The following is a 57,671-nucleotide window of genomic DNA, read 5'->3' on the forward strand; positions in this document are numbered from 1 at the left end:
CTGAAAATTTTAAAGTGCCTTTATAAAAGCTGTAAGGAACTACAAGACCTTGTGAGTCTTCTATCATTCCGTACTCTCCGAAAAGGATAATTTTAGCGTAAAATAAAGGGTTCGTCATTTTGTGTTAAAAATCTTTATGCAAAGTTACTATTATTCTGCTGAATATTAACAAATTTTAAGCCATTCTACAACTTATATCTTTGTTTTTAAGAATCTGATAAGAATTGCACCCGTCGCAAAAAATGCTGACATTGAGATAAATGCATATTGCATATTATGAAACCTTTGAATAAACACACTGAAAATAAGCATTCCGCAAATGATTGCAATTTTTTCAAGTACATCATAAAAACTGAAATACGTTGTGTTTTCCATAGAATTTTCAGGTAAAAGTTTTGAATAAGTTGATCTCGACATTGCCTGAAGACCACCCATTACCAAACCAATTAGACCCGCCAATCCGTAAAACTGAAGCTGTACATTTGGATTTTCTTTATTTAAAGAATAAGCAGATAAACAACAGGCAATCCAGATAAACAACAGGCAATCCAGATAATCACAGCAATGGTAATCACGTTTTTGTTTCCAATTTTTTTAGATAATCTTGAAAATAAGAATGCTCCGAAAATCGCAATGATCTGAATAACTAAGATTGTAATGATCAATTTGTATTTATCAACTTCTTTAGGAAATATCACTGTACTTCCGAAAGGAACTGCCATTAAAAATATGGTCTGCATTCCGACACTGTAAAAGAAGAAACTCGACAAGAAAAATTTCAAAGCTTTATCTGAAAAAAGCTTGTTTCCCACTCTGAATAATTCTCTGAAACTCTCTTTCGCAATATCTTTATAGAAACTGATATTATCTTTTAAAACTTCAAAAAAGCCTCCTTGCTCTTCATGCTTTTTAAAAATATTCTTATAATTTAAAAGCACTAAATCTTTAGGAAGTTTCTCCTTCACATCTCCAAACTGCGGTAAATGTTTGAATGTATATTGTGAGAAACCAAACCACCAAGCTCCTGTTAATAAAAAGCTAATTCTGATATAAATTTTAGCCTGATCCGGTCCTTTTGCAACCACCTGAATTAAAACCAAACAGATAATCAATAAAACTACAGAACCAATATAACCGTAAATATATCCTTTTGCAGATAATGCGTCCTGTTTATCGGGAGTAGCGATATCTGGTAAAAATGAGTTGTAAAACACCAAACTTCCCCAAAAACCTACACTCGCCGTAATACTGAAAAGGAGTCCTAAAAAGACGTTTTCCATACCTGTAAACATGGCCAATCCCATACAAGAAGTTGCCCCCAAATAACAGAAAAACTGAAGAAATGACTTTTTATTTCCAATTGTATCTGCCAAAGAAGATAAGAATGGAGACAATAGTACCACTAAAAAGAATGAAATAGCGTAAGAAAAACTTAAAACCGCTTCCGGTTCATAAGCTTCTCCAAAAACCTTGATCATATTTCTCACAGGAATTTCCTGAATTTCTCCTGCTTCCGGAACAAATTCCTTTTTATTGTAAGCAGTCGTGAGAATTGTATAGTAAATTGGGAATATCGCAGACGTAATTACCAAAGAATACACAGAGTTTGCCCAGTCATAGACTGCCCAAGCTTTCATGATCTTTGGATTATTCTTTATATTTTGAGTTGGTTGAATTTCAGTTTCAGACATTTTCAAACGAATTAGTTGCACAAAAATAGAAAAACCGTTGAACATTCGGCTGTTTTTATTTTTTTTAGTCTAAATTTTATTGATTTGTTAAAATTAGAAGTGATTAAAAAATGTATAAGCATTAACAAAGGTGTCGCTCCTACGGAGCTTAATATCTTTTAGCACCTTTATCTACAAAGGTTTTTGCTCCTACGACGCAAGTTTTAGTTCAAATATTTTAAAAGAGAAAATTTAAAATTCAGACATAAAAAAAACCAAAAACACGAATGCTTTTGGTTTTCAATATAACAATAAACTAAATTTACATATTTTCAATAACGATTGCAGATGCACCACCGCCTCCATTACAGATAGCTGCAGCACCGTATTTAGCGTTATTTTGTTTTAAAACGTTGATTAACGTTACGATGATTCTTGAACCAGAACTTCCAAGTGGATGTCCTAAAGCTACCGCTCCACCGTTTACGTTTACTTTAGCAGCGTCTAATCCTAAGATTTTATTGTTTGCCAAGCCAACTACAGAAAAAGCCTCGTTGAATTCGAAGAAATCGATATCTGAAATTTCAAGACCTGCTTTTTTAAGAGCGATTGGTAAAGCTTTTGCAGGAGCTGTGGTAAAATTTTCTGGCTCGTGAGCTGCATCAGCATAAGAAACAATTTTTGCCAAAGGCTTCAATCCTAATTCTTCCATTTTCTCTTTAGAAACAAGGATTAGAGCAGAAGCACCATCATTTAAAGTAGATGCATTCGCTGCAGTAACCGTTCCTTCTTCTTTTTTGAAAACTGTAGGAAGCGTAGGAAGTCTGTCGAAATTTACTGCTTTATACTCTTCATCTTCAGCGAAAATGATAGGATCCCCTTTTCTCTGTGGAATTGAAACAGGAACAACTTCTTCAGCGAATTTCCCTTCGCTCCAAGCTTTTGCAGATCTTGTGTAAGATTGTATTGCAAAATTATCCTGATCTTCTCTTGTAATGCTATAATCTGTTGCACATTTTTCTGCGCAAACTCCCATGTGAACTTTGTTGTAAACGTCTGTAAGACCATCCAGAATCATTCCGTCCTGCATTTTTACATCGCCTAATTTTGTAGCATTTCTTGCATTGTAGTAATGAGGAACCATTGACATGTTTTCCATGCCTCCTGCAACAATTACGTCTGCATCACCTGCTTTAATTGCCTGTGCCGCCATTGAAACAGCTTTCATTCCTGAAGCACACACTTTATTGATTGTAGTAGACGGAGTTTCGTTTGATAATCCTGCACCTAAAGCAACCTGTCTTGCCGGAGCCTGACCTTCACCTGCCTGAAGCACATTTCCCATATAGATTTCCTGAACGTTTTTGGGGTCAAGGTTTATTTTATCTAATGCTCCTTTTACCGCTGCAGCTCCTAATTTTGTAGCAGGAACTGTAGCTAAACTTCCCATAAAACTTCCAATTGGAGTTCTTACTGCAGAAACGATGAATACTTCTTTCATATCTTTTTTAATTTTATTAATTAATTTTTAGTTGAATTGAATGATAAAAAATTTATTGCGCTTTCGGCTTATTTTTAACAAAAAGCATAATAAGAGCTCCCAAAAACTCTACCAACCAGCCCCATTTTAGTTTTACTGTTCCTGCCAAAGCATTAGTCCAAGATTTAAATGGTAAAAAACTGAAATAGCTTGCTGCTTGATATTTTACTGCAAATAAAGTAAATACAAAAAGTATCAATAGAAATACCGCAAAAGTATTGACTAAAACCGAACGGTTATTTACAATCCCGAAAACGGCGCAGGCACAGAATATCCAGCAAAATATTGCCAGATAGTGATCGAGTTGCCAATAGTTCCAATTTCCGATGATAGGAACATGAACAAGCGGAAGAAAACTTCCTACAATCACTAAGATTAATCCTAAAAGCTGTAAATTTTTCATTGTTCTTAAAATGCCAAAATACGAAAAAAAACATACTTTTTATAAGTATGTTTTAAAATCAAATAATTAAAACTTAAACCTCAGTTTAGGTAAAATTATCTACTAAAAATTATTGATTATTTAATATTGATTTAATTATATTAATAATTTAAAAATCAATACAATGTAATTCTAAACCAATTTACAGTCCATATTAACTATTTAACAAGCTATTATCATTAAAAGTATTGTAAAATATTTCTGAAAACTAAAACGTCAATGCCCAAAGATCTATACCAATTTGTACTCCTTTTTTATTGCGAATTAATGCATCATTATTGAAAATAGGTGTAAAATCTTTCATCACATAAATATTAAACCCGAAGTATTCTATCGAAATTTTACCTCCAAATATAAATGGATTTAATCCTTTTGATACGGCTTCACGGTTATAAACACGATTTCCAAAATCATTTTTATATTGAAGATGAATTTTGTCATTTATTTTAGTTCCACCATAAAGCCCTACTCCTACACGCAATTGTTTTTTGGTATTATCGATATAGCTTACGCCTTTATAATCTTTATATTTTGGATTTAATACGAAAATCGTTTCTACCGGAATATAAATATAGTCGGTTCTCAACCAAGCGCTTTTAAGGTTATTCCCTGTAAACTCTGTCAAATAAAGGTTTTTATCATCTTGAGCAAAAATTCTGTCATTGGAAGGAACGATAGTTTCAAGTCTCCACCCTAATCCTACACGATAAAAAACAGGACTTGTCGTTTTACCTAGTTGATTTTCATAACGCAGAGAGAAGTTTCCGGACATAGAGTTTTTCAGTTCATTTCCTTTAGAAAAATTGAAAAACTTTTTATCGGTAAAATTGATCATAGAGATCCCTGCAACGTATCCAAAACTTTCCAGATAATTTTTAGGATCTTCAGGCTCGTCAAACTCAGGTTGTTCAAATGTAAGATCCAGTAAAGCGCCTCTTGCTGTTCTGAATAAATTATTATTTTTAGTAAGATTGCTTTTGAAAAGTGCTCTTCTTACCGTTTTCCCTGTTATTTCTTCGTATTCATCTTTTTGTCGATCGATCTCGTCATTAATAATCGCTTCGTATCGAATGGCTGCTATATTTTTCTGTTCATTCATCTCACTTTCAGAGATCTCACCAGCTTTCATTTTCTTTTCAAGCAAATCAAACTCAGCATTCATTTTGTTTCGTTCTTCAACAACCACACTGTCGATTTTGTTTGTATAATTTTCCATCTGTTTTCTCAAAGTTGTTTTACTTTGGGAAAAACCGATTAAGAATAGAAACACAAAAGCTCCTGTTAATAGTATTTTTTGTTTCATATTTGATGAATTATTTTTGTTCGCTTGTATTGTTATTACTACCGTTAAAAATGGTAATAAACTCTGGACTTACATTGATTCTGTTAATCATAATAATACCAAGTCTTTTCACATTTTCCTGAGCATTCTCTTTCTTTTCAATGCTGTATTTTCGCTGAAAAATCAGATCATTTGCTGTGATATATTTTACTTTAGCTTCTTTTACAGCAGGTTGGGCTGTTGCTAACTGAGGAGATTCGGGAATTAGCTGTTCAGGTTTATTATTAATCTCAATCTCAGATTTTATACTAATTTGAGTTTCTGCATTGGTCATTTTCGGAGTTTCTTTTAAGACTTCAGATTGGCTTTGAACCAATATCTCCGATTGTTTTTTCTGAGTCTTTTCTGATTTAATAATTATTTCAGAAATATTATTGAGTTCTTCATTTTTATTATCTGCGACAACCTCAATATTCTCTGTTGGTTTACTATTACTTTCCACAGCTTTTTTAACCGCAATTATTTCTTCAGGTTTTAGAAGCCGATCAGAATTATAATAAAACAAAGCTCCAAATGAGAGTAAAAGAACAATTACTGCAGCATATTTCCACCACTGAAACAGTGGTTTTTGTACCGTTTCAGAATCATTATCTAATCCAAGTTCGATTTGATTCCAAAGACTTGCAGAGGGCTTTATTTCGAGGTTTTCGTAATCAGTTTTTAACGGTTTCCGTATGTTTTTGTCCATTTTCTTTTGCTTTTAAATAATCTGCAATCCACTTTTTGGCTTTGCTGAGTTGGCTTTTGCTGGTTCCTTCAGAAATATTCAGAATTTCAGCAATTTCCTGATGTTTTTTATCTTCAAAAACATAGAGATTAAAAATCAATCGGTAACCAGTCGGCATTTGAGAAAAAATTTCTTCGATATTAATTTTGTTTAGACTTTCATCTAATTCCTCTTCCGGATAATCATCGGCAATTTCGATATCTGAATAAAGAATATTCTTATTTTTCCTGACGAAGCTTATCGAATCGTTGACGACAATTTTCCTCAGCCAAAACGGAAAACTTTTCCAGTCTTTACAATCGTTGATTTTATTGAAACATTTCAGAAAAGCATTTAGTAAAATATCTTCAGCATCATGAATATTATTCGTATAAGAATTTGAAACTGCCAACATTTTAGCTGAAAACAAATCGTAAAGTGCTTTTTGGGCTCTCCGATCCTGTTTTTTGGCAAGTTTAAAATTCTCTTCTAAATGCTTCATTGATTAGTTTCTATCTATAAGACGGTACAATTTGAAAATGGTTGCCTAAAAGTAAAAAAAATTGCACTTTTTTTCAAAAGTGCAATGTAATATTTAAGTATCAATTCAATTAATGATTAATATTTTCGACAGCTTTAGGATCATGTTTATGTTTAAAAATAATAGCAAAAGCAATAGTTACTATTAACGCATAACCTGCAAAAATATACCATGAAGTTTGCCATCCTGCAAGTTGTAAAGAAGGGTCTGTTTGTGAGAAAACATAATGATTTACCACTTCCTGGGCTCCCAACATCCCAATTGTTGCCCCAAAACCATTAGTCATCATCATGAAAACTCCCTGTGCACTTGAACGAATGCTTTTATCTGTCTCTTTATCAACAAATAGTGATCCTGAAACATTGAAGAAATCGAATGCGATACCGTAAACGATCATTGATAAAACAAACATCCAAACTCCTCCTCCAGGATTTCCTGTTGCAAATAATCCGAATCTTAAAACCCAGGCAAACATTGCCATTAACATTACTTTTTTAATTCCATATCGTTTTAAAAAGAAAGGAATTAATAAGATACAAAGTGTTTCTGAAACCTGCGAAAGAGAAATTAAAGCATTAGCATTATTTGAGCCCCATGTATTTGCAAATTCAGGAATTTCTTTGAAACTCGTTATGAACGGATTTGCATAACCATTGGTAATCTGTAAAGAAACACCCAAGAACATTGAGAATATAAAGAAAATTGCCATTTTTTTCTCTTTAAACAAAGCAAAAGCCTTCAAGCCTAAAGCATCAGATAAAGTTCTTTTTTCATCACTTTTATTAACAGGACAATTCGGTAAAGTAAATGAATAAATAAAAAGAATAATTCCTAAAACACCCGAAACAAAAAATTGGCTGTAACTATTCTGAAAACTTGGGAAACCCGCTTCATTTGAAAAATTAAAACTAAAATTTCCATCTTGAATACCTGCAAAATTCACAAATAACATCGCACAGATAAAACCTACTGTTCCCAAAGTACGAATTGGTGGGAAAGACTTAATGGTATCATAATTATTATTTACCAAAACTGTGTACGCAACAGAATTGGAAAGTGCAATGGATGGCATATAGAAAGTGACACTTAAGCCGTAAAGAAGAAAAAGTTTTGAAAATTCAACATTTTCTCCTGCTGACATTCCATAATAACCTGCCCATATCAAAAAAACGGCTGCAAGAAAATGCGAAATGCCTAGAAGCTTTTGAGCTTGAATCCATCGGTCTGCAATAATACCCATAATAGCAGGCATAAAAATCGATACAATTCCTTGCATTGCATAGAATAGTCCAATTTTAGATCCCAATCCTACCGATCCCAAATAATTCCCCATGGAAGTAAGATAGGCTCCCCAAACCCCAAACTGTAGAAAGCTCAGGATGGTCAATCGTAATTTTAAATTCATTTTTTAATTGTAAATATCTCTTTAATCTATTTTCTTTTTTCGCCTTTTGATTTCCTCCTGAATTTCAAGAGCAGTATCAAAATCTTCTTCTTTTACAGCTTCATCCAACAATTTCTGCAATTCGTCCATTGAAGCAGAGGTTAAACTGTCTTCGGCATCAATGGTTTCAGAGAAAGTTTCATCTTCTTTAGCCACTTCTTCCAATTCCAGTAAAATTCCGGCTTCGTTTAAAACTTGCTGTGTGGTATAAATTGGTGCATCGAATCTTACTGCCATTGCGACAGCATCTGAAGTTCTAGCATCAAGAATAAGCTCTTCCTCGGTTTCGGAATTTTTAAAATTGATATTCGAAAAGAAAACACCGTCTACAATCTGATAAATGATTACAGAAATCAATTTATAATGGGTAGAAATAATAAATTTTGTAAATAAATCGTGCGTAAGGGGACGTGGCGGATGAATATCTTTTTCTAAGCCTAAAGAAATGGATTGCGCTTCAAAATTACCGATAACCACGGGTAATTTAATGTTTGTTTCCTCATGTTCCAATAGCAATGCGTAAGCCCCAGACTGGGTCTGGCTGTACGATATTCCGCGTATGATTAGCTGTTTATAATCCATGACTACAAATATAAATTAATTTTTTATTGTAGGTTTTACTTTTTAGACAAAAATAAAAGCCCGGAAGCCGAGCTTTTATTGTATTTATTGAAATTATGAATAGTCAAATGTCAATTCACTTCATTGTCAATTTTAAAAATTCACTATTGACCTGCGAAGTAGAATTCACTATTAACCTTTCTATCCTTTAAGAGCTTTAATTTTCTCAGTTAATGCAGGGATAATCTGGAAAGCATCTCCTACAACACCGTAATCAGCTGATTTGAAGAACGGAGCTTCAGCATCACTGTTGATTACAACGATTGTTTTAGAAGAGTTTACTCCAGCTAAATGCTGAATCGCTCCAGAAATACCGATTGCAATATAAAGATTAGGTGCAATTGCTTTACCAGTTTGTCCAACGTGCTCTGTGTGAGGTCTCCATCCGATATCTGAAACCGGTTTTGAACATGCCGTTGCAGCACCTAAAACATTTGCTAAATCTTCTACCATTCCCCAGTTTTCAGGACCTTTCATTCCTCTACCTGCAGACACTACTACTTCAGCTTCTTTTAAGTCTAATTTACCTGAACTTTGCTCGTGAGAGATTACTTTAGTATCTTCATTAGCAACAGAAAGATTTTTCACTTCTTCTGAACCAGAAACTGCATTTTCTTTAACACCGAAAGCGTTTTGAGAAACAGTAAGGATCACTCCTGTTCCTTCAGCTTTTGCATGCATGAAACCTTTCCCAGAGAATGCCTTTCTTTTCACCTGAAAAGGAGCTTGACTTTCAGGAGCTTCCAAAACATTGGTAATAAGAGAATAATTTTTCATTACAGCCAACATTGGCGCTACAGAAGAAGCATCTGTTGTGTGAGGAAAAACAAGGATATTTCCGTCTGCAACTTCACTTAGCGCTTGTGCATAAGCTTTTGCCGAGAAATTTTTAAGACCCTCGTCTTTGATGTTGATTACGTTTGTTGCTCCATATTTATACAATAAATCTGAAGAATCTGTTGGGTTTACAGAGATCGCTGTAACGGTATCACCCGCCTGATCTGCCACTGCTTTAGCATAAGAAACTGCCTCAAAAGCTGCTTTCTTGTAAACTCCATTTATATTTTCTGCGTATACGAATACTGCCATTTTTTTAATTTTTAGGTTTTAGGAATTAGATGTTAAAAATTAGGTTAGAAATAGTTTTAAACTATGACCTTATACCTAAAATCTGTTATCTTTTTTTAAATTACTTTAGCTTCCTCGTGAAGAAGTCTTACTAACTCATCTAAATTATCAGGAGAAACGATTTTCACAGCTGCTCTTGGCGGAACAGAGTCATAAGATACACCCTGAACTTTCACTTCAGAAGAAGTAGGCTCTACCACCTGCAAAGGTTTTGTTCTTGCAGACATAATCCCTCTCATGTTTGGAATAATCAAATCTTTTTCGTCAACTAATCCTTTCTGACCAGCGATTACAGCAGGCAATTTAACAGAAATAGTTTCTTTACCACCTTCAATTTCTCTCACTGCAGTCGCTTCAGCTCCGTTCACATCTAAACCAACAGAAGCGTTTACGAAAGGTTGATTCAACAACTGAGCAACCATTCCAGGAACAGAACCACCGTTATAATCAATTGATTCTTTACCACAAAGAATTAAGTCGTATCCTCCATTCTGTGCTACAGAAGCAATTTCTTTCGCTGTAGAATAGCTATCTTTCGGGTCAAGATTTACTCTTACTCCGTCATTTGCACCAATTGCCAAAGCTTTTCTGATTACCGGCTCAGTTCCAGCATCTCCTACGTTTAAAACCGTAACTGTAGCTCCCTGAGATTCTTGTAACTTGATCGCTTTTGTTAATGCGAACTCATCTAACGGATTGATTACCCACTGAATTCCGTTTTTGTCGAATGCAGATTTATCTGCTGTAAAATTGATTTTTGAAGTAGTATCTGGAACACTACTGATGCAAACTAATATTTTCATATGTTGTTTTAATTATTTTCATTTACCATATGTCACCTTACGGCTCCATGTGTGTTATAAATTTTTATTTTCAGCCTATTAAAATCCTGAGATTTTTGGAAGCTGTTTTTGTTTGTTAAGTTTTGTAAATATAAATAAAAAATATATTATGCATGCATAATACTTATTTAATTATTATTCAGCGCATTATAAGTTTCTAAGACTTTGGTTTTGTTGCTCTAAACTCAATCTTGCTTGGTAAAACTCTTTGGTTCATCTTCAAAATATCCAGTACCAAGCTCCCCATATCTTCGGGCTGAATTTTCCAGGCATCTTTTTCTGACGGAACATTCCCATTAAAATGGGTTGCTACAGAACCCGGCATAATAACAGTAGATTTAATATTATACTTTCTCAAATCAATCATTGCAGCTTGGGTGAAGCCTACCACGCCAAATTTAGAAGCATTGTAGCCGGCTCCGTTTTCGAAGAAATTAGCTCCTGCTAAACTTGAAATCGTGATATAATACCCTTCAGTTTTCTTTAATTCTTCAACTGAAGCTTTTAAAGTATGAAATACTCCGGTTAAGTTGGTATCAATCATCTCATTCCATTCTTCAGAACTTAGCTCATCAACCGGTTTAAAGATCCCCAATCCTGCATTTGCAATTACAAAATCTAATCTTCCGAATTTTTCTATGATGTTTTTAACTGCATTAAATTCACTATCTAAATTTTTAACATCCGAAACCAATCCCAAAACATTAGTTGAATATTGTTTTAATTCATTTTCTACTTTTTCGACATCCTCTTTCTTTCTCCCCGAAAATGCAACAGAAACATCATTTTGAAGCAATATTTTTGCAATTCCGTATCCTACTCCTTTTGTTCCTCCTGTAATATAAGCTACTTTATTTTCTATCATCAATTAATTTTTTAAAACCCTAAAATAACAAAAACGCCCCAATTGGAGCGTTTTTAATATACTGAGATTGGTCAGTAATTTATTTTTTGATAATTCTGTCAGATATTCTTCCTTTTGGGGTAGTGACGTTAATTAAATATACTCCTGCTGCCAAATTACGTAAATCAACTTTATTGTCATTCACTCCGACATTTAATTTTTTACCAGAAAAATCAAAAACTTCGATAGAATTTATTTTATCTGTTGATTCAACGATAGCAAAATCTGACGTCGGGTTTGGATAAAGCTTGTAAGAAATTTTTTTTACATCTGCTTCCGATGTACCTAAAACTCCACTTACAACTTGAATACCATCGAAGTAAGCAGAACTATTATAATTGTCATTTGTTATAGCCAAATTACCAACCATTGTACCTCCAACAACAAAACCTGTGTAAATCAATGTTCCGTTCTGATAATATTTTGCTTCGTTATTAACAAAATCCAACTCTATTTTGTAAGTATTCCAACTTCCTCTAGTAAAATCAGCATTAGTATCTACAAAAGCCAAAGATAGAGGGTCTGGCCCATCAATAACCTTGATATTTCCTTGGAAATCAAAATTCATTCTCGCATTAATTGTCTGCTGTGAGGGAGATTGGGGTGAGAAAAAGAAATCACACTCATCTCCAAGAGTAGCTGCTACAGTAAAATATGCATTAAACAAAACTGTAACAACCGAACCAGTAGTCGATACGGTAGGGCTAATGGCCCCTGCTGAAGAATGTACAGTTCCGTTATTACCTGTAATTTTCAATGACTGAGTTCCCGGATTTGCCTGTTCAGCCGTTACTGCACCTATATATGCGGCTGAAGTACCACCCCAACCAGCCTGCCCGGCGATTGGTCCTACTGTAAAACCCTGAGCGGTTTCAAAACTGTAATTCATTTGTGCACTATGTAGTGCAAAAGTGGATAAAAATCCAGCTAGTAGAATTTTTTTCATAAACTTAATATTTAATTATTTTTTTCGTAAATATATAAAAAAAATCACACATTCATGACAATATATTCCTAAAAAAAAATATTCTTTAAGAAAAACTTCTAAAGAAGAATTATTTAATAAATTAATTTGCTTTTTACAATTACGAATAATTCTCAAAAAACATTGGGACACTCTCAATTCCTTTATAGCAATTAAACGATATGCAATGTTTAGAATCAAAAAACGTTCTACCGCAAAGTCAGAAATTTATTTTTTTATGAATTTCTCTGTAGAGATACCATCTTTTGTTTCAACATTGATTAAGTAAATTCCTGCAGGAAGACTTCTAACGTCAATTTTATCATCTTTTAATTTTACATTTACTTTTTTACCTGTTATATCTACAACAGAAACGGTATTGATTTTAGAATCTGTTTTGATGTTTAGGATGTCGGAAGTAGGATTTGGATAGATTGATAGCATGTTTTTTATAATTTTCACATCATCTTTTGTAGATAATACACCCCCTTCATTATTAATGGCAATTCTATCAATATAAGCGCTTCCAGAATAGTTATCATGCACAAAAGCCATTTCATCAAAATTATAATTCAGGAAGAAATTACCTGTATAAATTTGAGTATCATTTAAATAATATGTAAGTCCTGTAGCTGTACCAACAATTTTTACACGATACCAGATATCAGCACTCCATGTTCCAGTGGTAGTCGCAAATGTGGATGATGTACCAGTAGTTTGTGCAGCAACAATCCCTCCTGTTTTATTAAATCTCAATCTTATTACATAAACTCTTCCTGCTGCACCATTTCCTATTGTCTGAAATTCATAAAGTGATGCAGTAGACGCTTTCTCTGTAATTCGAATATCAAATGAAATAGTAAAATTATTGTATGCTAGGGATGAGCCAATCGGTTTAAAAGCTCCTATTACTGCATTGTTTTGCTCTACAAAAGCAGCCTCTTTTGTAATTTTTAAAGATCTTGCTCCTCCTACAAATTGTTCTGTAGAAACTGTTTGACCAGATACATTAGGTGAACCTACTCCAATCGCAGTACTTCTCCATCCTTGCTGTGTATCAATATTTGCAGTTGTATATCCTTCACTCTCTTCAAAAGAAATTAACTGCTGAGAAAACGCTAATTGAGAAACTCCTATCAGCATAGAAAATAAAACTCTCTTCATAAACTTAATTTTTGGTTATTTTTTCGCAAATATATAGAAAACTCACACACCCATGATAACATATTTAATAAAATACTCCTCAAGAAAAGCTTCTTAAGGAGTATTTTTAATAAATTAATTCACTTTTTAAGACTTCGAATAATTCTCAAAAAACATTGGAATACTCTCAATTCCTTTATAGAAATTAAATAAACCGTAATGCTCATTTGGTGAGTGAATCGCATCAGAATCTAAACCAAATCCCATCAATACAGATTTAGCTCCCAAAACCTGCTCAAACATTGAGGTAATTGGGATACTTCCGCCGCCTCTGTAAGGAAGAACTTCTTTACCGAAAGCAGATTGCATTGCATTTTTAGCTGCTAAATATTCTTTTGTATCCGTAGGTAATACATAAGGCATACCTCCATGATGCGGAGTTACTTTTACTCTCACATTTGCTGGAGCAATTTTTTCAAAATATTTTGTAAACTTTTCTGTAATTTCTTCAGGAGTCTGATACGGAACCAAACGCATCGAAATTTTAGCTGAAGCTTTAGACGGAATTACCGTTTTTGCTCCTTCACCTGTATAACCGCCCCAAATTCCGTTGCAGTCTAGTGTTGGACGAATTGAAGTTCTCTCTAAAGTTGTATATCCTTTTTCACCTTCCACATCATTTAAACCAATAGATTTTTTAAATTCAGCAGGATTGTCTTTCAGCTTATTCATTTCAGCTCTTTCTTCATCAGAAACAGTTTCTACGTTGTCATAAAAACCATCAATTGTGATTTGTCCGTCATCGTCAATCAGCTTAGCAATCATTCTTGAAAGCACATGAATAGGGTTAGGAACTGCACCACCGTAAAGCCCGGAATGCAAATCTCTGTTGGGTCCTTCAACTTCAACTTCCACATAACTCAACCCTCTTAACCCTGTTGTAACAGTCGGTTGCTCATTGCTATAAATATGGGTATCAGAAATCAATATGCAGTCACAAGAAAGCTTTTCTTTGTTTTCATTTACCCAGTCACCTAAACTTACAGAACCTACTTCTTCCTCGCCTTCTAAAATAAATTTCACATTACAAGGCAGAGAGTTGGTCTTCATCATCGCTTCAAATGCTTTTACCTGCATAAAAAACTGCCCTTTATCATCTGCTGAACCTCTTGCAAAAATAGCTCCTTCAGGATGAAGATCAGTTTTCTCGATATAAGGCTCAAAAGGTGGTTTTTTCCACAGTTCTAAAGGATCTGCAGGTTGTACATCATAATGACCATACACCAATACTGTAGGAAGATTTTCGTCAATCAGTTTTTCACCAAAAACAATAGGATATCCTTTTGTTTGGCATATTTCAACGTTGTCTGCTCCTGCATTTTTAAGGAATTCTGCACAAACCTCTGCACACTTTATAACGTCGTTGCTGTAGGCCGGATCGGCAGAAATAGAAGGAATTCTAAGTAACTCAAACAATTCATCTACGAAACGCTGCTTGTTTTCGTTGATGTAATTTAATGTTTCTTGCATTGTAAATTAAATTTTGTTAAAATTAAAAAAATTGTATCGCCACAGCAAACAAATTAGCTTTAATTTCTTTTGAAAAAAATTAATCTTGTTTCAACAAAAAAATCCTGCAAAAAAGCAGGATTCATATATTGTATTTTCAGAAAATTAGTGCGCTGCTTTTGCAGGCTCTTCTTTCTTTGCAGTAGTAGAATCAGTTTTTGGAGCTTCAGTTCCGTGCGCGTCTTTAGCTGGTTCTGCATGAGCAGGAGTCGTCGCTTCGTGAGCAGTTCCATGAGCTTCTGAACCACCTTGATGAGCATCAGAATATCTTTCTGTACCTTCTTCCAATTTGATGATATTTTTATTCCCTCCAGCCTGGATTTTTTTACAGCTTACCGCTACCGTTGCAAGAGCTAAACATATAACTAATTTTTTCATATGCAGATATTTATTTTTAAATCTAATGAAATCACTTTATCGATCAATGTTTGTTGCTCAAACAATCTTTGCGATTTCTTCTATAATTTTTTATTGCCCAAAAGTAAGAAATATTGCATTTTTCGGCAACATTTTTAGACTGATTTTAATATTATTTTACCTTTTTTGGATTGTGTAAAAATAAGATACCGATTTCCGCCATCTTTTAACTGATATTTCTTCTTGATTTCCTCAGGTTTTAAAGGATAGTTTTTAGAAATCAAATTAAACTGTTCTTTCTTTTTAATCTGTTTTGAATCAACTACTTCCATCTCTAAAACTCTTCCCGGAAAGTCTTTAATTTTAACTTCACAAGTGTACAAATGAGTATTTGGATGCAGTTTTTTAAGTTTAAACTGGCTTGAAATTAAATTAAAAATTCCAGCTTTCAGAATCGTATTATTTGGAATATAAATAAATCTCTGCGGCTCAGAATATTCGGCAAAAGCATTCTTTTCAGAATTAATATTAAAACTAAAACTTCTCTCCTCGCTTTCAAGATTCACACAGTTACAAATTATATCTCCTGAAAAATTTTTAGAAAGGAAAACAACAATCTCTTTTACATCGTTTCTAACGGCAATAATTTCAATTTTAGAAATATTTTTTAAAACCGAAATCAGATATTTTAAATCAATTAAAGGAGACAGTTTTATAATAACTTCTTTCGAAATTGAGAGCAACTCATCCTGAATTTCCAGAATATTTGGTGAAAGGTCTTCAAGCAGAAAAACTTTATTTTTATTCTGATCTCTTCGAGCCGGATCGAGATAAATAACATCAAAATTTTCTTTGGTTTCATTAAGAAAATCTTCCAGCTTTATGTTGATGAAGGCCGCTTTCTTGCCCAAAACAGTCCAATTATGCTTTACAATTTCTAAAAGCTCTTTGTTTTGTTCGACTAAAGTAATCTCAACAAAATTTTTAGATAAATAATAAGCATCAATCCCGAAACCGCTTGTTAAATCGATGAATTTATTTCCTTTTAAAATTTCTGATTTGTAAAGCGCTGTTTTTTCGGAAGAAGACTGTTCAAGATTGAGTTGTGGCGGGAAAATAATTCCGTCTTTTAAAAGAAAAGGAAATTTTTTCTGAGCCACCAGCTTTCCTTTGATTTGTTGAACGATTTCCTGCATCGAAACATCAGGAAACGGGGATTTTTTTAATAACAAAGAATGCAAATCTGCATTAAGATTTGCATTGATATATTCTTGAATTTCAGAATTTAAAGTTTCTCTTTTCAAATCTATCTTTTATAAAAAATGTAGTCTGTAAGTAAAGGTTCAATTCCGTTTTGTTTGAGTAAAGAATTAATTTGTCCTCGGTGATACGTCGAGTGATTAATTGTATGAAAAAGCATCTCAAAAATACTGTTTTCAAACTTATTTCCTTTTGAGTTTTGGTATTCTATTTTTTGCTCAAAATCTGAATTCTCAATGATCTGAATACTCCTTAAAAAATTTTCATGATTAATTTCTTCCAAATTTTCAAAACTATTAATTTGCCAAACTTCAAAAGTTTTTTCTCCTACAATCCTTGAATTCCAGATTTGTTGAGCATTCAACGTATGATTGATTAAACCGATTGTTTTATCGTCTATTTTCGAAATATTTTCAGAGATAATTTTAATCATTTCCTTATTGGAATGATAAGTGTATTCAAATAAATCAATCAGTTTTTCTTTCATTATTCAAACATTTGAGCCCAACGAACTGCTTTTATTTCATTTTGGTTATACAATTCTTCAATTGATTTTTTCTGTTCTAATTTAGGGTATAAATTAACGCCAATCAGTTTTATTTTACCTTCTTCTACCCACTTTTGCTCTTCAACAGCATGATCGTAAATATTCTTCTGAATAATTCCTTGTTTTAAAGATTCCAGATAGCCTCCGTTTTCTTCGATTTCAACAAAGAAAGCCCAAGATTTCTCCGCAATCTGTTGGGTAATATCTTCAACATAATAGCTATTATTTGAGGCATCTTCAAAAACATTGATAATACTTTCGTACGCCAAAACAATCTGTTGTTTAAAAGAAATTTCTTCTGAATTTTCTGTGCTTTTTTCAACCAAATAATTGGTACTGTAAACTGCATCTGCTCCTCCAATCATCGCTGAAGCCAATTCTAAAGTAGAACGAATCAGATTATTTTCATTATCTGAAATGGCTTTATTTCTCAATGAAGTTTCAGCAAAAATATATGGAATTTCACCTAAACCATATTCTTTCGACAATTGATTGATTACCAGTTTAATAGCACGCACTTTGGCCATTTCAAAGAAATAATTTCCTCCTATGGCAATTCTGAAAATTAATTTATTGATAAGTTCAGCTCCATAAACTTCAATCAGTTCTTTTGTTTTTGCCAAAGCGATTCCCAATTGCTGATAAATTGCTGCTCCTGCATTTTGATGAAGCGAAATATCTACACAAATGTTTCGTTTAAAATCTTTTGCCAAAAGTTCTTTTACCAACTGATCATTAATTTCAGCATTTTTCTCATCAAAAACATCAATTAAAGAAAAATATTGATCTTCATCTTGCGGGCTGATGTGTTCTGCTAAATCTTTATTGTTTATAAAAACGGTTTTCCCTACAAGGTTTTCTACATTTTCATTTAATAGAAATGCGAAAACATCATCTTCCAAACTTTCGTGGTAACTGGCTACCAAATGGGTACTTTCCTCTATTTTCGGAAGGCTTACCATTGGTTTTTCAACAGAATTATAAAAAGGTTTTATATCAATTCCTTCTAAATTTTCTTTTTTCAGAATGGTGTATATATCTTCCGTTTTAAGTTGTTTTTTAACAAGATTTTCCCAGTTTGAGAAGGTTTCAGTATTTGACATAAATGATGGGTAATAGGTAATGAGTAATATAGATTCGCTTACTTATTTTAAATTGACAGTGAAGCTAATTGTCTATTTACAATTCACTTTAAAATTATTTTTTAGCAATATTTGCGCTATCTACAACAAGGATAAAAATTTCCTCGTTAGGCTTTTTCATAAAGTAATTTTCTCTGGCGTATTTTTCTTTTTCAGATTTATTATTCATCAGTTTTTTGTAGAATTTATCATTCTTTTCGTATTCTGATTTGTAATAATCGAGCTGTTCTTCGTATTTATTAATTTCGCCATTAAGCTCATGGATAACCAGAAAAGAAGTTTGATCAAAGAAAATCATCCACACCAAAAACAAGAAAATTGTCAGAATATATTTATTTAAAACATAACTCTGAAAAAATTTAAAAGTTTCCGATCTTGGTTTGATGTCTTTAATAAGCTCTTTCTCTGCCATTTTTAGTGTTTTCTTAATGAATTTTTAATAACCGTTGTTAAAAAATCTATCGCGACAGAATTCTGTCTCATATTGGGAATAATCAAATCAGCTTCATTTTTTGAAGGTTCGATAAATTCCTGATGCATAGGCTTCAAGGTAGTCTGATAACGGTGTAAAACCTCGTTCAGATCTCTTCCTCTTTCTTGTGTATCTCTCTTGATTCGCCTGATCAGTCTCTCGTCTGAATCGGCGTGAACGAATACTTTTAAATCAAATTCTTTGAGTAATTCCTTATTGGTTAAAACCAAAATTCCTTCAACGACCAAAACATTTTTTGGCTCAACGGTTACATGATCTCCTGTTCTTCCATGTGTTACGAAACTGTACATCGGTTGCTCGATTGTTTCGTTATTTTTCAACGCTTTTACGTGCTGAATCAATAAATCAAAATCAATAGATTTTGGGTGATCGTAGTTTAAAGCTTCTCTTTCTGTAAGCGTAAGATTATGATTATCATTATAATAATTATCCTGAGAAAGAATATTCATTCCCTCAATATCAAGCTGTTGAATAATTTTATCAACAACGGTAGTTTTGCCCGATCCTGTACCTCCGGCAATTCCTATTACAAGCATTCTATTTATTTCTTTAGAGTTTTTACAAAGATAGTATTTTAGATGAAATGAGATGTTAGAAATTAGAGGTTAGTTTAGATTCAAAAAAAACTCCGACAAAATTGTCAGAGCCTGTTTTTATACGATTTCGCTTGTTAAGCTTCTTGCTATTAATTTTTCGTGCATCGGTTTCAAAAAATCCATTGCGCCTGTTTTCACGGTGCATTTGCCTTTAAAATGAACCAACATTGTACATTGTTCTGCCTGTATTGGGTCGTGTTTGCAAATTTGAATTAATGCTTCAATCACATCGTCAAAAGTATGAATATCGTCATTATGCAGAATCAGCTTGTACACTTCGTCTGTATCATCCAAAACCAATACGTCTTCTTCGTACTTTCGTTTTGGATCTTCATAATCTTTTATGCTGTTATAAAAAATCATTATTTTATATTTAAACGTCTAATTTATCTAAAATATCGTCGACTATGTTTGGCTCAATATACTGTAGTTCAACCATTTCGACACTCTTATTATTCATTTTCAAGATCTTGAAATGGTAATTTTCCAAATCAAATTCTTGATTTTCTTCCGGAATATCTTCTAAAGCATGTAAAATAAATCCTGCTAAAGTATTGTACTCACTTTCTTCAGGAAGAGTCAGTTTTTTAGGCAAAGATTCGTTAATTTCATCCAAAGGTTGAGTTGCTTTTACCCAATAGGTGTTTTCAGCAATTTTATCAACCAGTTTTTCTTCATCATCCTCTTCATCCTGAATTTCACCTACCAATTCTTCCAAAATATCTTCAAGAGTGATAATTCCTTCAGTTCCACCAAATTCGTCAATTACAATTGCCAAATGCTGCTTTTTCTGCTGGAAGATCTTTAATAAATCTGAGATCTTTTTACTTCCTACCACAAAGAAAGATTCACGCATCAATTCTCTTAAATCATCATGACTGAGTTGCCCTTTTCTTTTAACAAATTCTCTGATAATTTCTTTGGTGTAAAAAACACCGATTATATTATCTATCGAATTTTCATAGACCGGAATTCTGGAATATCCGCTTTCCATGATTTTGTCTATAATTTCGTTTAAGTCATCTGAAAAATCAATAGAAGTAATATTTTGTCTCGGAACCATGATTTGTTTTGCAGAATGGTCTGTAAAATCAAATGCATTTTTGATGATTTCGTAATTTTCTTCTTCAATTTCTCCACTATCGGCTGATTGTTTTACCAAAAGCTGAAGTTCTTCTGTAGAGTGAATTTCCTGTTCAGAAGCCGGATGAATTTTCATTAATCTTAAAACTCCATTAGACATCAAATTCATCAACCAAATGAATGGTTTAAAAACGGTATAAAAAACTCTCAACGGAACTGCAGTTGCCATTGTTGTAGCTTCAGATTTTCTAATCGCAATTGATTTCGGTATTAACTCACCAAAAACAATATGCATTACTGTGATAATCAAAAAACTAAGAACCAATGAAATCGTTGTAACCGTAGACTCTGCAAGATTTATATTTAAAGAATGTAATGCATTATCAATAACATGATGCATTGCACTTTCACCTACCCAACCTAAAGCAAGTGATGCTAAAGTAATACCAAGCTGTGTTGCAGAAAGATATTCATCAAGATGTTTGATAATATGCTCTGCCTGTTTTGCCATAGAATCGCCATCGGCAGCTTTAAGCTGAATCTGAGAGTAACGAACTTTAACAATTGAAAATTCTGCGGCTACGAAAAAGCCATTAAGTAATACAAGAAACAAGGCTAGCAAAAGCCTGACTATGTCAGAATCCATTTAAAAATTATAATTATTTATGCAAAGATATATAAAATAAAACTAACAAAAAAAGCACCGAAGATATCGATGCTTTCATATTTTTTGAATATTTTATTACGAGTTTTTCAAAGCTTCTGCTCCTGAAACAATTTCTAGGATCTCGTTGGTAATTGCAGCTTGTCTTGCTTTGTTATAGAAAATCTTAAGATCATTTCTAAGGGCTTCTGCATTATCTGTTGCTTTGTGCATTGCCGTCATTCTCGCACCGTGTTCTGAAGCTACAGAATCTAAAACTGCTTTGAAAACCTGAGTTTTAATAGATTTAGGAATCAAATTATCCAAAATCTCATTTCTATTAGGTTCAAAGATATAATCAGTTTCTGTTTGTCCTTCTTCTTTCTCAGTTTCAACCATTGAGATCGGAAGAACTTGCTCTGTGATCACTTCTTGAGTTGCAGCGTTGATAAATTTATTGTAAACAACATAAACTTCATCAAATTTACCTTCAATAAAACTTGTCATTACACTTTCTGTAATGTTTGCTACTTTATCGAAAGTAAGATTATCAAAAATTGCACTTTCATTTGAAAACACCGCACGGTTTTTTCTTACAGCATCATAAACTTTTTTACCAATAGTAAGAATTTCAATTTCGTACTGAGCATTGTTCTGAAACTGGTGGTTTAATTCTTTTACAACAGAAGAGTTGAAAGCACCTGCCAAACCTCTGTTTGAAGTTACAGCAATAAATAGTACTTTTTTTACTTCTCTTTTCTGAGCGTAAATAGAAACCTGATCAGGATCTGAGCTAGAATTTACATTCTGAATAATCTCCTGAAGTTTTTCAGAATAAGGTCTCAACATTACGATGGCATCTTGTGCTTTCTTTAGTTTCGCTGCCGAAACCATTTTCATAGCACGTGTAATTTGCATCGTAGATGAAATTGAAGTGATTCTTCCTCGTATTTCTTTTAAGTTTGCCATATGGGGTTAGTTGTTGGTTGTCGGTTGTTGGTTGCTAGTTTTAGAAAATTCTGTCAACTATCAACCAAAAACCATCAACTAATTTTTAGTTATATTTTGAAGCTAAATCTGTAGCAACTTGCTTAAGAACACCTGTAATATCGTTATCGATTTTTCCAGATTTAAGAGCAGCCATAGTTTCTGGGTGCTTAGATCTTAGGAATTCGATATATTCGATTTGGAATTCTTTTACTTTCTTGATAGGAACGTTTCTCATTAGGTTCTCTGTACCTGCATAGATCATAGCAACTTGGCTATCAACAGGAAGTGGAGAGTTAACCGGCTGCTTCAACAACTCTACGTTTCTTTCTCCTTTAGAGATCACTGCTAAAGTAGAAGCATCAAGATCAGAACCGAATTTAGCAAACGCTTCCAATTCTTTATATTGAGCCTGGTCTAATTTAAGAGTACCAGAAACTTTTTTCATTGATTTAATCTGAGCATTACCTCCAACACGAGATACAGAAATACCAACGTTAATTGCTGGACGAACCCCTGAGTTGAACAAGTCAGATTCCAAGAAAATCTGTCCGTCTGTAATAGAGATTACGTTTGTTGGAATATACGCAGAAACGTCACCCGCCTGAGTTTCGATAATCGGAAGTGCCGTTAATGAACCACCACCCTTTACAAGAGGTCTTAGAGATTCTGGTAAGTCATTCATCTGACTTGCAATGTTATCATCAGCAATGATTTTTGCAGCTCTTTCTAATAATCTTGAGTGAAGATAGAAAACGTCTCCTGGATAAGCCTCACGTCCCGGTGGTCTTCTCAATAGTAGAGAAAGCTCACGGTAAGCAACCGCTTGTTTAGATAAATCATCATAAACGATCAAAGCTGGTCTACCTGAGTCTCTGAAGAACTCACCGATAGAAGCTCCTGCCATTGCAGAATACACCTGCATAGGAACCGGATCTGAAGCATTAGCGGCAACAATTACTGTATATGCTAAAGCTCCTTTATCTGATAATGTTTTTACAATCTGAGCTACTGTAGAAGCTTTTTGTCCGATTGCAACATATATACAATATACTGGCTGACCAGCATCAAAAAATTCTTTTTGGTTGATGATTGTATCAATAGCAACAGTAGTTTTACCTGTCTGTCTGTCACCAATAATAAGCTCTCTCTGACCTCTTCCTACAGGGATCATAGAGTCAATTGCAACGATACCTGTTTGTAAAGGCTCAGTTACTGGCTGTCTGTAGATAACACCCGGAGCTTTTCTTTCCAACGGCATTTCGTATAGATCTCCTGTGATAGGACCTTTACCATCGATCGGGTTACCTAAAGTATCAACTACTCTACCTAACATACCTTCTCCTACTTTGATAGAAGAGATTCTGTTTGTTCTTTTTACTGTGTCTCCTTCTCTTACCAATTTACTTTCACCCAAAAGAGCAACCCCTACGTTGTCTTCTTCAAGGTTTAGTACGATACCTTCTACATCGCTAGCAAATTTCACCAACTCACCGTATTGTACATTTTCTAACCCGTAAACACGAGCAATACCATCACCGATGGTAAGAACTGTACCTACTTCCTCAACATTAGATTGAGTATCGAAGTTGGCCAATTGCTGTTTTAAGATCGCAGATACTTCTGCTGGATTTATTTCTGCCATTGTATGGTTGTTTTTTTCTTAATTTAACTGAAAGTCTTTTTTAATCTTATTCAATTTTGATTTCACAGAAGCATCAACTTGCTGATCACCTACTCTCAAGATATAACCTCCTAAGATCTCAGGTTTTACATTCACTTCAACATCTGCATTATTTTGCGCAGTAACTAAAGAAGTAGATTTCAAAATCTGATCGATATTTTCCTGAGAAAGTGGTGTTGCGGTAGTAATCGTAACTCTTTGAACTCCTTTGATATCTTCAACTTTATTGATATACTGCTGTGCAATATTTTTAATTTGGTTTTCTCTTCCGTTTTTGATGATAAGTTTAATTAAATTCTGAGCAACAGTCGAAAAACTTTTAAAAATTTCGTTGGCAATCTCAGTTTTCTTATTAGCATCAATATAAGGTGTAAGGAAAAATTTGTTCAAATCTTTAGATTCAGACATCAGCTTCACTACATCTTTCATTTCAGAAAAAACCGCTTCAGTTTGCCCAGATTCGTTTGTGAATTCTAGTAAACCTTGTGCGTATCTTTTAGCTACTTTAGATGTAAGCATTCTTAGTTAAGATTTGATTTGTTTAAATAATTCTGAACCAACTCATTTTGAGCTTCGCTGTTTTCAAGCTTTTGCTTCAAGATAGATTCTGCGATATTTACAGACAAAATACCGATTTGAGATTTGATGTCTGCCATTGCAGCATTTTTCTCTTCATTGATTGTTTGTCTTGCAGCTTCGATTAATTTATCTCCTTCAGACTTAGCAGCGTCTTTAGCTTCAGCTACAATTCTGTCTTTAATTTCTCTAGCTTCTTTTAACATAGCATCTCTTTCGATCTTAGCCTCACGCATAATTCTTTCGTTATCCGCTTTAAGAGTTTCCATCTCTTTTTTAGCCAATTTAGCCTGGTTAAGAGCATCCTGAATATTGTCTTCTCTTTCTTTCACAGCACTAAGGATAGGCTTCCAAGCGAATGCTTTAAGAAGAACTACCAATAATAAAAATACTACTGCTGTCCAGAATATGTTACCAATTGAAGGAGTTAATAAATCCATTTTATATCAATTATTATTTTTAATTTGTTTTTTAACTTTTTTAAAAGGATTCCACAAACCAACCGTTTGTAGAATCCTATTTGTTTACTATTCTTATTTACCTAGTAATGCTACTACGATACCGAATAGACCAGCACCTTCGATAAGAGCTGCTGCGATAATCATTGCAGTTTGGATTTTTCCTGATTGCTCTGGTTGTCTTGCAATACCTTCCATTGCGCTACCACCAATTTTACCAATTCCTAATCCAACTCCGATTACTGCTAAACCAGCTCCGATTGCTGCGATACTACCTGTCATAATATTATATTTAAAAAGTTATTTTTTTAATTCTAATTAATGATCGTGGTGAGGCTCTTCTACAGCCGACCCGATGAATAATGCTGTCAACATTGTAAAGATATAAGCCTGTAAAGCCGCTACCAATACTTCCAATACATAGATAAATAATGCTAAACCTAATGATACCGGAGTGATGAAATAAGTTTTCATGATGAAAATCAAAGAAATCAAACTCATAATAATGATGTGTCCTGCAGTCATGTTAGCAAAAAGACGAATCATCAATGCAAAAGGCTTAGTAATAATTCCTAATAATTCTACAGGAATAAGGATAATGTAGATTAAAATTTTCCCACCGAATGGCATGTTTTTCCCTAAAGGATCCAACATGTGCATCCAATATGTTTTTCTACCGCTTAAGTTTACAATCAATAATGTAAATACTGAAAGAACCATTGTAAATGCAATGTTACCTGTTGTATTTGCAGCTCCCGGAAGTAAACCTAAAATATTAAGAAGCCAGATGAACAAAAATAAAGTAACCAAATAAGGCACATATTTTCTATATCTTACAGAACCGATGTTTTGTAAAGCAATATCATCTCTTACAAAAACTACAAGAGGCTCGATAAATTTTGCAATTCCTGAAGGAACCTGAGATTTTTTATAACTTGCTGCTGATGCAAAACCAATGATTAATAAAATAATAGCAGCCAAAATCATTTGAGCAACTACTTTAGTGATAGAAAAATCTAAAGGCTCATTGTTTGTTGGATGCCCATCGTGCATATCCAAAGTTCCGTTAGCATCTGTCGAATAAATTTTGTTGTGGTGTACTTTGTAGAAATTTCCATCTACTTCAGCAACTTTTTCTTCTTCGTGTCCGAATTTTTCAGAGCTGAAAACTTTCAAACCATTATCCCAAAGAATTACAGGTAAAGAAATTCCTACAGAATTGTGACCTTCACCCCAAAGATGCCAATTGTGTGCATCCGCAATATGGTGCATAATAAATGGAACCGGATTGTATACTTCATCCTTTGCAGCTTCCGCAGTACCTTCATGTGTTTCTGCAAAAGAGAAGCAGAAGACAAAAAGATAAAGGGCGATTAACAGTTTTTTAAAACTCATGACTAGACTTTTATTTCCTAAATTTTTTGCAAAAATATAAATTTTTATTCGATTTTTAGTGATTCTTCAATTTTATATTACATGATATTAGTCTTGTTTTTTAACTAATTTCAAAACAAAAACCACTTCTATCGTCAGGTAAATCCAATACAAAATAAAGTATGGGATAATATTTAGTTTAAATTCTTCCTGAAACACAGCAATATACCCCATCGCAAAGAATTTAAAAACCACAAACCCTAGAAAAATAAATCCTATGATATTCTTTTTTTCTAAAGCAAAAACAACAAACATCGTTAACAAACTAATTAGTGTAATAAAAAATATCAGGATGTGAATTTTATAATTGAGCACAATTACATTATTTTCTGCCAACTGCCACTGCAAAACAAAAAGTAATGCAGACATTACCAAAAACAATCCTAATCCTTTTAAAACTACTAAAAAATTTTTCATTGGTTGCAAAACTACCAAAATTTATGATACCTCCCAATCTAAATCTCCGGTGAAAAAATGACATTTACCCTATTTAAAAAATAAACTTCTATTAAACTACAAGTTCATTATTTTAATTGAGAATTTAGAACAAAAAATCAACTCATCTATTCTAAAATCTGTTTTTGCAATTAATGCACGAATATTTTTTTTATTTTCACATCATAACACTTTTGGATTCGTAGCTTATCAATCTTTAGAGGTTAGAAGCGAAATCTCAAAAAAATATCGTTTTATACTATTTTTTAGGTCACTAAAATCACCTATGCTACTTAAAAAAAAATTCAAATTCTTTTAAATATTAATCACACTGAGGTTTTTAGATATAAAATTGTTATTTTTGCAATCCATTAATATAGAAACAGTATGTTTAATAGTTTACAGGATAAATTAGACAAAGCCCTTCATAATATTTCCGGACGTGGAAAGATTACAGAAATCAACGTTGCGGAAACCGTAAAAGAAATTCGTAGAGCACTGGTAGATGCCGATGTTAACTATAAAGTTGCTAAAGATCTTACTAAAAGAGTTCAGGATAAAGCTTTAGGTGAAAATGTTTTGACATCGCTTACTCCGGGACAGTTGATGACGAAAATTGTTCACGACGAGTTGGTAGATTTAATGGGAGGTTCTCAGGAGGGTATTAACCTTTCAGGAAAGCCGTCTGTAATTCTTATTGCTGGTCTTCAGGGTTCTGGGAAAACTACTTTTTCTGGAAAACTTGCTAACTATTTAAAAACTAAAAGAACTAAAAAGCCGTTATTGGTTGCGTGTGACGTTTACCGTCCTGCTGCAGTTGATCAGTTGAAAGTTCTTGGCGGGCAGATAGGAGTTCCTGTTTACAGCGAAGAAGGTTCTGTAGATCCTGCAAGCATCGCTCAAAATGCTATTAATTTTGCTAAATCTAACGGGCATGATGTTGTCATCGTGGATACCGCGGGTCGTTTGGCGGTTGATGAACAGATGATGAACGAAATTAAAACGGTTCATTCTGTTATTAAACCTAATGAAACTTTATTCGTTGTAGACTCAATGACGGGTCAGGATGCTGTAAATACAGCAAAAGCCTTCAACGATACTTTAAATTTTGATGGAGTTGTTTTAACGAAACTAGATGGTGATACTCGTGGTGGAGCCGCTCTTACCATTCGTTCTGTTGTTGAAAAGCCAATTAAATTTATCTCTACAGGTGAGAAGATGGAAGCTTTAGATCTTTTCTACCCAGAAAGGATGGCAGACAGAATCTTAGGAATGGGAGATGTTGTTTCGTTAGTTGAAAGAGCTCAGGAACAGTTTGACGAAGAAGAAGCAAAAAAACTTCACAAAAAAATCGCTAAAAACGAATTTGGTTTTGATGATTTCCTAAAGCAAATCAATCAGATCAAAAAAATGGGTAATATGAAAGACTTGATGGGAATGATTCCAGGAGTTGGAAAAGCCATTAAAGACGTTGAAATCAGCGATGATGCATTTAAACATATCGAGGCGATTATTCATTCTATGACTCCGGACGAAAGAAGAAGACCTTCTATCATCAATACTCAGAGAAAAAACAGGATTGCTAAAGGTGCAGGAAGAAAAATTGAAGACGTAAACGCATTAATGAAACAGTTTGACCAAATGGGAAAAATGATGAAAATGATGCAAGGTCCTCAAGGAAAACAAATGATGCAGATGATGAGCAAAATGCCAAATATGCCGGGAATGGGCGGAATGTTTGGAAAATAAGATAGCTATTTGCTTTTAGCGATTGGCCAATCGCTTTAAAATATATAAACTCTCAGAATTTTTTCTGGGAGTTTTTTTGTGCTTTTCATATAAAAAAATCCGACTCAAATTTTTGAATCGGATTATATTAAATCAAAATAATCAATGATTATTTATCAGATTTCTGAGGTTTAGATTTAATGAAATAAGAGAAACCTACGTTTACACCGAAAGTACTTACTTTTGTTTTAAGATCTATGCCTTCATACGATTCTTTGTTTGAAAACTGATCAAAACCTACTCCAAGATTAATACCTAAAGATTGAGTTGCCATATAAGTAACTCCACCTTTTACTTTCCATGCTAAACCATCAGTTGTTACTTCTTCAGATTCAGAAACTCCCATAAAATCTACAGAAGCTTTGTTTTTTACTGACGCATACCCTACTCCTGCACCCAAGAAAGGAACAAATTTAGAATCGTTCGCAAAATAGTATGTTGCAGTAGGCATTACAGCAAAACTCGTTGTTGTAGTTTTTTCACCGTCGTATTTTGTAGTTGCCGTGGTAAAACCAAGATCAATCCCTACAGCTAATTTATCGATAACGAAATAACCTACTGATGGCGTTACAGAAAATGTGCTTACTTTAGGTCCGTCTTCAGACTGTCCTTCAGCTTTGAATGTGGTATTCACATTATTAAAACCCATCCCGGTGTTTCCACTGATTACCCAGTCACCTTTAGACATTTGTGCGTTTGATAATCCGCAAAGTGCAATTGCACCAGCTAATAATAATTTTTTCATAGTTTATTGATATTTGAATCGGCGAAAATACAAAAAAAGTTTTGAGAAAATCCAAGGGTTTTTACTATTTTTTTGTCAATAAAAATACTTTGTAAAAACATATTAATCCCCATCCCTACTGGGAGCACATTCACTTTGAAGTTATAAATATCTAATAAAAAACTAATGTCGTTTAACTTAAAAAAAATTCTAATTCTTCAAAAATGGTCTAAATTAAAATAAATTTAATTCCTGTTAATTTGAAATAATTTGTTTTAAAATATAAAAAAACCTGAGAAATAATCTCAGGTTTTATATTAATTTATGTTTACTAATTACTTAGCAAATACATATTTAACACCGATTGTAACTGAAGACAAGTTTAAACCGAAGTTATAGTTGTTTGTAGCATCACCCTCTTTTGGTTTATAGTTGTTATAACCAAACTCACCGATTGTAGCTTCAATAGTCCAGTTTTTGTTTAAGAAATAATCTAAACCTGGTTTAACAGTTACACCAATAGAAGTGTATTTGGCTTCAGTAGAAGTAGTTGTAGTAGTTACAGTAGAACCCGTAGTAGTTACAATAGATCCTTCTGTTTCAGTTTTTCCAAACTGCATAGGTACCGCCAATTGACCGAAGAAATATAATTTTTCTCCTAAAGTCCAATATTTTCTTACGAACGGCTCAACAACAAATGCTGGTTTTTTCACTTTATCAGTATCTACGATTGTAGCTGCGCCAAATGTGTTTGTATCGATATCAGTAGTTGTTTTAGTTTGGTAACCTACACCTACCCCAACTGCTAAGTTTGGAGCAACGAAATATCCTACTGTAGGAAGTACGTTGAAGTTTTCTACTTTAGAGTTTCCGTTGTTAGATTCTTCTTGAGAATAACCAACAGATCCAGATAAATATACAGTTCCTTTAGCAATCTGAGCGTTTGATAAACCGAAAAGTGCAACAGCACTTGCAATTAATAATTTTTTCATTTTGAATAATTTTATACTTTCTTGACTGCAAATTTATACTGACATCAGGAAATATTAAAATTTGTTAATGTGATTAATATCACGCATGAATATTAGGTTTTATCAGGTAGAAATCACATCTAAGAGATAGAAATGTTTTTATTTTCAAAAATTAACATAAAAAAACTCTGATTTTTCAATCAGAGTTCAATATCATTGTTTAAGAATTTATTTCAAAAAGAAATTTACACCCAAATTGATGGCACCAAAGTTTGAATCAATTCTTCTGTCTCTATCTCTGTCCCAATCACCTCTTTCGCTTCCAATATTTTGATATCCTAAATATATTTCTGCTTTAGGTAACTGAAAACCTACTTTAGGATATACATATAAACCACTATCAATACCATCTTTAGTAGAGATTGCACCTCCCAAATCAAGACCTACAAATAGAGGAAGACCATTAAATCTGTATTTTCCTGATGCAGCCAAAGGAATAAATCCGAAATCTTCCCAACGGTCTTTTCCGAAAAAATGAGAATATCCTGTAGTAACACCTACATCTAAACCTTTGGTAATATTCCACATATATGCAGCATCAACGCCTAATGTAACCGAAGCAAAATCTGCCGCATCACCTACAGGTGCACCAACATGAGCTCCCAGTTTAAAACCCTCCTGAGCCTGTAAAGCCCCACCAAATAATGCAAATGCACCTAGTAATAGTAATTTTTTCATTTTAAAAATTTAAATGTTTATTAACTCAATGATCTTTTATAGCAAACACAGTGCCGTAGGATTTATTTAAATAAAAAAAGCAAGACAAATAATTGCCTTGCTTTATAATAATTTAAAAAGTTTTCTTTAGTTTCCTCCAAATTTGAAACCTATACCAATTTGGAAAAAGCTGTTTTTTAACGTTTCATTTCCCTCTGGGTTTTTAATAAGATTTGATACACCTAGGTTATATCTTGCATCAAAAAACAACCCGTTTTCTAATGTATATTCAGCTCCAACAAAAGGCGCCAAGTTTAAGGTATTAACATCATTTTTCACATCTTCAGTTGTACTTGTTGATTCTGAAAATGATTCACCCAAGGCAGATCCAGATAATGTTGCACTAGCTTCAACTTTTGCTGAAGTAACAATACCTACATTAAGACCTAATCCAAAAGCTAAACTTTCAGTAGCATAATATTTAGCGCTTACAGGAATTTGTACTGTACCAAATTTCCAATCTGATTTTTGAGTTCCTGTTACAGTTACTCCCATTTCAGTGTAAGATACTGATTCTTCTTGCTTACCTCCGATTGGTGAATATAAAACTTCACCTTGTACAGCAAACTTATCATTGAATTTATATTCTACAAAACCTCCTACATAAAATGTTGATTTAGAATCAAATTTATAAGACTCTCCATCTCCTTCAGCCTTTAGCATTGACAATGAATACCCTGCCTTTGGACCAAATTTAAGTTCTTGAGCCTTCACTACTGAAGTTCCAATTAGAGCGACAGCCGCAATAAGTAATAATTTTTTCATAGTTTAAAGTTTTTTTTAACAAATTTTAAGATCCCAAATATATCACTTTTACTGGAATCGCAAAATATTTTTAAACATTTCTGAAAAAAAATAAAAAACTACGTTATTCCCTTGTTCTCTTATCTTCTTCGTTGTAAGCTAAGATGATTTTTTTCACTACAGGATGGCGCACTACATCTTCTTCCGTTAAATACACAAAACCAATTTCTTTCACATCCTTCAAAATTCTCATCGCTTCTTTTAAACCCGAATGTTGTCTTGGAGGTAAATCAATTTGTGTAGGATCTCCGGTGATAATAAATTTAGCATTCATCCCCATTCTCGTTAAAAACATTTTCATTTGGGCATGCGTTGTATTTTGAGCTTCATCCAAAATTACGAAAGCATCATCCAGAGTTCGACCTCTCATAAAGGCCAAAGGCGCCACTTCAATTACTTTTTTCTCCATAAACCCTTCCAGTTTTTCATGAGGAATCATATCACGGAGTGCGTCATATAATGGCTGTAAGTAAGGATCCAGCTTTTCCTTCAAATCTCCGGGTAAGAAACCAAGACTTTCTCCGGCTTCTACCGCAGGTCTTGTTAAAACAATTCTTTTAACTTCTTTATCTCTTAAAGCTCTTACCGCCAAGGCAACACTAGTGTATGTTTTACCGGTTCCTGCAGGTCCGATTGCAAAAATCATGTCTTTTTTATCAGTTTCTTTAACGAGTTTTTTAAGGTTGGTGGTTTTAGCCTTAATAACTTTGCCGTTAACCCCTTTTACAATAATATCCTGATCAAAAACAAGTTGCTTCTCATGCTCATCTTTTATATTGAGGATGTTTTCTACATCTTTCAGCCCTATAGCATTGTTTTTAGAAATAAAAGAGACAATATCGTCAAGCTTTTTCTTAAATATATCTAAAGCTTCCTTATTCCCTATCGCAAAGATAAAATGGTCTCTGCCGGTAATTTTGATGGTCGGAAAGCTTGATTTTATTAAATTGAAATATTGGTTGTTAACTCCATAGAAGTTTTTTGAATCAATATCTTCTAAATCATACGTTAATTCAAACATGCAAATATTTTTATATTAGAATTTAAATTTAGAAGTTTTTTTTTAATTTTAAATTAAATTCTTATCCACAATAGCAGTTTCTTTCTTTTTATTTTAGATAAATTTGCAGTACTATCCCTTTTATTCATGTCAATTATTACCCTCACTTCAGATTTCGGACGTTTAGATTACAGAGTTTCAGCAATGAAAGGAAAAATCTTGTCTCTTAACCCCGAAGTAAACAGCGTTGACATCACTCATGATATTCAGGCGTATAATTTGATTCAAGCGTCTTATATTGTAAGAAATGCCTACAAATATTTCCCAACCGGTACAATTCACATTGTTTCTGTTGACAGTTTTTTTCATAAATCAAGAAAAAATATTTTATATAAAGCAGACGGACATTATTTTTTGGCCGCAGATAACGGGCTTTTAAGTCTCATTTTTTTTGATATTAAACCTGAAGCAGTTTATGAAATTACGCTCAACAATCGATTTGATGATGTTGTAAACTTTACTTCCACCGATGTTTTTGTTCCTGTTGCCGTACATTTAGCCAATGGCGGACTACCCGAAGTAATCGGTAGAAAAATAGAATCTACCAAACAGCTTTTGTTCCCGAAACCGGTTTATAATGAGTCTGAAAAAATGATTATTGGCGATGTAATGTACATTGACAATTTCGGAAATATAATCTCAAATATTAACAAAGATTTTTTTGAAACCTTAGCCAAAGGTTTTGAAAGTTTCACCATCAAATTCAGGAACTTAAGTCTTTCAAAAATATATTCAAGCCATACAGAATTGGTGGTAGACTGGGAAAGAGAAACCGAATATCACGGGCAATCTGCAGCTATTTTTAACGACAGCGATCAACTTGAATTAACCATCTACAAAGGCAGCAAAAAAAATGGAGCAAAAACGCTTTTTGGACTCAATGTGGGAGAAAATATTTACATAGAATTTTTCTAAAATTATCTATTTCATAAAAAAACCGATTTTTTTTATATATTTGTCAAAATCTAAAATTTAAAAATGGCAGAATACAAATTATTGCTTCCTTCTATGGGTGAAGGCGTGATGGAAGCTACAGTTATCACTTGGTTATTCAATGAAGGCGACCAGGTAAAGGAAGATGATTCGGTAGTGGAAATTGCAACAGATAAGGTAGATTCAGACGTTCCGACACCAGTTTCGGGGAAAATTGTAAAAATCCTTAAACAGAAAGACGAAGTTGCAAAAGTAGGTGAAGCCATCGCTATTTTAGAAATCGAAGGAGAAGGCGGAAACACAGCTTCTGAAGAAGTAAAAACTGAAACTTCAGCTCCTGATGCAGCAACAATTCAAGCAATTGAAGAGCCTTTAAACGCAACGGCTACTTCTCACGTAGAATTTTCGGGAGATCTTTATTTGTCTCCTCTTGTAAAATCTATCGCACAACAAGAAAACATTTCTGAATCTGAGCTACAAACCATCAAAGGAAGTGGTTTAGAAGGAAGAATTACCAAAGAAGATATTTTAGCACATGTTGCTAATAGAGGAAACCAGCCAGCTCCACAAGCTGCGGCAGTGCAGGCAGCTTCTACTCCAGCGGTAAAAGCTGTATCAACTCCGGCTGCTACCATCAGTACAGCTGCAGGTGACGAGATCATTCCTATGGACAGAATGAGAAAAATTATCGCTGAAAACATGGTGAAAGCAAAACATATTGCTCCACACGTTACTTCTTTCATCGAAACCGACGTAACCAACGTTGTAAAATGGAGAGCTAAAAACAAAGATATGTTCGAAAAACGTGAAGGTGAAAAATTAACTTTCATGCCTATTTTCGTAAAAGCGATTGTAAAAGCGATTCAGGATTTCCCTATGATTAATGTTTCTATCAATGGTGATAACATCATTAAGAAGAAAAATATCAACATCGGTATGGCAACTGCTTTACCAGACGGAAACCTTATTGTTCCTGTAATTAAAAATGCTGATCAGTTATCACTTTCAGGTTTAGCAAAAGCAATTAATGATTTAGCTTACAGAGCAAGAAACAAAAAATTAAGACCAGAAGATACTCAAGGTGCAACATATACCATTTCTAACGTAGGAAGCTTTGGAAACTTGATGGGAACTCCTATTATTCCTCAGCCTCAAGTTGCTATTATGGCAATCGGAGCTATCGTTAAAAAGCCTGCAGTTCTTGAAACTAAAGATGGTGATGTAATCGCAATCCGTCAGTTGATGTTCATGTCTCACTCTTATGATCACAGAGTAGTAGACGGTTCTTTAGGTGGAATGATGCTAAAACATGTTCATGATTACCTTCAAAACTGGGATTTGAACACAGAAATTTAACTGTAAATGATGAATGATAAGCTATGAATGATTAAAACTGTCATGTTGAGCTTGTCGAAACATCTTTAAAATATAAACCTTCGAATTTTTTCGGAGGTTTTTTTTGTGTCTTTTTATTAATTATTGTATCCTTTTTTTAAACTTTTAAATTAAATTCAGAAAGCTTTAAAAATCTACTTATTATGAATTTCAAAATTTAGCAATCAGAATTAGGTTTAAAATTTTTATATCCGTAAAAATTAGTTTAGATTTGAAATATGCGTAGAATATTAGTCTACATCCGAAAAGGTCTGAAAAAATCTTTCGACAACATTCGAAACGAACAGCTGAAACATAATTTGCTTCAGGCAATTCCTTTTTGGATAGGCTCGGTGATTACAGGGTTTTTTGCGGTTATGTATGCTAAAATATTTGCTTGGGGAGAAAATCTGCTTCATTTCATTTTAGACTGGCACGACTGGATGATTTTTATTATTGCTCCCATCGGATTTGTATTATCATGGTGGTTGGTAAAAGAATTTGCGCCCAACGCTAAAGGAAGCGGAATTCCACAGGTGATGGCCGCTGTAGAATTGGCAAATCCTAAAGAACACACAAAAATCAGAAGTCTTTTAAGTATAAAAATTATTGTATTCAAAATTATCTCTTCCGTTATTTTGGTTATTGGAGGCGGAGCTGTTGGTCGAGAAGGACCAACCATTCAGATTGCAGGTTCTATTTTCAGAAAAGTAAATGAATATCTTCCAGATTGGTGGCCAAAAATTTCCAAGAAAAACATGATTATGACCGGTGCTGCTGCCGGATTAGCAGCCGCATTCAACACACCTCTTGGTGGAATTGTATTCGCTGTTGAAGAACTTTCAAAAACCCACATCAATTACTTTAAAACAGCTCTTTTCACCGCTGTTATTATTGCTGGTCTAACTGCACAGACTTTAGCCGGTTCTTATTTGTATTTAGGATATCCAAAAACTAATGATGTTTCATTAATGGTGATGTTTCCAATCATTTTGGTAGGTGGCATTGCAGGAATTTTAGCAAGTCAGCTTTCCGTAACCATGCTTAAAATAAGTGACTGGAAAAAAAGAAAATTGAAAAACGACAGAGCTAATGTATTATTTCTCGTAGGATGTGCATTAATTATTGCTTGCATTTCATTTTTTGTAAGCCGTGAAGTTTTAGGATCTGGAAAAGAAATTATGGAGCGTGTCCTTTTCACTCAGGATAAACACGAAGACTGGTATGTTCCGATATTAAGAATGCTTGGTCCCGCTCTTTCTTTTACTTCCGGTGGCGCAGGCGGAATTTTTGCGCCGGCTTTAACGGCAGGTGCAAGTATTGGTTCTGTAATCTCGGGCATTATTCATTTAACTCCCAACGAGACCAACGTTGTCATTCTCGCAGGAATGGTTGCTTTTCTGACTGGAATCACAAGAGCTCCATTTACTTCTGCCATTATTGTTTTGGAAATGACCGACAGACATTCTTTGATATTTCACTTGATGTTAGCAGGTATGGTTTCTTCATTATTTTCAATTTTAGTGAGTAGACACTCTCTTTATGACGTACTGAAAATGAATTTCTTAACAGAAATTAGGAAATAATTCATTTTTTTTCGTAAATATTTATTAATTTTATAAAAAAAATAAATATGAAAAAAATTCTCTTCTTTAGCTTTTTAGCATTTTCTTTATGCTTATTTGGTCAAACTTATTGTGGTCCCCTACACTTTGGATACATAGATCCTGATGATCCTTTTTGGAATGAAGATGGCGACGAACCTATTACTTTAGTTAATTTTGCAGGAATTAACAATACTTCTAGTGACGATGAATATATTGGAATATCTCATGAAATGTTTTTAACACAAACGGCAAATGTTATTCAAGGAAATACCTATACTATAACAATTAAAGGAAACACAGCAGGTAATTATACTAATGTTTTTGTCGTTTTTATAGATTGGAATCAAAATGGTGTTTTAAATGATGCTGGCGAAGTCTATGAATTAACCCAAACGATTACTAACTCAACGGGAATGGACTCTCAACAAGTTACACATTCAATAGTAGTCCCAGCAACAGCAGCTATTGGAAACACTAGAATGAGAGTGAAAAAACTATTTGATGATGATGATTATATTAATGATCTCACAAATCCATGCATTGGAGGCGATTTTGGTCAAGCGGAAGATTATACCGTAAACGTAACTGCATTATTATCTGTAAATGACGTTGCTAAAAGAAATTCAAATCTCAAAATATATCCAAATCCTGTTTCTGATGTTTTGAATATTGATTCAGCATCAAAAATAAAATCAGTAAAAATATATGACTTAAGTGGTAAAAATGTACTAACTGAAATAGTAGAAACAAACAAACCTGCAATTAATGTTTCAAGTTTAACCTCTGGAACTTATGTAGTCACCGCAGAATCAGAAACTGGTTTACAGTCTGCAAAAATAATTAAGAAATAGTCAATTTATTCTAAAATGAATCAAAGACCTGTTTTTTTACAGGTCTTTTTTTGTTCTATAAATAATCTACTACATATTGCATATTTCAAATAGATTTCATAATTTTGCACCTCGAAATAATTAACAAATTCATTTAACATTATGAACAATTACGAAACTGTTTTCATTTTAACTCCCGTTCTATCTGAAGCTCAGGTGGAGGAAGCAGTGAACAAGTATGTAGATCTTTTGAAAGAAAAGAACTGTGAGATTGTCACTAGAGAAAATTGGGGATTAAAAAAATTAGCTTATCCAATTCAATTAAAAAAGAATGGATTCTACACTTTAATCGAGTTTAAAGGTGAAGGAACTGTAGTTGCTGACTTAGAATTGGCATTCAAACGTGACGAAAGAGTAATTCGTTACCTTACTACAAAACTAGACAAGCACGCTATCGAGTACGCTGTAACTAGAAGAACTAAACTTAAAGCTTCAAGAGCTTAATTATTTATTAACCCAAAATTTAAAAAAGACAAGACATGGCAATAGATGATATGGCTAAACAAGCCTCAGCTGGAGGAGAATCTGAAGTAAAATTCCTTACACCACTTGATATCAATACTAAAACTGATAAAAAGTACTGTAGATTCAAAAAATTCGGAATTAAGCACGTTGATTACAAAGATGCTGATTTCTTATTACAATTCGTAAACGAGCAAGGTAAAATTTTACCTAGAAGATACACTGGAACTTCTTTGAAATACCAAAGAAAAGTTTCTTCGGCTATCAAAAGAGCAAGACACCTTGCAATGATGCCTTACGTAGCTGACTTGTTGAAATAAGCCACAACAAAAAAATTAATAAAAGAAGGAAGCTTGCTTTCTTCTTTTGTTGCTGAATAAATATTAATTCTAACTTGATTTTAGATTTCAGACTACAGATTTCAGATAACAGACAATGTCTAAACATCTAACTTCTAACATCTAATTTCTAATATCTAAAAAAGGACAACAACAATGAACATTATTCTTAAAAAAGACGTAGAAAACTTAGGTCTTGAATTCGACACAGTAAATGTAAAGCCAGGTTATGCAAGAAACTTCTTATTACCTCAAGGTTTTGCTCTTTTAGCTACTCCTAAAAACATTGCAGCTCTTGAAGCTACTTTGGAAGCTAGAAAAGAAGAAGAAGCTAAATTAATCGCTACAGCAAACGGTGTAGTAGATCAATTGAAGAAAACTTCTATTACTATCCCTGCAAAAGTAGGTTCTGGTGATAAATTATTCGGATCTATCAACAATGCAGATCTTTCTGCTGCTCTTGCTAAAGCTGGAGTTTCTGTTGATAAGAAGTATATCAAAATCCCTGGAAACACAATCAAGAGAACTGGTAAAGTAACTGCAAACATCAGATTACACAGAAATGTAGAATACAACTTTGAATTCGACATCGTATCTGACGCACCGGTAGAAGCTCCTAAACCAGCTGCTCCAAAACCAGTAGCTAAAGTAGAAGAAACTCCTTCTGAAGAAGCTTAAGAATTCAAGAGATTTTTCTCTAAAATATAAACCACTTCGTTTGAAGTGGTTTTTTTGTTTTTATTATTTTTTTAGAAGCTATTTCCCGCTATCCACTCATACTCCTCACTCCACCCACTCTCCCACACCAAAACCCTCAAACTTCTCCACTCCTTGTTGCGGGGTAACCGTTTCTATCGGGGCTAGGAAATCTGTCATTCATTCAATATTTGTTATTGCGAGGAGCGTAGCGACGAAGCAATCTCAAAAAAAACGATAAACAAATTAAAAACTACATTCACTTTGTCATTCCGTAGGAATCTAAACTCTTTTTGTAGAGGCTGAATTATAAAACTATTGCCTAGATTCTTTCAGGAGGACAAACTTCGTAGAAATTTTTATTAATTATTTTAAAGATTGCTTCGTCACGTCATTTCTCGCAATGATACAAAACTTCCTAAAACTCTCCAATTCCAATACACTAAAACACTCTCACCCTCAAACTCTCCCACCTAATCACGCCCTTTCAATTTATGCAGATATTCCGTCGGCGGAATTCCAATTACTTTTTTGAAAATATTACTGAAAGAAGAAAGACTGTTGTATCCCACCATCATGGCAATTTCATACATGTTATATTTTTCTTCAATCATTAATTCCAGAGAGCGGGTAATCCGCAAAGCACGAAGAAAACGAACGTAATTCATCCCCAAAATCTCCTTAAACTTTCTGGAAAGCGTTCTTGTACTCATTCCGAATTCTTTTGCTGTAGATTCAATCGTTAAAGGTTTTTCAAGGTTGGCGTGAATGTATTGCGCAACCTTTAATAAAGTTTCATCATTGGGAAAAGGATGTTGAACCGGAAATGCCAACTTTTTATCTCGCTTGTCAGGTAAAATACCTTTTAAAGCTTTGAGGAAATAATAATTACTACCATCATTCTTTGTGATTTTCCCATCCCATTCTTTTGTATATAAAATCATCTCTCTCAATAAATGACTGACGGAATAAATATTAATTTCATCAAAAAAGCCATTTTCCTTTTCTTCTTTTTTAAAATAAAAATTATATAAATCTACTTTTGGGCTTGTAGAAAAAATATAATGCGGTGTTCCAGCCGGAATCCACATGAAGCATCTTGCCGGTAAATACCAGTGTTTCAAATCGGTAAAAACATGTACAATACCGCCTTCTGCATACACTAATTGCGCAGAACTATGATGATGAATCTCTGTCTTCACATTGCCTGCAAGAACGTGATATATATAAAACTCAGCATCTAATTCTTCAACGGCTCCAAAATGACTGTCATTCATAAAATAAAGATAAGAAAAAAATCAATTTGGCGCAAATGGACAAATATTTTTCTGTTTTCACAAATCACGTCTTCGCTATCACTGCGTAAATTTGCAGGATCAAAATCAATTTAGCAAAAAACATTTAATAAATTTATGAAAATGATATTTAACGCACACAGATATCACTGTATGGCGTTGTGCTTATTACTGATAAGCAATCTTTTACACTCACAGATGATCGATTATCAACATCTCAGCTTACAGCAAGCGGTTGAGATTGGATTAAAGAACAATAAAAAGATTCAGATCAGTCATTTGAAAAACGAAATGTCGGAAACCAAAGAAAAAGATCTCAAAATGGAAAAACTTCCAGATGTTGAATTTCATACAAGTTATAATCAGGTTTCAAATCTTTTTCAACACGAAAATGGCGTATTCGGAAAAGCAACAAAGTACGACATCATCAATGGAATGTATGATTTTACGCTTTCGGCTTCCATTCCGGTTTATATGGGTGGAAAAATTAAAAATACAGAGAAAAAAGCAGCCATTGACACTGAAATTTCTTCATTAAAAACACATTTAGATAAAAGACAATTAACGATGGAAATCATCACCGCTTTTCTTCAGATTCATCATTTAAAAGAGCAACAAGGTTTGATTAATGATAAAATGCACGAAGATTCTGTCAATATCAAACAAGTCAAAGCCTTAAAAGCAAATGGCGTCGTGACAGTAAATGAAGTCCTGAGAACTTCTTTACAGCTTTCTAACCATAAAATGAGCTGGACAGAACTGGATAATGATGTACAGATTGCCGAACATAAATTAAAAACCATTCTGTCACTTCCCGAAAATCAGGAAATGCATGTTGACACGGAAGATTTGATTTCGGAAAATGAAGAAATTCCTTACGTGGATGAATTAACAGAAACAGCTTTACATAAAAACGAATCTGTCGAAATGGCATCCAAAAATCTTTCGTTGAAAGAATTAGACAAAAAAATTACAAAAGCTAATTATTTACCAAAAATTACAGCAGGAGGAGAATATTTTTTAAAATATCCGAACATGATGTTTTTTCCGCCCGAACCTTATGCCTATCGTTTAGGAATGATCGGGGTTAATCTTACTTATCCTATCGAAAGTCTGTATAAAAACAAATACAAAATGCAGGAAGCAAAGGAAAATATTAACCTTGCAAAATTGCAGATTGAAGAAAATGAAGAAAATATCAGACACAGTGTTTACGAAACTTACAAGAAATTTGAAGAAACCGATCAGAAGGTAAAAATAGCAGAAGAAGCGATCAAACAGGCTAAAGAAAACTACAGAATTGTAAGAACAAAGTACACCAACAAATTAAGCTTAATCACCGAATTAATTGATGCTGACAATGCTTATTTAGAAGCTCAATCTAATCTAATTTCAGTAAAAATAAATCGTCAGCTGAAATATTATCAACTCCAATACGCGATTGGAAACCTATAAAAACTATGGCACAAAAGCAATTAACAAGAAAGGAAAAAAGAATCAACAAGACGATTACTTTATTAGCCTGGATTCTCATCATTACCGGAATTACCGGAATGCTAAGCTTCTATCTTTTTTCAAGAAAAAACGTGACGACCAACGATGCGCAAATCGAACAATATATTACGCCAGTTTCAAGCAAAGTTTCGGGGTTTATTCAAACGATTAAGTTTAATGAAAATCAGTTCGTTCACAAAGGAGATACTTTAATTATTATCGATAATCGCGAATTTGTCAATCAGGTAAAAATGGCTGAAGCCAATCTCAATGCAAATTCTGAGAATATTAACACCATTGAAAGCGGAGTAAACACCAAAGCAAGCGACACTAAAATTATTGATGCAAAAATCGCTTCCGCTAAAATAGACATCTGGAGAACCGAACAGGATTTTAAAAGATATAAAAACTTGGTTTCGGAAGATGCCGCCACCGAACAACAATTTGAAAATGCCAAAGCTTCTTATGAGCAGGCAAAAGCCAATCTTTTAGCTTTAGAGCAGCAGAAAAATGCAGTGAGAGCCAGTGTAAATGAACAAGAAACTAAAGTCGCTCCGGTAAAAAGCCAAATTCAGCAAAGTTCTGCAAATCTTAATAATGCCAAACTTTTCCTTTCTTACACCGTAGTTACGGCGCCTTACGACGGTTGGGTTGGAAAGAAAACCATTCAGGAAGGTCAGTTGATTAAAGAAGGTCAGGCTTTGGTTCAAATTGTAAGCCAAGAAAAATGGATTATTGCAAATTACAAAGAAACACAGTTAGGAGAAATCGACCAAAATAAAGAAGTTATTATCACAGCAGATGCTTATCCGAATGCAGAATTCAAAGGAAAAATAGTTTCTGTTTCCCCAGCTTCAGGTTCACAGTTTTCTTTGGTAAAACCGGATAACGCGACAGGAAATTTCGTGAAAATTGAACAAAGATTTCCGGTAAAAATCATTCTCGAGAACAATCAGAATAACGAAAAACTACTCTCCGGAATGAATGTTCTAGTGAGTGCTAAAAAGATTTAGAGTTTGAGTGTAGGAGTGTTTTAGAGTTTTAGAGTTTTAGAGTTTTAGAAGAAAATATTCTGCTCACAATTTTCAAATGATCTTATTTTCAAATTAACAAATTAAGTTATTTTTTTTTAGCGAAAAGACAGAATCGCAAGTTTGCCATCTTACCTTTACTTTTACGCCCTTGCTTTTTGTCTTTTCGCATTTTTCACTAATAATAATTTTATTTAAACTCTTTAAGCAAGTTTGCCATTCCGTAGGGATCTAAACATAGTATTGCCGAGATTCCTACGGGACAAGCTCTGTATCATGATAAACATTGAAGGAATGACTGAACTCTAGCCCCGATTGCAACGGCATCCTTTTGTGTAGCGAAGCAAAACAAAAGATATAGTGGAAAGCGGGATCAAGCTCCTAAAAAAAATTAAACAAAATAATATAAAATACAATTGGCAATTTGCTAATAAGTTGATTCGCTTTTTAAAGAAAAATCATGCATCACAATACAGTTTATCATAAATGGGTGCCTCAGTGGCTGAAATTACCGCTTTTGATTTTAGCCCTTTTTCCTCACCTGATGTTGTTGTCGCTTTTGCACTCCAACAGTGCTTTTACCTCTTCATTTATGGATGCAGATTCGGATGATATTCAATATTTGATGATTTTAATGTACGGAACATTTGTGGTTACTCTTTTGGTCATCCAGCGGTTTATGGCATATTTCAGCGTGAAATATTACACGTTGTTGATGTCTTCCGTTTCCATTCTTATTCTTTACGCTCTTTCCATTACCAACGACTATCATATTATTCTGGTTATACGTGTCTTGGAAGGGATTTTCGGAGTTTTGGAAGGTGCTATATTCTTACCGTTAATCATTGCTGAACTGAAAACAAAACACGCCAAAGAAATTGCCTATCTTTTCATGTATACCATTATTCTTACCGGCGGAACGATTACCACTTCCCTTTTGAAGTCAAGTATTGAAGATTACGATTTTCAGCACATGATTTTAATGATGGTTTATTTTCATGTTTTTGTTTTAATTATTGCGGTAGCCATTTTTAATAAAAATAGATTTTTTGCGAAGAAACCATTGTACCAATTGGATATTGCGAGCTGGTTTTTGCTTTGGTTATGTTTGCAGTCTGGAGCATATGCAATTATTTACGGGAAGAGATTAATGTGGTTTGAATCAAATATTATTGTAATCTGTCTTTTTATCTGCATTATTTCCGGAGGTTTATTTATGCTCAAACAAAGAAATTCTGCAAGACCTTTTTTTCATTTTGAAGTATTCAGTTCTAAAAATGTGATTGTTGGTGTCATACTTTTCTTCATCTTTTATATTTTGAGAGCAAGCATCAATAACGTTTACAATATTATGGCAACCGTTTGGAAGTGGCCGTGGGATTATATTGTAGAAATTCAGTACTGGAATGTTGCAGGAACACTTTTAGGTGTTTTTCTATCTGCACTTTGTATTACAAAAGGAGCTTCATCAAGATTGGTTTTCTTCACTGGTTTTCTCATTTTAGCAATAGATTGTGCCTGGTTTACGTATACTTTTTATCCAGATACAACGCTTCAAACCATTTGTCCGCCATTATTTCTTCAGGGAGTCGGGCAAGGATTGCTTTTCACGCCTTTGGTGTTTTTTCTCATTGCAGGAATGCCCGAACAATATGTTTCTAATGCAACGGCAGTCGGAACTTCCACCAGATTCTGGACAACTGCAATCGGATATGCATTAATGCAAAATTTGATGTTATTTTTAACTTTAAAACATTCAGACACTTTGAGTTCCGAATTTACCGATACCAATCCTGTTTTTTATTCACAGTGGAGTCAGATTTTCGGAGCTAATATTTCTAAACTTCCCGTTAATGAATCGTTATCACTAACTGCCGGAGCTTTTAAAGCTAAAATTAATGCACAAGCCATTCTTCTTTCTAATATGGAAATTTTCACAGGATTATTTTGGTTAGCATTAATTACAGCATTTGTGGTTTTACTGTATCACCCAGTAAGAATTGCAGTAAGAAATATTCTGTGATTTTTAGGCAGAAGTTTTGCTATAATTCCTGAAATTTGATTTATGGAAATTCAGGAAGTCGTATCACAGCAGAAAGCATTTTTTAAAACACAGCAAACGAAAAATATCAGGTTCAGAAAAATGTATCTTGAAAAACTTCGGGATTTGATTTTGCAAAATGAAAATCTTTTATATGAAGCTATTTACAAAGATTTCGGAAAGTCAAAATTTGATACGTTTACCACAGAAATTTCCTTTATTTTAAATGATATTAAGTATTATCTAAAGAATTTAAAATCGCTTTCAAAACCTAAAAAAGTAAGAACAAATCTTGCTAATCAATTCGGAAAAAGTAGAATTCATTCCGAACCTTTAGGAAATATTTTAGTAATCGGCGCATGGAATTATCCTTATCAACTTTCGTTATCTCCAATCGTTGCAGCTTTAGCAGCTGGAAACTGCTGTATTTTAAAGCCAAGTGAAATTGCCGAAAATACAATGAAAGTGATGGCAAAAATCATCAATGAAAATTTTCCACCAGAATATTTATACGCTTACGAAGGCGGAATTGATGAAACGACAGAGCTTCTAAAGCTCAAATTCGATAAAATATTTTTCACAGGAAGTACAAAAGTCGGAAAAATCGTTTACAAAGCTGCAGCAGAAAATTTAACTCCCGTAACTCTGGAATTAGGTGGAAAATCGCCTGCCATCATAACCAAAGATGCCAATCTTGAAGTCGCTGCTAAAAGAATTGTTTGGGGTAAATTTTTAAATGCCGGACAAACCTGCGTGGCTCCTGATTATTTACTGGTGGAAAAATCTGTGCAGGAACAGTTTTTAGAAATGCTTAGAAAATATATTAGGGAATTTAAATATGAAATTAATTCTGAGCAATACACGAAAATTATTAATCAAAAGAATTTCCAACGATTAATAAAGCTCATTGATAAGGATAAAATTTATTTTGGAGGAAATTCTGACGAACAAAAGCGGTACATAGAACCAACAATTTTAACAAATATTAATTGGAAAGATGAAATAATGCAGGAAGAAATTTTCGGTCCTATTTTACCTGTAATTTCTTTCACTAATTTAAATTTGATTTTAAATGAAATTCTAGAACACGACAAGCCTTTAGCAGCTTATTTATTTACCAATACTACTGAAGAAAAAGAAAGCTTTACCAATAAAATTTCTTTCGGTGGCGGCTGCATTAATGACGTGATCATGCATTTAGGAAACGAAAACCTTCCGTTTGGTGGCGTGGGAAATTCCGGAATAGGAAATTATCACGGAAAATTTGGTTTTGAAACTTTTTCACATCAAAAAGCAGTTTTACAACGAGCAACCTGGGGTGAACCAGACATAAAATATCCGCCTTATTCTGAGAAAAAACTAGGCTGGATTAAAAGATTTATGTAAAATAAAAAAACCGGGATAATTTTCCCGGTTTTGTTTATTATGACTTTGGAGCCCACTGATTGAAAAATTCTTTTGTTTTTTCTAAACTGTATCCTTTTCCATCTTCCAAAACATCACTTTGCTGGATGTGGATCATTTTACCATTTTTATCTAAAACAATAAAAACAGGATAACCGAATTTCTCTCCAGGATTTCCGTACTGACTAAAAACTTTTTCATTTTTATTGTCTGGAGAATAATTTAGATGGTAATAAAGATAATTTTTATCAACCATTTTCTTCAATTCCGGAGTTGTCTGTACATATTGATTAAATCTCAAACACCATATACACCAGTTTCCACCCGCTTGAATCATAATGTTTTTTCCTTCTTTCTTAGCCTGAGCTACCAATTTATTAATATCCGCTTGTGCATCCGTTTTAGGATCGTAAGGTTTAGGCAGCTTTGCTTTTTCTTCTGCCGCAGCTTTTTTCTTCGCTTCCAATTCTGCTGCATCACTTTTTACCAACAAAGCTTTATCGCTTGAATTTTTAACTTTTGTTGGTTTTTCAATCTTCTGAGCCCAAGCCAAAGTACTTAAAGCTAGAAGAGCTACTAACGACATTTTTTTCATACTTTAAAAATAAAAAATAATAGTTATTACCTGCAAAAATGAAACCATATTTTTTTTATCACTAAATTTGCATACTTTATGAATTTCCTGATAAAAATACTTTACCTAATTTCTAAGATACCGCTTAAAATATTATATATTTTTTCGGATATCATCTTTTTTTTAAATTTCTATTTTATAGGCTACAGAAAGAAAATTATTACCCAGAATTTAAAAAATTCTTTTCCTGAAAAAACAGAGAAAGAAATCAAAGCTATCAGAAAGAAATTTTACTTAAATTTTTCAGATTATTTGGCTGAGACTATAAAATCATTCAGTATTTCTGAAAAAGAGACCCGTGTCCGAATGCAATATATTAATCAACATCTATTTCATGAGGCTAAAGCTGAGGGGAAAAATATAATTTTGATGGCTGGTCATGTATTTAATTGGGAATGGATGAATGCATGTACTCCAATTGCTCCACAAAAGCATTCTCACCCGGTTTACAGAAAAGTAAACAGCAGTTTTTGGGAAGACCAGATGAAAAAGGTAAGAAGTAAATTTGGAAATGAGCCTTTAGAAGCAAATGAAGTTATTCTCAATATTTTCAGAAACAAAAATGATGGAGACACTATTTATCTTTTTGTTGCAGATCAAACTCCCCATATTGCTCATGTTAACTATGGTATAAAATTTTTAAACCAGCGAACACCTGCATTTATAGGTTATGATAAACTGGCTACAAGAATGGATCTTATTTTTATTTACTGTGACATGAAAAAAGTAAAAAGAGGCTATTATCAAGTTAATTATCACAGAATTTACCCGGATGGTGAAAAATTTGTAAAAAATGAAGTGGTAAGAAAATTTCATCACTTACTTGAAAATACGATAAGAAAAAATCCTGACAACTATCTTTGGTCACACAGAAAATGGAAATATCAGGATTCTATTAAAACTTATGATGGCGAATAAATGACAGAAAACTCTAAAAATATTGCCGTAGTTATCCTAAACTGGAACGGTAAAAATTGGCTTCAAAAATTTCTTCCAAGCGTAATTCGCTTTTCTGAAGAAGCTGAAATCTACGTTATCGATAATCATTCGACTGATGATTCTGTCGATTTTTTAAAGAAAGCATTTCCTTCCGTAAAAATTGTAATTAATGATAAAAATTACGGTTTTGCAGGTGGCTATAATCAAGGTTTAGAAAAAATAAATGCAGAATATTATTGTCTTTTGAATTCTGATGTAGAAGTGACAGAAAATTGGATCAAACCTGTTCTAAATTTATTTCAAAAAGATTCTTCAATTGCTGCGATTCAACCTAAAATTTTATCTTTTAACAATAAAAATTATTTTGAATTTGCCGGAGCCGCAGGTGGTTTGATCGATAATTTAGGGTATCCATATTGCAGAGGACGAATGTTTGATGATGTAGAGGAAGATAAAGGACAATATAATGACGAAGCTGAAATTTTTTGGGCTTCGGGATGTTGTTTTTTCATCAAATCAAAAGATTTTTGGGAACAGGATGGTTTTGATGAAAGATTTTTTGCCCACCAGGAAGAAATTGATCTTTGCTGGAGATTAATCAATTCAGGAAAAAAAATATTTTACACCGGAAAATCTGAAGTTTATCATGTTGGCGGTGGAACTTTAAACAAGCAAAGTGCTCAGAAAACATATTTAAATATCAGAAATAATCTTTCCATGATGCTTAAAAATTTACCTTTTCCTAAGTTGATTTGGTTAATATTTTTCAGATTGTGTTTAGACGGAATTGCATCGTTATACTTTGCTTACAAAAACGGATTTTCACATCTTTGGGCAGTTGCAAGAGGGCATTTCGGATTTTATGCTCAACTTCCCGAGACAATTAAACGTCGACAAAAAAATCAGAAAACAGAATATTACCAAACAAAGTGGCTCATTTTTAAGCATTTTTTAGGAGGCAAAAAATAATATCATCATCATTAATCAATCATTACCTATCATTAATAATTTATGGACTTCTGCGCATTAGATTTTGAAACCGCTACTCACGAAAAAAATTCTGCCTGTGAATTAGGAATCTGTATTGTTCAGGATTCTAAAATTGTGGAAACTAAAACGTGGCTGATAAAACCACCAAGTTTCCCTTATTTTCACCAGAGAAATATCGATGTACACGGGATTTTACCCAGTGATGTAAAAGATGCGCCGAGATTTGATGAAATTTGGTATGAAGTACAGGAAATGATGTACGGTACTTTAATGATTGCCCACAATGCAAGTTTCGATGCCGGTGTTTTAAGAGGTTGCCTTGATTATTACGGAATGTTTACTCCAAAAATGAATTATCTCTGTAGTATTCAGTTGGCTAAAAAATCTTGGAATTACCTTCCGAAATATGGCTTAAAGCATCTTGCAGAATATCATGATATCCAGTTTAAACATCACAGAGCCGGAGATGATGCTGAAGTTTGTGCTAGAATATCACTTTTAGCTTTCGAAAAGCTTTTTCTCACCAGCAATGATGAAGTTTCAGATTTTATGAAACTGAAGATAAAGGCGCTTTAATTTGTATATTTTACTCAATAATTCTCTTATTTAAAATTAATTTTAGATTTAATTAATTGCTTAAAACTTCAGATAAAAGACTAAATTTTGGAATATCAATTTCAAACTGCTCTTTTGTATCTGAGTTTTCAACTAGATATTTTCCGCTCATATTTCCTACGCCTGAACGTAGCATAACATTCGAAAAATAAGCAAAGTTGTCTCCGATTTCCACATCTGGAGTCAACCCGATTACACCATCACCGACAACTTCTGTAAACCCGAATCCTACATCAAAAATAAGCCATTTTCTCTTTAGGACTTTAATTGGGAAATCACCATCGTTTTCAATTACGATGTTATACTTAAAAACGTAACGGTTTTCTGAAGGATAAGAGTTCTTACTATCATATTCAGGATCTACCGAAACTTTGATATTAGAAGTAATTTTAGAAAACATTTCATTCAATTTAAAATATTAGATACAAAAATCTCGCCTTTTTCAAGGCGAGATTGTAGATATATATCTATTTACAAAAATATTATAATCCTAAGCCTTTTCTTTCGTCTCCACCCAATAGAATTTCTACAGGATTGTCGATCCCTTCTTTTACCGCAACAAGGAATCCTACAGATTCTTTACCGTCGATAATTCTGTGGTCATAAGACATTGCAACATACATCATTGGTCTGATTACAACTTGTCCGTCAACCGCAACCGGTCTTTGGATAATGTTGTGCATTCCTAAGATCGCAGATTGTGGCGGGTTGATAATTGGTGTAGACAACATAGATCCGAAAGTACCACCATTTGTAATAGTGAACGTACCACCAGTCATTTCGTCAACAGTAATTTTACCATCTCTTACTTTGATAGCCAAATCTTTGATGTTTGCTTCAACACTGCTGAAAGACATATTCTCTGCATTTCTCAATACCGGAACCATCAATCCTTTAGGACCTGAAACCGCAATTGAAATATCGCAGAAATCATAGTTGATTTTAAAATCTCCATCGATAGATGCATTTACATCAGGATACATTTGTAATGCTCTTGTAACCGCTTTTGTGAAGAAAGACATAAAACCAAGTCCTACTCCGTGTTTTTGAGCAAATTCTTCTTTATATTGCTTTCTTAATCTGAAAATCTCAGACATATCAACTTCGTTGAAAGTCGTCAACATTGCAGTTTCGTTCTTTACAGAAACTAATCTCTGAGCGATTTTTCTTCTAAGAACTGAAAGTTTAGTTGTTGTTGTAGATCTCGCTCCTGTAGCTGTTAAAGAGCTTCCTCCCATTGCTGGAACAGCAGCCAATTCAGCATCAGATTTAGAGATTCTTCCATCTCTTCCAGAACCTGAAACCTGAGCGGCATCGATTCCTTTTTCGTCAAGAATTTTCTTAGCAGCCGGAGAAGGAGTTCCTGTAGCATAAGACTGAGCAGCAACCGGAGCTGGTTTTGGAGCTTCAGCTTTTGCAGGCTCAGCAGCTTTAGGTGCTTCTTCCTGTTTTGGAGCGTCAGCAGCAGCACCTTCTGGCTTAGCCGCAGCCATATCAATTAAACAAACAACCTGACCTACTTGTACCACTTCACCTTCTTCTGCTTTTAAAGTAATAATACCACTTTCTTCTGCAGGTAATTCTAAAGTTGCCTTGTCTGAATCTACTTCAGCGATTGGTTGATCTTTTTGTACGTAATCACCATCTTTTACAAGCCAAGTTGCAATTTCAACTTCTGTAATTGATTCTCCCGGTGAAGGAACTTTCATTTCTAAAATTGACATATCGTATTTTTTATTTTTTTAATTGATATTTATTAAGACTTTGAGAAAATAGATAAAAGATGAAAGACTAATTTCTAACCTCTAATTTCTAGCTTCTATTTTTAATTAAGCTGTTACTGGTCTTTTAGCCGGAGCATCGTCTCTGTCGAATACTCTGTTGATTACAGCATTTTGATTTTTTTCAAACATTTTGTGACTTCCCGGAGCCGGAGCACCACTTGGTACCGGAGAAACAACCTGAATTCCTGTATCTCTGAAGTTTCTTAAGATATAAGACCAAGCTCCCATGTTTTCTGGTTCTTCCTGAGCCCAAACGATTGATTTTTTGTTTTCGTATTTAGCAAATACAGCTTCAATAGCGTCATTTTGAAGCGGATATAACTGCTCAAATCTTACCAAAGCAACATTTTCACAATTCAATTCTTCTTTTTTAGCTAATAATTCGAAGTATAATTTACCTGAACACAATACTAATTTTTCAATTTTTGCTGGGTCTGCCGTAGGATCATCTAAGATTGGTTGGAATCCTTTGTTTGAGAAATCTTCAAGCGGAGAAACCACTTTTGGATGTCTTAATAAAGATTTCGGACTCATCACGATCAATGGCTTTCTGAATGCCCATTTCAACTGTCTTCTTAATAAGTGGAAGTAGTTTGCTGGAGAAGTAATATTCGCCACAACCATATTTTCGTTAGCACAAAGTGTAAGGAATCTTTCCAATCTTGCTGAAGAGTGTTCTGCACCCTGTCCTTCTGAACCGTGAGGTAACAACATTACCAAACCGTCCTGAATTTTCCATTTTTCTTCTGCTGCAGCCAAATACTGGTCAACAATAATCTGAGCTCCGTTTACGAAATCTCCAAACTGAGCTTCCCAAATCGTCAAAGTATTAGGAGATGCCATTGCATAACCATAATCGAATCCTAAAACTCCGTATTCTGAAAGGTGAGAGTTGAATACATCAAATCTGCTTTCTGAAACTTCTTTTAAAGGAATATATTCTTCTTCTGTATCTTCAGTTTTTACAACAGCGTGTCTGTGAGAGAAAGTTCCTCTTTCTACATCTTCTCCAGAAATTCTTACGTTGTGACCTTCTACAAGAAGTGTAGCATAAGCCAACCATTCTCCAAGAGCCCAATCTAAAGAGTTTGCCTCAATAGCTTTGATTCTGTTATCAAACAGTCTTGTAATTTTGTTGATGAATTTTTTATCAGCAGGAAGCGTTGACATTTTAATTGCCAATTCTTTTAGCTTAGCTAAATCATATTTTGTATCAACAGCATCTTGTACAGCTCCTCTTTTTGCAATCGGGAAATTAGTCCAGTCATCTGCCATGAAAATATCCATCACATTCTTTTCGATTTCCTTAGAAGCATCAAAGTCTTTATCTAAAAGCGCTTTGAATTCTGTTTCCATTTTTGCAATTACATCATTTGATGTAACGTTATCTTTCAACAATTTATCTTTATAAATCTCTCTTGGATTCTGATGTTTTGAGATTAATTTATACAAATTAGGTTGTGTAAATCTTGGCTCATCACCTTCGTTATGACCATATTTTCTGTATCCTAATAAATCGATATAAACATCTTTACCAAATTTAGCTCTGAAGTCAGCAGCAAAATGAATAGCATGAACAACCGCTTCTGCATCATCAGCATTAACGTGCATTACAGGAGATTCTGTAACTTTCGCAACATCTGTACAATAGGTAGAAGATCTAGCATCCATATAATTTGTTGTAAATGAAACCTGGTTATTTACAACAATATGAACGGTTCCTCCCGTTTTGTAACCTTCCAAAGTCATCATCTGAGCAACTTCGTAAGCAATACCTTGTCCTGCAATTGCACCATCACCATGAATGATGATTGGTAAAACTTTAGAGTAATCTTTATACTTATCGTCTACTTTTGCACGGCAAATACCTTCAACTAAAGCTGCTACAGTCTCTAAGTGAGATGGGTTTGGCGTTAAGTTGATAGCCACTTCTTCTCCAGAAGCAGTTTTTATTTTTTTAGATGAACCTAAGTGATATTTTACGTCACCTGAGAATACATCTTCTTCAAATTCTTTCCCTTCAAACTCTGAGAAAATCTGTTTGTACGATTTTCCGAAAATATTCGTTAAAACATTCAATCTTCCTCTGTGAGCCATCCCTAAAACAACCTCATCTACTCCTAGCTGAGAAGATCTTGAAATCAACTGATCCAAAGCGGGGATTAAAGTTTCGCCCCCTTCTAATGAGAATCTTTTTTGACCAACAAATTTTGTATGAAGATAATTTTCAAACGCAACCGCCTGATTTAATTTTAATAAGATCTCGGTTTTTTCGTTTGCAGAAAGAATTGGGTGGTTTTCGTTTACCTGAAGCCACTGCTTGATAAAGTCTTTCTCCTGAACGTTGTTGATGTGCATATATTCCACACCAATAGAATCACAGTAGATGCTTTGTAAGTGAGCTATCAAATCCTGTAAAGTTGCAGGACCTTTCATTCCTGTTTCTACAGCACAATTGAATTTTGTATTTAAATCTGATTGATTAAGACCAAAATTTTCAATATCCAAAGTGGGTGTATAATGTCTTCTTTCACGTACAGGGTTTGTTTTTGTAAACAAGTGCCCTCTCGTTCTGTAAGCTTCAATAAGGTTTACCACCTTAAATTCTTTTTTGATATGCTCTGGTACTTCACCGTTTGAAGCAGCCTGAGAAATTTGCTGCACAGCAGGAGAAGATTTTACCAAATTTTGTACATACTGGATGCTTTCGTCATCACTGTAGTTCTCAATCGCAAAATCAAAGCCTTGAAAAAAGGCTTTCCATGATGGTTCTAAAGAGTCAGGGAATTTTAAGTATTGTTGGTATAAATCCTCAATTAACTGAGAATGAGCTGCGTTTAGGAATGAAAATCTGTCCATTATTACAGTTTATCTATTATTAAATTTTGTTTAACGTATTAATCCTCAAATTTAATAAAAAAAACCGAGTTGGGATGACCTCAAAACCTTAAAAAAAATATAAAAAAGATAATTGGGAAAAAATCATCTATAAACAGAGAGAGAAAGTTTCAGATTAACATCCTGACCATCTACAGGTGGCTCTATAAAAGTCTGATAAACATCACCATAACGCATTTCATCTTTCTTTGCTTTTTGTATAAGCTGCTGAATTGCTTTTATTCTTCCCGGATAAGAACCTTTGTAATACATTACATAATTTTCTGTAGGGCTTATAGATCTGAAATTAAAATTATTATCGGTAACTCCTATTTTTTTTGATAAAGGAATTCCGAAAAAATAAGAAACCTCGTTATCTTTAAAATTATCGGCATCGGTAATAAGAACCGGATATCCTACCTCATCATTTTTTTTGCCTAGATCCATCGTCACAAAATTATTGACCTTGTTATAATTCATGACAATATTTTTATACAAAGCATCTTTCTTATTAGAAGTACTTACATTGATACCCAAAATCATTTTAGCCTCTTCTTTTTCCACCATCAGACTGTCATATTTTATGGCAGCCAACTGATTGTCTTTTTCTACCTTATTGCCTAAAACATTTTTCAAATTAAGCATGCTTTTCTCAATATTATCTGCAAATTTATCTTCCGTCCAAAAATTCTGAGCCCTTGATAAAACCGATAATTTTGGAGTATGTACATACCATGTAATTTTTGTTTTTTCCGCTGAAACTGCTGTAAATTTCACATCGATCAAAGTAGGATTTTCATCTTCATCTTCGAAAAGCTGATATCTCAAGGTTTTATTTGGATTTTCGTAGCGGATAAACATTTCGCCGCCATCTTTACTCTTAGGGTCATCATAACTGATAGCACTTCCTTTTCCTTCGTAAGGCGAATAATAATCAATGGTGATCGTTTTTGAGCTGGAAAAGAAATTATTCCACCGGGTAAAATTCTGCAGATTATTAAACTGGTTAAAAACCTTTTCTAAAGGATAGTCTACCTCTTTTTCTATGGTAAATTCTTTACTTTCATCCACAAAATAATACATAGAAGCCGCATAAGCTCCCACCAACAATACTACAATAACCGCTATAATTTTGAAAAAACGCATCACACAAAAGTAATACAAATAAAAAAAGTGACCAATATCTTTGGCCACTCTTGTTTTTTATTTTTGATGGTGATGAAGGTTCGATGTTGAATGTTTGATATTCGAATGCAAAAATTTTGAATTAAAAACTAAACTTGAAAGTTATTAGCTTCTCAAAACATACAGCTTCCAACCCTTACCCAATGTGAGTTCCTGGTTTTAGAACTGCACCTTTTTTCACTACAACAATTCCGTCTTGTACAGAATGAGTTCCGTAGTCGCCATCCTGAAGATGTTTCCCACCAATGATTCTTACATTATCACCGATGAAGCAGTTTTTATCTAAAATTGCTTTTTCAATATAGCAGTATTTCCCGATTCCCATATTGGGTAAACCTTTTCGGTCATTATTCACAATTTCCGTCGTATTTTGATAAAAATCAGCTCCCATAATATAGGAATTTACAATCGTGCTGCCTTTATCAACTCTGGTACGGTTTCCAATCACAGAATTTTCTATTTTATCTGCCATAATAATACATCCGTCTCCGAAAACCGCTTTACTTACATAAGAGCCATTAACTTTTGATGGCGGAAGCATTCTTGCACGCGTAAAAATTGGCGCTGATGAAAACAGATTAAACTGCGGGAAATCGTGACAAAGATCTAAGTTGGCTTCGTAAAAAGATTCAATGGTTCCAATATCCGTCCAATATCCTTCATATTGGTAACTAAGTGTTGTATATTTCCCTATAGAATTTGGGATAATATCTTTTCCGAAATCATCTCCCGCTCCATCTTCAAACATTTTTTTGAGAATGCTTTTAGAGAAAATATAAATTCCCATTGAGGCTAAAAACTCTTTCCCCTTCATTTTATTTTCGTCTGAAACTTCAGATTGCAAGCCTTCAAGCTCATCAAATCCGGGCTTTTCAACGAATGAAGTAATATTTCCATCATCATCAGATTTTAAAATTCCAAATCCGGTTGCATCTTTTGCATTAACGGGAATGGTTGCAATGGTTACATCACCTCCATTATCAATATGGAAATCGAGCATTTCATTAAAATCCATCTGATACAACTGATCTCCTGAAAGAATAAGAATATATTCATAATCATATTTCTCAAGATGCTTCATCGATTGCCGAACGGCATCTGCAGTCCCCTGAAACCAACTGTCACTGTCTACATTCTGCTCTGCCGCCAAAATATCTACAAAACCCTGACTAAAAATATCAAAGTGGTAAGAATTTTTAATGTGCGAGTTGAGAGAAGCTGAATTAAACTGAGTCAAAACCAGGATCTTATTGAGTCCTGAATTAAGACAATTCGAGATTGGAATATCTACCAATCTGTATTTTCCTGCAATTGGAACAGCGGGTTTTGACCTTGTATAGGTTAATGGAAAAAGCCTTGTTCCTCTACCTCCTCCCAACACAATGGAAATGACGTTGTGTTTCATAAATATCTGCGTTTTTTTTAATTTTTATATAATGTTAAATACTTTTCAGCCGATTTTTCCCAGGCAAAGTCAAATTTCATATTAGACAACACCAATTCATCCATTTGTGCTTTATTGTTATAAACATTTAAAGCACGACTCATTGCGTGAATAATATCGTCAACTCCGGGATAGGTAAAATTCAAGCCGGAACCGCCGGTTGTAATATCTTTTACAGTATCTCTCAATCCTCCTGTATAACTCACGACAGGAACAGTTCCGTAACGCATTGCATACATCTGATTGAGACCACAAGGTTCAACTCTTGAAGGCATTAACAAGAAGTCTGCCGAAGCGTAAATTTTATGTGATAAATGTTCTTTATACCCAATATCTGTGGCAAAATTGGAGTACACAGAATCGAGTTCTTTCAACTGTTGTTCGATATAAGCATTTCCTGAACCGAGCACTATAATATTTAATCCTCCAAAACTCTGCTTAATACTTCGCCAAATTAAATCAGGGAGTAAATCTGCACCTTTTTCAGTAGCAAATCTTCCTATAAAGGCAAACAAAGGAAGTTCAGGATTTAAACCATATTCTTTACAAAGTTTAATTTTATTTTTCTTCTTCGTTTTTAAAACATTTTTACTATTGAAATTAAAATCGATCATAGGATCGGTTTGAGGATTCCAAACATCTGTATCGATACCGTTTATAATTCCGTAAGCTTTGGAAAATTCTTCCCTTACCAAACTTTCAAGACCTCTGAAGCTTACGAACAGTTCTTCAAGATAACCTTCGGAAACCGTTGTAAAAGCACTACAACACTTAATCATACTCGCCAAAGGATTGATAAAGCCATTCCAGTCGAGAAGTCCCCATTTGTGATGATCAAAAGCAGGCATGTAATTGATCATATCCCAATTCATCATCCCTTGATATTCTCCGTTGTGAATCGTTCCTATGGTTTTCACACCTTTTAGAAATTCAAACTCTTCACAGTTTTCTATCATAAAAGGA

57 protein-coding genes and 1 pseudogene (2 of these 58 running past the window's edge) are annotated in these 57,671 nt (G+C 33.8%); 15 read left to right on the top strand and 43 right to left on the bottom strand.

Features of this window, described 5'->3' with window-relative positions; translation table 11 throughout:
* The 30 genes and pseudogenes from B5X64_RS07635 to B5X64_RS07780 all read right to left on the bottom strand — a co-directional run.
* Positions 1-118: the 5' portion of a mevalonate kinase family protein gene (locus B5X64_RS07635; protein WP_079464664.1), read on the bottom strand. Its footprint begins 809 nt before the window's first position; only the first 118 of its 927 coding nucleotides appear in the window; the start codon lies at positions 116-118; its stop codon lies off the left edge, out of view.
* 74 nt (positions 119-192) lie between these two features.
* Positions 193-1,691: pseudogene (locus B5X64_RS07640) on the bottom strand (MFS transporter).
* Positions 1,692-1,992: 301 nt separating this feature from the next.
* Positions 1,993-3,171 (bottom strand): acetyl-CoA C-acyltransferase, encoded by a 1,179-nt coding sequence (locus tag B5X64_RS07645; protein ID WP_079464665.1) that lies wholly within the window; start codon positions 3,169-3,171, stop codon positions 1,993-1,995.
* A gap of 52 nt (positions 3,172-3,223) precedes the next feature.
* Positions 3,224-3,613 carry a hypothetical protein gene (locus B5X64_RS07650; protein ID WP_079464666.1) on the bottom strand — a complete coding sequence of 130 codons (390 nt, stop codon included), beginning with the start codon at positions 3,611-3,613 and terminating at the stop codon, positions 3,224-3,226.
* A gap of 247 nt (positions 3,614-3,860) precedes the next feature.
* Complete coding sequence (locus tag B5X64_RS07655; protein ID WP_123920781.1) at positions 3,861-4,955, bottom strand: hypothetical protein; 1,095 nt, start codon at positions 4,953-4,955, stop codon at positions 3,861-3,863.
* 10 nt (positions 4,956-4,965) lie between these two features.
* A complete protein-coding gene (locus tag B5X64_RS07660) occupies positions 4,966-5,682 on the bottom strand; it encodes a hypothetical protein (protein ID WP_079464668.1) in 717 nt (238 codons plus the stop codon).
* Entirely contained in the window at positions 5,648-6,202 is a 555-nt protein-coding gene (locus B5X64_RS07665; RefSeq protein ID WP_079464669.1) for an RNA polymerase sigma factor, read from the bottom strand. The genes B5X64_RS07660 and B5X64_RS07665 overlap by 35 nt, the downstream gene beginning before the upstream one ends.
* Before the next feature lie 109 nt (positions 6,203-6,311).
* Positions 6,312-7,646: an MFS transporter gene (locus B5X64_RS07670; protein WP_079464670.1), complete on the bottom strand. Its 1,335-nt coding sequence runs from the start codon at positions 7,644-7,646 to the stop codon at positions 6,312-6,314.
* 21 nt (positions 7,647-7,667) lie between these two features.
* Positions 7,668-8,267, bottom strand: a complete 600-nt coding sequence (locus B5X64_RS07675) for a bifunctional nuclease family protein (RefSeq protein WP_079464671.1) — start codon at positions 8,265-8,267, stop codon at positions 7,668-7,670.
* 180 nt (positions 8,268-8,447) lie between these two features.
* Positions 8,448-9,395, bottom strand: coding sequence for an electron transfer flavoprotein subunit alpha/FixB family protein (locus tag B5X64_RS07680; RefSeq protein ID WP_079464672.1), 948 nt, complete (start codon positions 9,393-9,395; stop codon positions 8,448-8,450).
* 95 nt (positions 9,396-9,490) lie between these two features.
* Complete coding sequence (locus B5X64_RS07685; RefSeq protein ID WP_074229099.1) at positions 9,491-10,237, bottom strand: electron transfer flavoprotein subunit beta/FixA family protein; 747 nt, start codon at positions 10,235-10,237, stop codon at positions 9,491-9,493.
* 196 nt (positions 10,238-10,433) lie between these two features.
* Positions 10,434-11,141 carry an SDR family oxidoreductase gene (locus B5X64_RS07690; protein WP_079464673.1) on the bottom strand — a complete coding sequence of 236 codons (708 nt, stop codon included), beginning with the start codon at positions 11,139-11,141 and terminating at the stop codon, positions 10,434-10,436.
* Between the two features lie 79 nt (positions 11,142-11,220).
* Positions 11,221-12,069, bottom strand: coding sequence for a T9SS type A sorting domain-containing protein (locus B5X64_RS07695; protein WP_164463408.1), 849 nt, complete (start codon positions 12,067-12,069; stop codon positions 11,221-11,223).
* 303 nt (positions 12,070-12,372) lie between these two features.
* Positions 12,373-13,308: a T9SS type A sorting domain-containing protein gene (locus tag B5X64_RS07700; RefSeq protein ID WP_079464675.1), complete on the bottom strand. Its 936-nt coding sequence runs from the start codon at positions 13,306-13,308 to the stop codon at positions 12,373-12,375.
* 126 nt (positions 13,309-13,434) lie between these two features.
* Positions 13,435-14,817 (bottom strand): dipeptidase, encoded by a 1,383-nt coding sequence (locus tag B5X64_RS07705; RefSeq protein ID WP_079464676.1) that lies wholly within the window; start codon positions 14,815-14,817, stop codon positions 13,435-13,437.
* 144 nt (positions 14,818-14,961) lie between these two features.
* Positions 14,962-15,234: a hypothetical protein gene (locus tag B5X64_RS07710; protein ID WP_079464677.1), complete on the bottom strand. Its 273-nt coding sequence runs from the start codon at positions 15,232-15,234 to the stop codon at positions 14,962-14,964.
* Positions 15,235-15,368: 134 nt separating this feature from the next.
* A complete protein-coding gene (locus B5X64_RS07715; protein ID WP_228418802.1) occupies positions 15,369-16,517 on the bottom strand; it encodes a class I SAM-dependent methyltransferase in 1,149 nt (382 codons plus the stop codon).
* A 2-nt stretch (positions 16,518-16,519) separates the two neighbouring features.
* The gene (locus B5X64_RS07720) at positions 16,520-16,960 is read right to left on the bottom strand and encodes a DinB family protein (protein ID WP_079464678.1); all 441 of its coding nucleotides are present in this window, start codon (positions 16,958-16,960) and stop codon (positions 16,520-16,522) included.
* Positions 16,960-18,123 carry a methylmalonyl-CoA mutase family protein gene (locus B5X64_RS07725; RefSeq protein ID WP_079464679.1) on the bottom strand — a complete coding sequence of 388 codons (1,164 nt, stop codon included), beginning with the start codon at positions 18,121-18,123 and terminating at the stop codon, positions 16,960-16,962. Before B5X64_RS07725 ends, B5X64_RS07720 begins: the two co-directional genes overlap by 1 nt.
* Before the next feature lie 94 nt (positions 18,124-18,217).
* Entirely contained in the window at positions 18,218-18,574 is a 357-nt protein-coding gene (locus B5X64_RS07730) for an FtsB family cell division protein (protein ID WP_079464680.1), read from the bottom strand.
* Between the two features lie 2 nt (positions 18,575-18,576).
* Positions 18,577-19,191, bottom strand: a complete 615-nt coding sequence (udk, locus tag B5X64_RS07735) for a uridine kinase (RefSeq protein WP_079464681.1) — start codon at positions 19,189-19,191, stop codon at positions 18,577-18,579.
* Between the two features lie 117 nt (positions 19,192-19,308).
* Complete coding sequence (locus B5X64_RS07740; RefSeq protein WP_079464682.1) at positions 19,309-19,614, bottom strand: ATP-dependent Clp protease adaptor ClpS; 306 nt, start codon at positions 19,612-19,614, stop codon at positions 19,309-19,311.
* Positions 19,615-19,624: 10 nt separating this feature from the next.
* Entirely contained in the window at positions 19,625-20,980 is a 1,356-nt protein-coding gene (locus B5X64_RS07745) for a hemolysin family protein (RefSeq protein WP_079464683.1), read from the bottom strand.
* Between the two features lie 96 nt (positions 20,981-21,076).
* A complete protein-coding gene (atpG, locus tag B5X64_RS07750; RefSeq protein WP_066676865.1) occupies positions 21,077-21,946 on the bottom strand; it encodes an ATP synthase F1 subunit gamma in 870 nt (289 codons plus the stop codon).
* 85 nt (positions 21,947-22,031) lie between these two features.
* Entirely contained in the window at positions 22,032-23,609 is a 1,578-nt protein-coding gene (atpA, locus tag B5X64_RS07755; protein WP_066676866.1) for a F0F1 ATP synthase subunit alpha, read from the bottom strand.
* Positions 23,610-23,627: 18 nt separating this feature from the next.
* Positions 23,628-24,167 (bottom strand): ATP synthase F1 subunit delta, encoded by a 540-nt coding sequence (gene atpH / locus B5X64_RS07760; protein WP_079464684.1) that lies wholly within the window; start codon positions 24,165-24,167, stop codon positions 23,628-23,630.
* A 2-nt stretch (positions 24,168-24,169) separates the two neighbouring features.
* The gene (locus tag B5X64_RS07765; protein ID WP_066676870.1) at positions 24,170-24,664 is read right to left on the bottom strand and encodes a F0F1 ATP synthase subunit B; all 495 of its coding nucleotides are present in this window, start codon (positions 24,662-24,664) and stop codon (positions 24,170-24,172) included.
* A gap of 93 nt (positions 24,665-24,757) precedes the next feature.
* Positions 24,758-24,964 (bottom strand): ATP synthase F0 subunit C, encoded by a 207-nt coding sequence (atpE, locus tag B5X64_RS07770; protein WP_066676872.1) that lies wholly within the window; start codon positions 24,962-24,964, stop codon positions 24,758-24,760.
* Positions 24,965-25,000: 36 nt separating this feature from the next.
* Positions 25,001-26,077 carry a F0F1 ATP synthase subunit A gene (gene atpB / locus B5X64_RS07775; protein ID WP_079464685.1) on the bottom strand — a complete coding sequence of 359 codons (1,077 nt, stop codon included), beginning with the start codon at positions 26,075-26,077 and terminating at the stop codon, positions 25,001-25,003.
* An 87-nt stretch (positions 26,078-26,164) separates the two neighbouring features.
* Positions 26,165-26,533, bottom strand: coding sequence for a hypothetical protein (locus tag B5X64_RS07780; protein ID WP_079464686.1), 369 nt, complete (start codon positions 26,531-26,533; stop codon positions 26,165-26,167).
* Between the two features lie 405 nt (positions 26,534-26,938).
* Here B5X64_RS07780 and ffh point away from each other — a divergent pair, with 405 nt between their 5' ends.
* Entirely contained in the window at positions 26,939-28,300 is a 1,362-nt protein-coding gene (ffh, locus tag B5X64_RS07785; RefSeq protein WP_079464687.1) for a signal recognition particle protein, read from the top strand.
* 148 nt (positions 28,301-28,448) lie between these two features.
* On the opposite strand, the gene B5X64_RS07790 is transcribed toward ffh, so the two are convergent.
* The 5 genes from B5X64_RS07790 to B5X64_RS07810 all read right to left on the bottom strand — a co-directional run bounded on the left by B5X64_RS07790 (position 28,449) and on the right by B5X64_RS07810 (position 32,636).
* Complete coding sequence (locus tag B5X64_RS07790) at positions 28,449-29,084, bottom strand: OmpW family outer membrane protein (RefSeq protein WP_079464688.1); 636 nt, start codon at positions 29,082-29,084, stop codon at positions 28,449-28,451.
* 314 nt (positions 29,085-29,398) lie between these two features.
* Positions 29,399-30,055 (bottom strand): outer membrane beta-barrel protein, encoded by a 657-nt coding sequence (locus B5X64_RS07795; protein ID WP_066676886.1) that lies wholly within the window; start codon positions 30,053-30,055, stop codon positions 29,399-29,401.
* A gap of 207 nt (positions 30,056-30,262) precedes the next feature.
* Positions 30,263-30,772: a hypothetical protein gene (locus B5X64_RS07800; protein WP_066676888.1), complete on the bottom strand. Its 510-nt coding sequence runs from the start codon at positions 30,770-30,772 to the stop codon at positions 30,263-30,265.
* 126 nt (positions 30,773-30,898) lie between these two features.
* The gene (locus tag B5X64_RS07805) at positions 30,899-31,576 is read right to left on the bottom strand and encodes a porin family protein (RefSeq protein ID WP_079464689.1); all 678 of its coding nucleotides are present in this window, start codon (positions 31,574-31,576) and stop codon (positions 30,899-30,901) included.
* A 103-nt stretch (positions 31,577-31,679) separates the two neighbouring features.
* Entirely contained in the window at positions 31,680-32,636 is a 957-nt protein-coding gene (locus B5X64_RS07810) for a PhoH family protein (protein WP_079464690.1), read from the bottom strand.
* 126 nt (positions 32,637-32,762) lie between these two features.
* Here B5X64_RS07810 and B5X64_RS07815 point away from each other — a divergent pair, with 126 nt between their 5' ends.
* From B5X64_RS07815 to rplI, 7 genes are all read left to right on the top strand, one after another.
* Positions 32,763-33,590 carry an SAM hydrolase/SAM-dependent halogenase family protein gene (locus tag B5X64_RS07815; RefSeq protein WP_079464691.1) on the top strand — a complete coding sequence of 276 codons (828 nt, stop codon included), beginning with the start codon at positions 32,763-32,765 and terminating at the stop codon, positions 33,588-33,590.
* 63 nt (positions 33,591-33,653) lie between these two features.
* Positions 33,654-34,964, top strand: coding sequence for a dihydrolipoamide acetyltransferase family protein (locus B5X64_RS07820; protein ID WP_079464692.1), 1,311 nt, complete (start codon positions 33,654-33,656; stop codon positions 34,962-34,964).
* Positions 34,965-35,221: 257 nt separating this feature from the next.
* The gene (locus B5X64_RS07825; RefSeq protein ID WP_079464693.1) at positions 35,222-36,568 is read left to right on the top strand and encodes a chloride channel protein; all 1,347 of its coding nucleotides are present in this window, start codon (positions 35,222-35,224) and stop codon (positions 36,566-36,568) included.
* 47 nt (positions 36,569-36,615) lie between these two features.
* The gene (locus tag B5X64_RS07830) at positions 36,616-37,440 is read left to right on the top strand and encodes a GEVED domain-containing protein (RefSeq protein ID WP_079464694.1); all 825 of its coding nucleotides are present in this window, start codon (positions 36,616-36,618) and stop codon (positions 37,438-37,440) included.
* 141 nt (positions 37,441-37,581) lie between these two features.
* Complete coding sequence (rpsF, locus tag B5X64_RS07835; RefSeq protein ID WP_076558797.1) at positions 37,582-37,923, top strand: 30S ribosomal protein S6; 342 nt, start codon at positions 37,582-37,584, stop codon at positions 37,921-37,923.
* Positions 37,924-37,958: 35 nt separating this feature from the next.
* On the top strand, positions 37,959-38,261 hold the full coding sequence (gene rpsR, locus B5X64_RS07840; RefSeq protein WP_034757623.1) for a 30S ribosomal protein S18: 303 nt from the start codon (positions 37,959-37,961) through the stop codon (positions 38,259-38,261).
* 174 nt (positions 38,262-38,435) lie between these two features.
* Entirely contained in the window at positions 38,436-38,957 is a 522-nt protein-coding gene (rplI, locus tag B5X64_RS07845) for a 50S ribosomal protein L9 (protein ID WP_079464695.1), read from the top strand.
* Positions 38,958-39,448: 491 nt separating this feature from the next.
* Here the strand turns inward: rplI and B5X64_RS07850 are convergent, their stop codons facing one another.
* Complete coding sequence (locus B5X64_RS07850; protein WP_079464696.1) at positions 39,449-40,252, bottom strand: helix-turn-helix domain-containing protein; 804 nt, start codon at positions 40,250-40,252, stop codon at positions 39,449-39,451.
* A gap of 135 nt (positions 40,253-40,387) precedes the next feature.
* Here B5X64_RS07850 and B5X64_RS07855 point away from each other — a divergent pair, with 135 nt between their 5' ends.
* The 4 genes from B5X64_RS07855 (at position 40,388) to B5X64_RS07870 (ending at position 46,222) form a co-directional block, all read left to right on the top strand.
* A complete protein-coding gene (locus B5X64_RS07855; RefSeq protein WP_228418804.1) occupies positions 40,388-41,725 on the top strand; it encodes a TolC family protein in 1,338 nt (445 codons plus the stop codon).
* 5 nt (positions 41,726-41,730) lie between these two features.
* Positions 41,731-42,777, top strand: a complete 1,047-nt coding sequence (locus B5X64_RS07860) for an HlyD family secretion protein (RefSeq protein ID WP_079464698.1) — start codon at positions 41,731-41,733, stop codon at positions 42,775-42,777.
* Positions 42,778-43,255: 478 nt separating this feature from the next.
* Positions 43,256-44,818: an MFS transporter gene (locus B5X64_RS07865; RefSeq protein WP_079464699.1), complete on the top strand. Its 1,563-nt coding sequence runs from the start codon at positions 43,256-43,258 to the stop codon at positions 44,816-44,818.
* A gap of 42 nt (positions 44,819-44,860) precedes the next feature.
* Positions 44,861-46,222 (top strand): aldehyde dehydrogenase, encoded by a 1,362-nt coding sequence (locus B5X64_RS07870; protein WP_079464700.1) that lies wholly within the window; start codon positions 44,861-44,863, stop codon positions 46,220-46,222.
* A gap of 37 nt (positions 46,223-46,259) precedes the next feature.
* Here B5X64_RS07870 and B5X64_RS07875 read toward each other — a convergent pair whose 3' ends face one another.
* A complete protein-coding gene (locus B5X64_RS07875) occupies positions 46,260-46,835 on the bottom strand; it encodes a thioredoxin family protein (protein WP_079464701.1) in 576 nt (191 codons plus the stop codon).
* 78 nt (positions 46,836-46,913) lie between these two features.
* Between B5X64_RS07875 and B5X64_RS07880 the strand changes: the two genes are divergently transcribed.
* Genes B5X64_RS07880 through B5X64_RS07890 form a run of 3 tightly spaced genes read left to right on the top strand, consistent with a single transcriptional unit; the run spans position 46,914 to position 49,379 of the window.
* Positions 46,914-47,792 carry a lysophospholipid acyltransferase family protein gene (locus B5X64_RS07880; protein WP_079464702.1) on the top strand — a complete coding sequence of 293 codons (879 nt, stop codon included), beginning with the start codon at positions 46,914-46,916 and terminating at the stop codon, positions 47,790-47,792.
* Entirely contained in the window at positions 47,793-48,782 is a 990-nt protein-coding gene (locus B5X64_RS07885) for a glycosyltransferase family 2 protein (RefSeq protein WP_079464703.1), read from the top strand. It begins immediately after the preceding gene.
* A 42-nt stretch (positions 48,783-48,824) separates the two neighbouring features.
* On the top strand, positions 48,825-49,379 hold the full coding sequence (locus B5X64_RS07890) for a 3'-5' exonuclease (protein WP_066676918.1): 555 nt from the start codon (positions 48,825-48,827) through the stop codon (positions 49,377-49,379).
* A gap of 52 nt (positions 49,380-49,431) precedes the next feature.
* On the opposite strand, the gene apaG is transcribed toward B5X64_RS07890, so the two are convergent.
* The 6 genes from apaG to B5X64_RS07920 form a co-directional block, all read right to left on the bottom strand.
* Positions 49,432-49,818, bottom strand: a complete 387-nt coding sequence (gene apaG / locus B5X64_RS07895; RefSeq protein ID WP_066676920.1) for a Co2+/Mg2+ efflux protein ApaG — start codon at positions 49,816-49,818, stop codon at positions 49,432-49,434.
* Between the two features lie 82 nt (positions 49,819-49,900).
* Positions 49,901-51,142, bottom strand: a complete 1,242-nt coding sequence (gene odhB / locus B5X64_RS07900) for a 2-oxoglutarate dehydrogenase complex dihydrolipoyllysine-residue succinyltransferase (protein ID WP_066676922.1) — start codon at positions 51,140-51,142, stop codon at positions 49,901-49,903.
* 105 nt (positions 51,143-51,247) lie between these two features.
* Positions 51,248-54,061, bottom strand: coding sequence for a 2-oxoglutarate dehydrogenase E1 component (locus tag B5X64_RS07905; RefSeq protein WP_079464704.1), 2,814 nt, complete (start codon positions 54,059-54,061; stop codon positions 51,248-51,250).
* A gap of 123 nt (positions 54,062-54,184) precedes the next feature.
* The gene (locus B5X64_RS07910) at positions 54,185-55,225 is read right to left on the bottom strand and encodes an SRPBCC domain-containing protein (protein WP_066676926.1); all 1,041 of its coding nucleotides are present in this window, start codon (positions 55,223-55,225) and stop codon (positions 54,185-54,187) included.
* Positions 55,226-55,400: 175 nt separating this feature from the next.
* Positions 55,401-56,669 carry a glucose-1-phosphate adenylyltransferase gene (locus B5X64_RS07915; RefSeq protein ID WP_079464705.1) on the bottom strand — a complete coding sequence of 423 codons (1,269 nt, stop codon included), beginning with the start codon at positions 56,667-56,669 and terminating at the stop codon, positions 55,401-55,403.
* Between the two features lie 17 nt (positions 56,670-56,686).
* Positions 56,687-57,671, bottom strand: partial view of a glycogen synthase gene (locus B5X64_RS07920; RefSeq protein WP_079464706.1) — the 3' portion only. It continues 422 nt past the right edge of the window; only the last 985 of its 1,407 coding nucleotides appear in the window; its start codon lies beyond the right edge, outside the window; the stop codon is at positions 56,687-56,689.

This window comes from Chryseobacterium balustinum, from assembly GCF_900168205.1.
GTDB lineage: Bacteria > Bacteroidota > Bacteroidia > Flavobacteriales > Weeksellaceae > Chryseobacterium > Chryseobacterium balustinum.

Coding starts and splice junctions, on each gene's coding strand:
- B5X64_RS07645 (WP_079464665.1), bottom strand. CDS start 3,171: ATGAAAGAAGTATTCATCGTTTCTGCAGTAAGAACTCCAATTGGAAGT.
- B5X64_RS07650 (WP_079464666.1), bottom strand. CDS start 3,613: ATGAAAAATTTACAGCTTTTAGGATTAATCTTAGTGATTGTAGGAAGT.
- B5X64_RS07655 (WP_123920781.1), bottom strand. CDS start 4,955: ATGAAACAAAAAATACTATTAACAGGAGCTTTTGTGTTTCTATTCTTA.
- B5X64_RS07660 (WP_079464668.1), bottom strand. CDS start 5,682: ATGGACAAAAACATACGGAAACCGTTAAAAACTGATTACGAAAACCTC.
- B5X64_RS07665 (WP_079464669.1), bottom strand. CDS start 6,202: ATGAAGCATTTAGAAGAGAATTTTAAACTTGCCAAAAAACAGGATCGG.
- B5X64_RS07670 (WP_079464670.1), bottom strand. CDS start 7,646: ATGAATTTAAAATTACGATTGACCATCCTGAGCTTTCTACAGTTTGGG.
- B5X64_RS07675 (WP_079464671.1), bottom strand. CDS start 8,267: ATGGATTATAAACAGCTAATCATACGCGGAATATCGTACAGCCAGACC.
- B5X64_RS07680 (WP_079464672.1), bottom strand. CDS start 9,395: ATGGCAGTATTCGTATACGCAGAAAATATAAATGGAGTTTACAAGAAA.
- B5X64_RS07685 (WP_074229099.1), bottom strand. CDS start 10,237: ATGAAAATATTAGTTTGCATCAGTAGTGTTCCAGATACTACTTCAAAA.
- B5X64_RS07690 (WP_079464673.1), bottom strand. CDS start 11,141: ATGATAGAAAATAAAGTAGCTTATATTACAGGAGGAACAAAAGGAGTA.
- B5X64_RS07695 (WP_164463408.1), bottom strand. CDS start 12,069: ATGAATTACAGTTTTGAAACCGCTCAGGGTTTTACAGTAGGACCAATC.
- B5X64_RS07700 (WP_079464675.1), bottom strand. CDS start 13,308: ATGAAGAGAGTTTTATTTTCTATGCTGATAGGAGTTTCTCAATTAGCG.
- B5X64_RS07705 (WP_079464676.1), bottom strand. CDS start 14,817: ATGCAAGAAACATTAAATTACATCAACGAAAACAAGCAGCGTTTCGTA.
- B5X64_RS07710 (WP_079464677.1), bottom strand. CDS start 15,234: ATGAAAAAATTAGTTATATGTTTAGCTCTTGCAACGGTAGCGGTAAGC.
- B5X64_RS07720 (WP_079464678.1), bottom strand. CDS start 16,960: ATGAAAGAAAAACTGATTGATTTATTTGAATACACTTATCATTCCAAT.
- B5X64_RS07725 (WP_079464679.1), bottom strand. CDS start 18,123: ATGTCAAATACTGAAACCTTCTCAAACTGGGAAAATCTTGTTAAAAAA.
- B5X64_RS07730 (WP_079464680.1), bottom strand. CDS start 18,574: ATGGCAGAGAAAGAGCTTATTAAAGACATCAAACCAAGATCGGAAACT.
- udk (WP_079464681.1), bottom strand. CDS start 19,191: ATGCTTGTAATAGGAATTGCCGGAGGTACAGGATCGGGCAAAACTACC.
- B5X64_RS07740 (WP_079464682.1), bottom strand. CDS start 19,614: ATGATTTTTTATAACAGCATAAAAGATTATGAAGATCCAAAACGAAAG.
- B5X64_RS07745 (WP_079464683.1), bottom strand. CDS start 20,980: ATGGATTCTGACATAGTCAGGCTTTTGCTAGCCTTGTTTCTTGTATTA.
- atpG (WP_066676865.1), bottom strand. CDS start 21,946: ATGGCAAACTTAAAAGAAATACGAGGAAGAATCACTTCAATTTCATCT.
- atpA (WP_066676866.1), bottom strand. CDS start 23,609: ATGGCAGAAATAAATCCAGCAGAAGTATCTGCGATCTTAAAACAGCAA.
- atpH (WP_079464684.1), bottom strand. CDS start 24,167: ATGCTTACATCTAAAGTAGCTAAAAGATACGCACAAGGTTTACTAGAA.
- B5X64_RS07765 (WP_066676870.1), bottom strand. CDS start 24,664: ATGGATTTATTAACTCCTTCAATTGGTAACATATTCTGGACAGCAGTA.
- atpE (WP_066676872.1), bottom strand. CDS start 24,964: ATGACAGGTAGTATCGCAGCAATCGGAGCTGGTTTAGCAGTAATCGGA.
- atpB (WP_079464685.1), bottom strand. CDS start 26,077: ATGAGTTTTAAAAAACTGTTAATCGCCCTTTATCTTTTTGTCTTCTGC.
- B5X64_RS07780 (WP_079464686.1), bottom strand. CDS start 26,533: ATGAAAAATTTTTTAGTAGTTTTAAAAGGATTAGGATTGTTTTTGGTA.
- ffh (WP_079464687.1), top strand. CDS start 26,939: ATGTTTAATAGTTTACAGGATAAATTAGACAAAGCCCTTCATAATATT.
- B5X64_RS07790 (WP_079464688.1), bottom strand. CDS start 29,084: ATGAAAAAATTATTATTAGCTGGTGCAATTGCACTTTGCGGATTATCA.
- B5X64_RS07795 (WP_066676886.1), bottom strand. CDS start 30,055: ATGAAAAAATTATTAATTGCAAGTGCTGTTGCACTTTTCGGTTTATCA.
- B5X64_RS07800 (WP_066676888.1), bottom strand. CDS start 30,772: ATGAAAAAATTACTATTACTAGGTGCATTTGCATTATTTGGTGGGGCT.
- B5X64_RS07805 (WP_079464689.1), bottom strand. CDS start 31,576: ATGAAAAAATTATTACTTATTGCGGCTGTCGCTCTAATTGGAACTTCA.
- B5X64_RS07810 (WP_079464690.1), bottom strand. CDS start 32,636: ATGTTTGAATTAACGTATGATTTAGAAGATATTGATTCAAAAAACTTC.
- B5X64_RS07815 (WP_079464691.1), top strand. CDS start 32,763: ATGTCAATTATTACCCTCACTTCAGATTTCGGACGTTTAGATTACAGA.
- B5X64_RS07820 (WP_079464692.1), top strand. CDS start 33,654: ATGGCAGAATACAAATTATTGCTTCCTTCTATGGGTGAAGGCGTGATG.
- B5X64_RS07825 (WP_079464693.1), top strand. CDS start 35,222: ATGCGTAGAATATTAGTCTACATCCGAAAAGGTCTGAAAAAATCTTTC.
- B5X64_RS07830 (WP_079464694.1), top strand. CDS start 36,616: ATGAAAAAAATTCTCTTCTTTAGCTTTTTAGCATTTTCTTTATGCTTA.
- rpsF (WP_076558797.1), top strand. CDS start 37,582: ATGAACAATTACGAAACTGTTTTCATTTTAACTCCCGTTCTATCTGAA.
- rpsR (WP_034757623.1), top strand. CDS start 37,959: ATGGCAATAGATGATATGGCTAAACAAGCCTCAGCTGGAGGAGAATCT.
- rplI (WP_079464695.1), top strand. CDS start 38,436: ATGAACATTATTCTTAAAAAAGACGTAGAAAACTTAGGTCTTGAATTC.
- B5X64_RS07850 (WP_079464696.1), bottom strand. CDS start 40,252: ATGAATGACAGTCATTTTGGAGCCGTTGAAGAATTAGATGCTGAGTTT.
- B5X64_RS07855 (WP_228418804.1), top strand. CDS start 40,388: ATGAAAATGATATTTAACGCACACAGATATCACTGTATGGCGTTGTGC.
- B5X64_RS07860 (WP_079464698.1), top strand. CDS start 41,731: ATGGCACAAAAGCAATTAACAAGAAAGGAAAAAAGAATCAACAAGACG.
- B5X64_RS07865 (WP_079464699.1), top strand. CDS start 43,256: ATGCATCACAATACAGTTTATCATAAATGGGTGCCTCAGTGGCTGAAA.
- B5X64_RS07870 (WP_079464700.1), top strand. CDS start 44,861: ATGGAAATTCAGGAAGTCGTATCACAGCAGAAAGCATTTTTTAAAACA.
- B5X64_RS07875 (WP_079464701.1), bottom strand. CDS start 46,835: ATGAAAAAAATGTCGTTAGTAGCTCTTCTAGCTTTAAGTACTTTGGCT.
- B5X64_RS07880 (WP_079464702.1), top strand. CDS start 46,914: ATGAATTTCCTGATAAAAATACTTTACCTAATTTCTAAGATACCGCTT.
- B5X64_RS07885 (WP_079464703.1), top strand. CDS start 47,793: ATGACAGAAAACTCTAAAAATATTGCCGTAGTTATCCTAAACTGGAAC.
- B5X64_RS07890 (WP_066676918.1), top strand. CDS start 48,825: ATGGACTTCTGCGCATTAGATTTTGAAACCGCTACTCACGAAAAAAAT.
- apaG (WP_066676920.1), bottom strand. CDS start 49,818: ATGTTTTCTAAAATTACTTCTAATATCAAAGTTTCGGTAGATCCTGAA.
- odhB (WP_066676922.1), bottom strand. CDS start 51,142: ATGTCAATTTTAGAAATGAAAGTTCCTTCACCGGGAGAATCAATTACA.
- B5X64_RS07905 (WP_079464704.1), bottom strand. CDS start 54,061: ATGGACAGATTTTCATTCCTAAACGCAGCTCATTCTCAGTTAATTGAG.
- B5X64_RS07910 (WP_066676926.1), bottom strand. CDS start 55,225: ATGCGTTTTTTCAAAATTATAGCGGTTATTGTAGTATTGTTGGTGGGA.
- B5X64_RS07915 (WP_079464705.1), bottom strand. CDS start 56,669: ATGAAACACAACGTCATTTCCATTGTGTTGGGAGGAGGTAGAGGAACA.